Genomic DNA, 55829 nt, shown 5'->3' with positions numbered 1-55829 from the left:
CATGCTGCACGCCATCGAGCGCCTGGGCATGCGGGCACTGGAGATCCCGACCGATCCGCAGCGCGGCCTCGATGTCGGCGTGCTGGAAGAGCGGATGAAGACGCAGCCGGTGGCGGCCTGCATGGTGATGCCGAACTTCCAGAATCCGCTGGGTTTCCAGATGCCGGACAGCGAAAAGGAAAGACTGGTACGCCTGGCCGAACAGCACCAGATGCCATTGATCGAAAACGCCGTCTACAGCGAACTGTATTACGGCAATGCCCATCCCTCGTCGCTGAAGAACTATGACCGCCAGGGACTGGTGCTGCACTGTTCCTCGTTTTCCAAGAGCCTGACCTCGGCCTACCGCATCGGCTGGGCCATGCCGGGGCGCTATCGGGCGCAGGTGGAAAAACTCAAGTTCCTCAATACGCTGGCCACGCCCACCGCGCCCCAACGCGCCATCGCGGAATACCTCACGCAAGGCGGCTACGAACGCCACCTGCGGCGCGTGCGCCGTGCCTTCGCGCAGCAGCGCGACATGATGCGGCACTTCGTGCTGCGCTTCTTCCCGGCGGGCACGCAGGTGTCCGAGCCGCAAGGCGGATATGTGCTGTGGGTGGAGTTGCCCCAGGGGGTGGATGCAATGGAACTGTATCGCCGCAGCCTGGCGCTGGGGATCACGGTGGCTCCGGGGCGCATCTTTGCGGCGACCAACCGGTACAGTCATTTCATTCGGCTGAACTACAGCTATGCCTGGTCCAAGGAAACCGAACAGGCCTTGAAACTGGTAGGAAAACTGGTGGAAGAACTGGCGGCGTGAAATTGCAGGGCGACGCTGCGGCGCGCACCGTCGGGCGCGCCGCGTACTGCTTTTACTGAGGCGACACCAGCAAGCGCGCGCTGCCGGTCCCATCCTCATTCATCTCGACCTTCACCACCCCGGCTTCTTCCAGGGCCGACAGGAAACGCCGCAAGGTACTCATGCGCAATTGCGTGCGCTTGGACAAGCGCGCCAGCGACAGCGCCCCGCCCTCCTTCTCTTCGGCATCGGCCTGCAGGGTTTCCACGATCAGCAGCACTTCGGGCGGCACGCCCATCTGCTGCGCGCGGGCCTGCAGGTCGGTGTCCTCCTGGGCGGGCATGTCGGCCACACTCATGCCGGCCTCCATCAAGCTGCCGAACGCTGCACCGCCGAACGCGACAACAGCACCGGGATGGACTTGGAAGTAGGCGTGCGCGCCTTGTCGGCAAAGCTTTCCAGCGGCACCAGCGGATTGGTCTCGGGATAGTAACTGCCGATACAACCGCGCGGAATGTCATATTCCACCAGCAGGAAACCATCGGCCCGGCGCTCCACGCCGTCATCCCAGACGCTGGTGATGTCGACCCATTCACCATCCTTCAAACCCAGCATCTGCAGGTCTGCCGGGTTGATGAAGACCACGCGGCGCTGGCCGAACACGCCGCGATAACGGTCGTCCATGCCATAGATGGTGGTGTTGTACTGGTCGTGCGAACGGGTGGTCATCAAGGTCAGCAGCTTCTCGCCATGGATCGCGCGGGCGCGATGAATGGGCGTGTCCTTGGGGATCTCATGGACGATGAAGTTGGCCTTGCCGCTGCCGGTCTTCCAGACGCGATCGCGCGAGGCTACGCCCAGGTGGAAGCCGCCCGGATTGGCGATGCGCTCGTTGTAGCCCTTGAAGGCGTCATACACCTTCTCGATGGCGTCGCGGATGCGCGAATAATCTTCGGCGTACCACAGCCAGTCGATCTTGGGACCATTGTTGCGCGACTTCATGGTGGCCTCGGCCAGGTGCGCCACGATGGCCGTTTCCGACATCAGGTGTTCCGACGCCGGCTTGTTGATGCCGTAGGAGACGTGGACCATGCTCATCGAATCTTCCACCGTCACGCCCTGAGGACCGGACTTCTGCACGTCGATCTCGGTGCGGCCCATGGTCGGCAGGATCAGCGCATCCTTGCCATGCACCAGGTGGCTGCGGTTGAGCTTGGTGGTGATGTGCACCGTCAGGTTGCACGAACGCATGGCCTCGAAGGTGCGCGGCGTATCGGGCGTGGCCATGGCGAAGTTGCCGCCCAGGCCGATGAAGACCTTGGTGCGGCCTTCCAGCATGGCCATGACCGAACCGACCGTGTCATTGCCGTGATGGCGCGGGGCCTTGAAACCGAACACCTGTTCCAGGCGATCCAGGAAAGCCGGGGTCGGCTTCTCGTCGATGCCCACCGTACGGTCGCCCTGCACGTTGGAGTGGCCGCGCACCGGGCACAGGCCCGCGCCCTGGCGGCCGATGTTCCCGCGCAGCATCATCATGTTCGACAGCAGCTGGATGGTGGCCACCGCGTACTTGTGCTGGGTCAGGCCCATGCCCCAGGTGGCGATCACCGCTTTGCCCTTGACGTAGACTTGGGCCAGTTTCTCGATGTCCTCGCGGGAGACGCCGGACTCGGCCACGATGTCGTCCCAGCTTTCGGCACGCGCCTGGGCGGCGAATTCCTCGAAGCCGGCGGTATGCTCCTCGATGAACTTGACGTCGATCACGCGCTCGGCACCGGCCGCCTTGGCCGCGTCATCCAGTTCGATGGTGCGCTTGATGACGCCCTTGATCAGGGCCAGGTCACCGCCCAGCGTGGGGTGGATGAACATGGAACTGATGCGGGTGCTGCCCATGGTCAGCATCTCGACCTTGCTCTGCGGATCGGCAAAGCGTTCCAGGCCGCGTTCCTTCAAGGGGTTGATGGCCACGATGGTGGCGCCGCGCTTGGAGGCGTGGCGCAGCTCGCCCATCATGCGCGGGTGGTTGGTGGCCGGGTTCTGGCCGAACAGCAGCAGCGTGTCGCAATGATCGAAGTCTTCCAGCAGCACCGTGCCCTTGCCGATGCCCACCGTGCCCGGCAGGCCCACGCTGGTGGGCTCGTGGCACATGTTGGAGCAGTCGGGGAAATTGTTGGTGCCGTACTGGCGCACGAACAGCTGGAACAGGAAAGCCGCTTCGTTGCTGGCGCGGCCGGACACATAGAAGTCCGCCATGTCCGGATCGGGCAAGGCATTGAGGTGCTTGGCCATCAGCTCGAAGGCGGCCGACCAGTCGATCTTCCTGTACTTGTCGGTGGCGGCGTCATACACCATGGGATGGGTCAGGCGGCCGTGTTCTTCCAGCTCGTAATCCGATTGCTGCATCAGCTCGGTGACGGTGTGCTTCTCGAAGAACTCGGGGGTGACGCGCTTCTTGGTGGCTTCGGCGGCCACCGCCTTGACGCCGTTTTCGCAGAATTCGAAGGTGGAAGTGTGTTCGCGGTCCGGCCATGCGCAACCGGGGCAATCAAAGCCGTCAGGCTGGTTCTGCGACAACAGGGTACGCAAACCCTTGCCGTCGGCCACGTGTTCCTTGACCAGGTTCAGCGCCACGTATTTCAGTGCGCCCCAGCCGCCTGCGGGTTGATTGTATTGCTCGATTCTTGGTTTGGAAGGCATGATGTCTCGGGTCGGAGTGGAGTCCAGTGTAGGTGAAGTCTAGGTCACCCCGGCCCCGACCGGAATGCACAGGAAGCGCCGGCGGATTCAAGCACAGTGCCTTGCAAGCCGCATGCGCAAAGACTTCCCGACGATCTGTACATTAGCTGAAATCGCGGGTGTCCGCTTTTGTGTACCGTAACTGTCCGGTCGCTGTACTGTTATCCGTATGCCAATCTGTCCAGGTTCCTTCCAGCCCCGTGCTTGCCCCGCGCACTCAGTCCTGCTCAGTCGCGCTCAGTCATCCAGCGGCAATGCCAGCGTTTCCTTGATCTCTTCCATCACCACATAGCTCTTGGACTGCGCCGCTCCCGGCAGCTGCAGCAGGATGTCGCCCAGCAGCTTGCGGTATTCCGCCATGCCGCGGATGCGCGCCTTGATGAGGTAGTCGAAGTCGCCCGAGACCAGGTGGCATTCCTGCACTTCAGGAATGCGCAGCACCTCGCGACGGAACTGCTCGAACATGTTGCCGGACTTGTGATTGAGCGTGATCTCCACGAAGACCAGCAAGGTCGCCCCCAATGACTCGGGATTGACGCGCGCGTAATAGCCGCTGATGACGCCATCGCGCTCCATGCGCCTGACCCGTTCGATGCAGGGCGTGACCGACAGGCCGACCTGTTCGCCCAGCTCCTTCATGGAGATGCGGCCGTCCTTTTGCAGCACCGCCAGGATGCGGTGATCGAGCTTGTCGAGGGTGCGGATGGACTGTTGCTGGGTTCTCATGAAATTTTCCCGTTTCAGCGCGATTTTCATGAACCGTTCATGAAATCAGTAATAAATACGCGAACAAACACTATTTATTCACCCATATGATAGCTGAATCTTCTAATCCAACAGCCTTTTGCAGCGGCATCAACGAAACGGGGAGTTCAGCATGCGCGTCGTCATTCTTGGAAGCGGTGTCATCGGGGTCACCAGCGCCTGGTATCTGGCCAGGGCCGGTCACGATGTGACCGTGCTGGACCGCCAGCCCGGCCCCGCGCTGGAGACCTCGTTCGGCAATGCCGGCCAGATCTCTCCTGGCTACGCGTCGCCCTGGGCGGCTCCCGGCATTCCCCTGAAGGCCATCAAGTGGATGTTCCAGGAACACGCCCCGCTGGCCATCCGCCCGGACGGCACCTTGAACCAGCTGCGCTGGATGTGGCAGATGCTGCGCAACTGCAACGCCGAGCGCTACGCCGTCAACAAGGAGCGCATGGTGCGCCTGGCTGAATACAGCCGCGACTGCCTGCGCGACCTGCGTGCCGACGTCGGCATCCCCTATGAAGGCCGCCAGCAAGGCACGCTGCAACTGTTCCGCTCGCAAGAACAGCTCGACGGCGCCGCCAAGGACATCGCCGTGCTGCAGGAAGCCGGTGTCCCCTTCGAACTGCTGACCCCGGAACAACTGGGCGGTGCCGAACCGGCCCTGGAAAAGGTACGCGGCAAGCTCACCGGCGGCCTGCGCCTGCCCAATGACGAAACCGGCGACTGCCAGCTCTTCACCACCCGCCTGGCCAAGATGGCCGAACAACTGGGCGTGAAATTCCGCTATGGAGTCTCGATCGACGCCCTCACCATGGCCGGCGGCAAGATTGCCGGCGTGGTCTGCGGCAAGGAGCTGGTGCAAGCCGACAGCTATGTGGTCGCCCTGGGTTCCTACTCGCCGCAATTGCTGCGCGAAGTGCCGGGCCTGCCGGGCATCCCGGTGTATCCGCTCAAGGGTTACTCGATCACCGTGCCGATCACCGATGCATCGGCCGCTCCGGTCTCGACCATCCTCGACGAGACCTACAAGATCGCCGTGACCCGTTTCGACGACCGCATCCGCGTGGGCGGCATGGCCGAGATCGTCGGCTATGACACGGCCCTCAAGGCCAAGCGCCGCGCCACGCTGGAACTGGTGGTCAATGACCTGTTCCCCGGCGCGGGCGACACCAAGCAAGCCAGCTTCTGGACCGGCCTGCGCCCGATGACCCCGGATGGCACGCCCGTGGTCGGTGCCACCCCGGTCCCGAACCTGTACATCAACACCGGCCACGGCACGCTGGGCTGGACCATGTCCTGCGGTTCGGGCCAGCTGCTGGCCGACCTGATCTCGGGCCGCCGCCCTGCCATCGCCCATGAAGACCTGTCCGTGGCGCGCTACATGGCCTCGGGCAGCCCCGTGCAGACGCCGCGCCTGGCCGGGGCCTGATCGCCCCGTCGTGTATCGATAGTCTCTTCTGCATCCCTCGCAGAATGGTTGGCCGGAGTGAATTGCTCCGGCCTTTTTTATGCGCGCGCGGCCGGATGCGATGAGGGGACGTGTCCCGTCATCCGCTTGAACATGGTCGAAAACGTCGCCGGCTGTTCATAGCCCAGGTCATAGGCAATGGCCGTCACCGAATGCCCCAGCGCCAGCCGCGAAATCGCATTGACGATACAGGCGCGCAACCGCCATTGCTGGAAGCCCATCCCGGTCTGTGCCAGGAATTTGCGGGTGAAGCTGCGCTCGCTCATGTGCAATTGCGCCGCCCACTCGGCCGGACGCGAGCGGATCGACGGCGCCCGCATGAAATCCCGGCACAGCGCTCCCAGCTTCGCCTCCTGCGGCAGCGGCACATGCATGGGAATCTCGCGGGCCCGGCCGATCTCCTTGAGCAGCAAGTGCATCAGCGCCTCTTCCCGGCTGTGGGGGGCGTAGTGCGGATCGATGCGGGTGGCTTCGATGAGCAGCTCGCGCAGCAGCGGATGCACCTCCAGCACCTGGCAGGTCTGCGCGGCGCGCGGCGCCTGTTCGGGCTCGACGAAGGCGCTGCAGGTGGTGACCGGCAAGAGCATGCGGCTCTGGTGCTCGCGCCCGGAAGGAATCCACACCGCGTGCTGCGGCGGCACGACCCAGGCGCCGTCCTGCGTGACCACCTGCATCAGGCCGCCCAATCCGAAGAGCAACTGCGCCCGGCGATGGCTGTGCCAGGCCTGCAGCGACCCGCGCGCATAGTCGGCGCCGGCTGCCACCACGGGGCGGGCAATGCGGTCGACCCGGTCGATGGGCAGGGGGGAACGGGAGGGAGAAGGCTTGCGCATGGTCTGGTCCGGCTTGGCGTACATCCGAAGATGACTGCCCGATGATGGAAACTCCGCCACCGCGAAGCTCGCCGCGCAGGTTGGCGTAAATTCAAACATTCTTGACCCAACTACGAAAGTCAGTCAACCCGGCCTGCCCTACTGTACGGTTTTCCTCCAAGGTTTTCATCCATCGAGTTCGCCATGCCTCCTCCCCTCCTCTCCGGCATCCTGGTCGCGCTGATCTGGGGCGTACAGCCCGTGATCTCGCGCTACGGCTTCCAGCAAGGCTTGACGCCCCTGGATGCGACGCTGATGCGCTTTCTCACCAGCGGCGTGCTGATCCTGCCCTTCGCCTGGCGGCGCGGGCTGCGGGGCGCCTGCGGGGTCGGCTGGAAGCGCGGGCTGGTGCTGTTCCTGCTGTCGGGTCCCTTGTTCAGCCTGGTGCTGGTGGCGGGCGTGAACTACGCACCGGCTTCGCACGGCGCGCTGATCCATCCGGCCTTGACGCCCTTGTTCGGCATGGCGATCGGCCGCTACGCCCTCGGGCAGCGTGAACGCGTCTCCCTGTGGGGGGTGGCGCTGCTGCTGGCGGGGCTGGTGCTGGTGGCGCTCAATGGCATCCTCGCCAGTGGCGGGCTGGCGCCCGATGGGGCGTGGCGGGGCGACCTGCTGTTCGTGCTCTCGGCGCTGATGTGGTCGAGTTACCTGATGCTCAATCGGGCCTGGAAGATTGCGCCGCTGGATGCGGTGGCGCTGACGCAAGTGCTGTCTCTGGCCTGCATGCTGCTGGCACTGCCGTGGCTGGGCACGCAGACCTTCAGCAAGCCGGCGTCGGCGCTGCTGCTGCAGAGTGCCTATCACGGCGTGCTGGTCAGTATCGTCAGCGTGGCCTTGTTCAACTGGGTGGTCGCGCGCCTCGGCGTGAAGGCGCTCATGCTCAATGCCCTCTCGCCGCTGTTTGGCGTACTGGCCTCGGCGTGGATCCTGGGCGAGACGCTGTCGGTGTCGATGATGATCGGTGCCGTGGCCATCGTGGCCGGACTGGGCGTGACCATGACAAAGACGCGCCCGGTGCGCACACCGGGCCAGTGATGCGGGCGGCGCGCCTGCTGCCGATCAGGGCCGCACTGCCCCGTTGACCGCCAGATACACCGCGTACAACGAGGTGGTGGCAGTGATGAAGAGGCGATTGCCGCGCGGCCCGCCGAAGACCACATTGGACACCACTTCCGGAATCAGGATCTTGCCCAGCAAGGTGCCGTCGGGCGCATAGCAATGCACGCCATCGCCGGCCGAGGTCCAGATGTTGCCGTGGGCATCGAGCCGGAAACCGTCGGCCAGCCCTGGATCGATGGTCGCGAAGACCTCGCCGCCCTTGAGCGTGACGCCATCCACTACATCGAATACGCGGATATGATGCGGGCCGCCCGCGCGGTGGGTGAGACCGGTATCGGCGATGTAGAGGCGGCTTTCGTCGGTAGAGAAGGCCAGGCCATTCGGGCGCTCGAGGTCGCTGCTGACGATGCTGATGTCACCGCTGTCGCCATCGATGCGATAGACATTGCACGCACCGATTTCGCTCTCGGCCTGATAGCCTTCGTAATCGCTGTTGATGCCGTAATCCGGATCGGTGAACCAGATCGATCCATCGGACTTGACCACGACATCGTTCGGCGAATTGAGGCGCTTGCCCTGCCAGTGCGAGGCCAGGGTAGTGATGCTGCCATCGTGTTCGGTGCGCACCACGGCACGGCCACCGTGCAGGCAGCCGACGATGCGGCCTTCGCGGTCCAGCGTATTGCCGTTGTTGAAGTTGGAGGGCTGGCGAAATACACCCGCCCCCGCGCCCTCGGACCAGCGCATCAGGCGGTTGTTGGGGATGTCGCTCCAGATCAGTTCCTGCGTGGCCGGCAGCCACACCGGGCCTTCGGCCCAGCGGCAGCCATGGTAGAGACGATCGACCTGGGCGGTGTCGATGACCATGCGGCGAAAGCGCGCATCGAGATGCTGGAAGGGGGTATCGGGCAAGGACATGCGTTCTCCTTATCGGTGTAATTGACGCGGACGCCTCAGCGATACTGGCGCCGGCGGCCGGAACAGACGATCACGGCGATGATGATCAGGCCCGACAGCACCGAGCGTTCGCCCGCCGACAGGCCCACCACGTTCAACAGCGTATTGGTGAAATACAGGAACAGCGCCGCGCCCCAGATCCCGGCCACGCTGGGCCGGCCACCGGTGACGCTGGTGCCGCCGATGACCACCACGGCCACCGACATCAACAGGTATTCATTGCCCATATCGAGCGAGGCCCCACCCGAGAAACCGGCGATGAGCAAGGCGCACAGCGCCGCAAAGACCGCGCACAGCACGTAGCACAGGCAACGGATGCGTTCCACGCCGATGCCCGCCAGCCAGGCCGCGCGCGCATTCTGGCCGACCGCCGAGAGGAAGCGGCCGAACAACGTGCGTCCCAGGATCCAGGCCAGCCCCAGCGCCACGGCCAGTACCAGCCAGGCCAGTTGCGGAAGGTGCAGCAGCCATCCGGTTGCAAAGCTGGCCAGCAATTGCGGCGGCGTGATCTTGAGGCCCTGGCCCACATGAATCGCCAGCGACTGCAGGATGAAGGACGACGACATGGTCGCGATGATGGGTGGAATCTGCAGCAGGCGGATCAGCAGGTAATTAGCCAGCCCGACACCCATGCCCACCCCGAGCGTGACCAGCAGCCCGAGCAGGATGCCGCCATCCTCGCCGCCCATGGTGCGCAAGCCCAGCGCCCCGGCCAGCGCAATGGTGGAAGGAATGGAGAGATCGATATTGCCCGGCCCGGTGGTCACCACCAGCATCTGCCCCAGCCCCACCAGCACCATCAGCGCCCCGAATGAAAACGCCGACAACCCGATATTGAACGCCGCCTCCGGCCCCGCTACCACCAGCGTGGCCAGCCACAGCAAGGCCGCTCCCATGAAGGACCAGACCCAGGGCCGCTGCTGCAGCGCGGCCCCCATCGTTGCGCGAGCGGCGCTCATTGACGTTCTCCCCGTGCCGACAGCAGGATGCGCATCGACAACACGATGATCAGGATCGCGCCCTGCAAACCGATCTGCCACTTCGGCGCGATGTTGAGGAAAGACAGGAACGAGGCCGCAATCCCCAGCGTGATCGCACCCAGCGTGGCGCCGATGGGCGAGACCTTGCCGCCGATGAAACTGCCGCCCCCCAGGATCACGGCAGCAATCGAGATCAGCGTGTAGCGCTGGGCAATATTGGCATCGGCCGAAGTGGTGATGCCCACCAGCGTGAGCGCCGAGAGGATGCCCAGCACGCCGGCCAGCCCATACATCAGCGCCTTGGCGCGCACCACCGAACCGCCACTGCGCACGATGGCCTTGGGATTGCCGCCGGCACCGCGCAGCCGCACGCCCAGCGAGGAACGCATCAGGAACCAGTGTCCGCACAGCGCGATGACGACTGCATAGACGATGGGCGTGGGCACGACCGGAATGGCCAGGTTCATCACATCCTGAATCCATTGCGGCGTGGCGCCGCCCGGCATGGGCAGGAGGATCAGCGCCCAGCCGCCCCAGACGAAGGACAGGCCCAGCGTCACCACGATGGAAGGCAGGTCGAACAACTCCACCAGCGCGCCGATGGCCGCATACAGCAGCACGCAGGCCACCAGCGCCGCCACGCCCAGCAGCGGACGTTCCGGCAACCAGGTCACGGCGATGCAGGAGACCAGGCTGATGAAGGCACCGATGGACAGATCCAGGTCATTGACGGCGATGATGCACAGCTGCGCCATGCTCGCCAGGATCATCGGCACGGCCAGATTCAACAGCAGGCCCAGGCCGAAATAACTCATCGTATTGGGATTGATCCAGAAGATCGGTGCCAGCACTACGGCCAGCGTGGCCATGGGCAGCAGCAGGGTCTGGATCTCGTGGCGCGACAGCAGGCCGCTGCGCGCGCGCACGGTGGTGCGGGCAAGCGTAGTCATGCGCGGGCTCCTTCGAGAGGGGATGTGACGGTGCCGCCATCGGCGCGCACGTTGCCGAAGGAAGCGGCGATGATGCGTTCCTCCGAGAGTTCATGGCGGGCCAGTTTCAGGGTCACCTGCTGCTGGTAGAAGACGTAGGTCGCATCGCAGTATTCCAGCTCGTCGTTCTCGGTGGTGTACCAGACGAAGCTGCGGCCGCGCGCCGCTTCTGCGCGGATGAGGCGATACATGTCGACCTTGGTGCCGAAGTCCACGCCGCGCATGGGATCGTCCATCAGGATCAGTTCCGCATCCGACGACAAGGCCCGCGCAAACAGCACCTTCTGCTGGTTGCCACCGGACAGCGAGAGGATATTGTTGGACAGGTCCGGCGTGCGGATGGCCACGCGTTCGTGCCACTGGCGGCCCAGTTCGGCTTCGGCGGCACGATCGACCACGCCGCCGCGCGCCAGATGCGGCAGCTCGCGGATGCTCAGGTTGTGCAGGATGCTCCACAGCGGGAAGTTGCCATCCCGTGCGCGATCCCCGGCCACGAAGGCCACGCGCATCTTGCCCCGATATTGCTCGAAGAGCCGGATCAGCATCTCGGTCTGCCCCTGCCCTGCCAGCCCGGACAATCCGACCACCTGGCCACGGCGCACGCCCAGCGCGCGCACCGGCGAGGAGGCCGGCAGCGTCACTTCGAGCAGTTGCTGGCTTTGTGCGTCGGCGGACTCGGATTCCTGCTGGGCCTGCTGTTCGGCCTGACGCTCGATCTGCTTCTGGTCGGCGTGGCCCATGGCGTGGACCAGCGCATCACGCGTGAGATGGGCGGTGTGGTCCTGCAAGACCAGCTGTCCATCGCGCATGACGGCGATGCGATTGCAGCAGTCAAAGATCTCGCCCAGCATGTGCGAGATGAACACCAGGCTCATGCCGTCTTCAAGACGCCGCCGGATGTAGGCCGTGAGCCGCGCCGCCGTTTGCGCATCGAGACTGGAGGTGGGTTCATCGAGGATGAGCAGGCGCACCGGCGCATCGACCACCGTGAAGGCGCAGGCGATTTCCACCATCTGGCGCTGGGTGATGCTGAGTTCACCGACGATGCGATCGGGATGGATGCCATGGCCGGGGAAGATCTCATCGAGCTTCTCCGTCACCAGCCGGCGCGCGCGACGCCGCCAGCCCCAGCCTTTGAGCTGCGGATGGAACACGCAGAGGTTTTCGGCCACGTTGAGGTTCTGGCACAGGGACAATTCCTGGAAGACGCAACGCACGCCCAGCCGGTAGGCGGCCTGCGTGGTGTAATTGTCCCGGGCCTGACCGTCGATGATGATCTGGCCTTCGTCACCGGGCAGCACGCCGGCCAGCACGTTCATGAGGGTGGACTTGCCGGCGCCGTTGTGGCCGACCAGGCCCCAGCATTCACCGGGCTGGATGTCCACGCTCACATCTTGCAGCGCCTTGACGGGACCAAAGGACTTGCGGATATGCGACAGGCTGCACAAGGCGGCCGAGGGGGGATGGCTGGCGTTCACGCTGGATCACCTGTGTTCTTGAGGCAGTGGATGCGCCCATGGCCCGCGCGCCGCCTTCAGCGAGGCGGTCTGCGCGGGGACGGGACAGGACTTACTTGGACTTCGGCGTATCGAGCAGTTTGACGGTATCGGCCTGGGAGAAGCCGATATCCGCCACCCCGCCCTGCGGCGTCTTGGCCAGGGCATCCGGCAGTTGTTCCGGGGTCAGGTAGAGCAGCGGCGCGACGATATCGACATCCTTGGGGATCTTCTTTCCGGCCAGCACCTGCTGTGCCACCCAGAAGGCCACCGTCACCGCACCAGGCGGATTGGAAGCGGAATAGGTCTTGTAGCCGCTGGGGATCTGGGTCTTCCACCATTGCAGTTCGTCCTCGCGGTTGCCGAGGATGATGATGGGCAGTTCGCGGTTGGCGGCCTTGAAGGCTTGCGCCACGCCGAAGCCATCACCGCCCTGGGTGACCACGCCATCGATCTTGGGCAGGGTCGGCAGGATGCCGGCCACGGCCTTCTGGGCCACCGTCTGCGCCCAGTCGCCGTTGACGGAGCCGACGATCTTGAGGCCCGGATGCTTCTTGAGGCCATCCATGATGCCGGCGTGGATTTCGCCATCGACCGATACCCCGGCCAGGCCGCGGATTTCAAGGATGTTGCCTTTGCCGTTGAGACGCTCGGCGAGGTAGTCGACCTGGCGTTCGCCCATCTTGCGGAAATCGAAGGTAACGCGATAGGCGCAGGGCTCGGTGACCACGCCGTCATAGGAGACCACCACCACGCCGGCGGCGCAGGCTTTCTTGATGGTGCCGTTGAGGGCCGTGGGAGAGGCGGCATCGACCACGATGGCCTTGTAGCCTTGCAGGATCAGGTTCTGGATCTGCTGGGCCTGTTCGGTGGGCTGGTTCTCGGAGGTGGTGAAGGCGGGAGCGGCGGCCACCAGCTTGCGTTTGACGGCATCGTCGGCGGTCGCGGCCCAGGTCTTGAGCATGGACTGGCGCCAGGCATTGGCTGCGTAGTTGTTGGACAGGGCGATCTTGGCTTGCGAGGTATCGCCGGTGGCGACTTGCGCGTTGGCATGGCCGGTGCCGAGGATGAGGGTGGCCGAAGTGGCTGCGATGGCCGCGAGATGCAGCCCGACGCCGCGGCGCCGTACAGATGCGTTCATATTGTCTCCGTTGTTGGCTATCAAAGCGGACTTGCTGCGCGTCCGCGTTTTGCTGCTAATTCTTCTTATATGAAACGATGGCCTCGTCGTTCAGAGGTCAACTTGTATGACGATTTATTCTAGAGAGCAGGGTCAGGGATGTCAAATGGTCAGACCACATGGCCGGACGCTGAGATAGGAGTGGGGTTTTGGGGGATTGGTTCTCGCGGGGTGGGTGGACTGCGGGACTTGTGAGGATTTGAGATGAAGGGGGATATGAATTTTCTGACTTTGTCGGGCTGCTATCGGGGTGCAGAGCTTCATATCGGCATTTCACGCGTCGGGGAGCGCTGGTGGGCGCTGCCGGGAAAGAATGTTCATTTCATTGCGCCAGCGTTAATCCGGAGACATCCGGTTCGGGCGGCCTCCAGATATCGGTCTTCCAGCAGCGGTACTGAATCGGGAGATGGCGGCCGCAAGTGGCTTGGGGAAGCGATAGGTCCCGGTCGAAATATTGGGAAATGAAATACTCTCGACCTTGAGCGACCTGGCCACCTGCAGGCAGGCGAGATAAGTCTTCCGCAGAAGCTCAGGCTCGCCCTTTTCGCCGCCCTGCCAGGTCGGCCCAACGGCGTGAATGACGTATTTCGCGGGCAGCTTTCCGGCGGTCGTGACGACAGCATCCCCCACGCTGCATCCTCCTTGCCGGGCTCTGATTTTCTTGCATTCATCCAGTATGTCCGGCCCACCTTTACGGTGGATGGCACCGTCGACACCGCCGCCTCCCAGCAACGAGCTGTTGGCAGCGTTGACGATGACGTCAGCCGGAATGAGGGTGATGTCCCCTCTGGCGATATTCATTTCAATCATTGGAACATCCTCGATAGCTGATTGGATTTTCTCTGCATCGATCTTCGATGTCATCCGGCTTTCTCTTCGAACGCTGGCCTCAGGTTTGTGGAAACATTCCTCGCCGTCGAGGGCCTGCAAAGTCACCCGTGCGGCTGACAAATATTGGCCAGTTCCCTACCAGGGAGTCTCCGAAATGCCCCGTCAGGAGGTATTTCTCAGATTGATAAGGAAAATACCAGCCATCACTCTCTTCCCGAATATGCGATTCCAATAGCGCGTAGGTAACACCGTCCGATGCTTTGGAAAGTTGTTCAAGATGAGTCAATGCCATTCGCTTTGCGACTGCAAAATCAATGCTCAGTGCACCAGACACACCTCCCGCAAGCAAGCCAATTGCCGAGTGTGCACCTGCCCGATAAGCACCACCTTCTTTCCACTTCTCCGCTTCAGCACTCAACGCATCAGATTGAGCCTGATCTCCATCCTGCGCAGCCTGAATGGCCGCTAGCCTTAGCTCCTTCTCTTTCTGGTCTGCATAGGTGCCCACCATCTTTGCCGCCTGCTGCCCAAACGCCTGCGTAATCTTCGCCTGCGCCTCCACATCCTCACGCAGCTGATTGCCATCCCAGTTCTTCGTCAGGCTATTGCTGCTGTCCTTGACTTCGGCGCGATTGCTGCTGTCCCAGGTGATTTTTTCCTGAGAGGTCTCATGCACCGTGGACAGGTTCACATCCCGCTGCGCAACCAACGTCACATTGTCCGCAGAGGTGCTGCTGGCCTTGAGATTGATGTCTCGCCCGGCCACGGCAGTGAGCGAGCCATTGGTCTCGGACACCGACATCGACGCATTCTGGTTGATGTTGGTCCCGCTGGTGACCGCATTGGCCGTCGCTACCGTAGTGGCAGCGCTGTTGATGTCTCGACCGGCACTGGCCACCAGCGTATTGCGCGCGTCAATGGTGCCGCCGATGTTGTTGATGTCCTGTGCGGCCGCCACCGTCACCGCACTGCCGCTGACACGCCCACCCAGGTTCTGCACGTTGTTGCCCGCCAGCGAAACACTCTGCCGCCCCGCAATCGTGCCACCGCTGTTGACGATATCCTGCGCCGCCTGGAAGGCCACATCATTGCCCGCGATCAGCGTGCCCTGTCCGGTCACCTGCACATTGGAGGCGTGCATGTACACCTGCGGCACCAGCACTTCCTGCGTGCTGCCATCGGCCAGCGTGACCGTCTGCTTGACCAGCCAGACGATGTCCGTCTTCAGCTCCGCAATCTGCGCATCGGTCAGCGCCACGCCCAGCGTATAGCGCTGCGATTGCGCCACCTGCAGGCCCGCGTTCATCAAGGCCTGGTATTGCGCTTCATTGCTGCTGTATCCGGCCAGATACCGTTGGCCGGTGATCTGCTGCACCTAGCGCTGAATCAGTTGCCTGCGGTACACCCTGAAATTCAAGATTGAAGGGATTTGACTGCTAAAAGAGAGGTAAAGCACTCATGGTCGGCCTCTGATTGGCCTAGTCAAGCCACCAATAAACGAGAGATAACCCGAATAGAAACATCAATAATTTAATCCATACTACAAAATCTCTGTTATCTACTATTTTTATCTCACCTTCTATCAAATATTTTTAGAAGAAAAGTCTGTGACAGCAAAACCAATACCAATACTTTCCAAGATTACCTGTACATGAGAAAAAAAATTCCGACACTCCTCTATTGGGGGAAACTTACAGTAAATATTAATCACCAGATTTTTCCCTATAGCTGAGGGGAAAGAGGAATATATCTCTGAACTCTCTATATACCTAATATACGTATTTATTTTTTCTTGAAGTGCTAGTAAATGCGATTCGGTTTCTTCCCCCCAACCCAAATGATCTGAAATTATTAAATTAACGGAACCAGTTTCTGAATTGGTTCCGATAGAATCAATCACATCTTTATCTAACACTGACATTTAAGGTCCAATAGTTGGTTTTTGCCCAGGCCTAACAATCTGCACATCTGTTGGAGGTATTACGGTCCCGCCTGGAAATCCTGGTTTCCCATTTCCTACAACGACCGCACCGGTCTTCTTTATCTCAGGGAAACCAACTGTTTGATTAGGCGTCAGCGGAGCACTTGCTGAACCCTTGCATTCAAGGCACACCACTTGTCCCGACGGGCTAGTTCCAATGATATCAATTCGGGTATTTACTCCTGATTTAGTCTTTACGGTTACTTGCTGGACCGCATCTGGCATCTGCATTTGAACATCTTGAAATACCGATTTCTCAAACGCAGCCCCATTTTCCTTATTTATCTGCAACTGGGTCAACCGATTACTAGTGGGCACTGAGCTATTTGCCGAAGCACCTGTCACACTGTCCACACCTGATTTCCCTACTGCTGATGAATCCGTTGAAATTTTCGGCGAATCCAAATTACCGGCAGCACTTCTCTTCAGAACTCCCTCTTCTGCACCCATCAAAACTTTAGGTAGGTACTTCCCCAACACCTGAATCAAAGCGCGCTTCCCCGCCTCAACCCCAATTTCTTCCAATGAAAAGCGCTCGCCTGGATAGGTCTCAATATCGAAAGATGCAATTACGCGCGCGCCTTCCGTCGAACGATAAGCACCAAACAGGGCTTGATTACACCACCACGCGTGTGCTGGCCCGTCCGCAAGACCTGTCCACGGGACGGCTGGTGCTCAGTGTGGTGCCGGGTCGCGTGCGGCACATCCGCTTTGCGCCCGACGCCGATGCGCGCGGGACTGCCTTCAACGCCCTGCCCGTCAGCCCGGGCGAGATCCTCAACCTGCGCGATATCGAACAGGGTCTGGAAAATTTTAAGCGCCTGCCGACCGTGCAGGCCGACATCAAGATCACGCCCTCCGAAGACGAGGGCGCCCAGGCGGGTGACAGCGACCTGGTGATCCAGTACCAGCAGGCCTTCCCCTTCCATCTCACGGCGAGCCTGGACGATGGCGGCGCCAAGGCCACCGGCAAATACCTGGCCGGGCTGACATTGGCCTATGACAATTGGTGGACCCTCAATGACCTCTTCTACGTGAGCATGAGCCGCAGCCTGAACCACTATGGCGACCATGGCAGCCAGGCCTATACGCTGCATTACTCCCTGCCTTGGGGCAACTGGATGGCAGGAGTGACGATGTCGGGCAACCGCTATCACCAGACCGTGGCCGGGGCTTTCGAGAACTTCGTCTACAGCGGCCGCTCGGAAACCACCGAGCTGAAGCTGTCGCGCCTCATCCATCGCGATGCGGCCAGCAAGACCACGGTGTTTGGCAAGGGCTTGCTGCGCAAGGCCTACAACGCCATCGATGACCTGGAGATCGGGGCCCAGCAGCGCCGCACCAGTGCCTGGGAAGCGGGCGTGAATCATCGCCAGTACCTGGGCGACACCATTGCCGACGCCACGCTGTCGTGGCGGCGTTCGCTCGATACGCAAGGCGCCGAGCCCGCCTCGCCCTTCGACCTGCCACAGCTGGGCAGGCGCTACGGCCTGTGGCTGCTGGATGCATCGGTCAATGCGCCGTTCCAGCTCGCTGGTGCGCACTGGCGCTACAACTCCACGCTGCGCGCGCAGTGGAACCGGGGCAGCCTGCCGCCGCAAGACCAGTTCTCCATCGGTGGCCGCTATACGGTGCGCGGCTTTGACGGCGAGCTGACCCTGCAGGCGGAACGCGGCTGGTTCCTGCGCAATGAACTCGCACTCGGCCTGGGCGAGAGTGGCCAGGAATTGTTCGCCGGTGTCGATACCGGCGAGGTAGCGGGCCCGACCGCGCGCTTCCTCACCGGCCAGCGGCTCACCGGCGCTGCGCTGGGCTTGCGCGGCAGCGTGGCCAAGCTGAACTACGACATGTTCGTGGCCACGCCCCTGGCCAAGCCGCAGGGTTTCCAGACGGCCGCCGTCACGGGCGGCTTCAATCTGCAATGGTCCTTCTGAACGCGGGCGCCTGCCGGAAAAATCCCACACCATCCACGGCCGATGGCTGACTGCCGGGCCAGGGCGATTGCTCAATAATGGCGCGCATGGACCGGTGCCGGATCTCCCGGCGCACCGCGTCCGAGGAGACCATCATGGACCGCATCGCCGCAACCCCGGACTCGCCCAGCTCATCGGCCCCGGCTACCCCGCCTGCCGACGCCCGCCACCTTGAAGAAGCCATCGACATCGCCCGCGCCAACCAGCTGCGCTACGTCAACGACAGCATGCCGGGGATCCGCCGCAGCCGGCGCGGCAAGGGTTTCGCCTATCACGATGCGGACGATGCGCTCATCCGCGATGAAGCGGTGCTGGCACGACTGAAGTCGCTGGCCATCCCGCCGGCATGGCAAGACGTGTGGATCAGCCCCCATGCCAACGGCCACATCCAGGCCACCGGACGCGATGCGCGCGGGCGCAAGCAGTATCGCTATCACGCCCGCTGGCGCCTGGTGCGCGATGATGCCAAGTACCTGCGCATGATCAGTTTCGCGCGGGCCCTGCCCGGCATCCGTCGCGTGGTGGAAAAGGACCTGAAGCGTCCCGGCCTGCATCGCCAGAAAGTGCTGGCGGCCGTGGTGCATCTGCTGCAGACCACCTTCATGCGGGTCGGCAATGACGAATACGCCAAACAGAACCAGTCCTTCGGACTGACCACGCTGCGCCATCGCCACGTGCGCGTGGATGGCAGCGATGTGCTGTTCCGTTTCCGCGGCAAGAGCGGCGTGCAGCATGACATCAAGCTGCACGATCCCTACGTGGCGCGCATCATCCGCAAGATGCGCGAGTTGCCGGGACAGGAATTGTTCCAGTACGTGGATGACGACGGCCAGCGCCACTGCATCGATTCGGGCGACGTCAATGCCTACCTGCGCGAGGCGGCAGGTGAGGATTTCAGTGCCAAGGATTTCCGCACCTGGGCAGGCACGGTGCTGGCCACGCTGGCGCTGCAGGCCTTTGAACGGGTGGACTCGCAGGCGCAGGCCAAGCAGAACGTGGTGCGCGCCATCGAGAACGTGGCGCGGCGCCTGGGCAATACACCGTCGATCTGTCGCAAGTGCTACGTGCATCCGGCCGTGATCGAAAGCTATCTGGATGGAAGTTTTGCAGAGCGGCTGGAAGAGCGGGTGCAAACCGAACTGGTGGAAGAATTGCAGGACCTGTCACCGGAAGAAGCCGCCGTGCTGGCCCTGTTGCAGCAACGCCTGCAGGAGACCGAAGAGAAGAAAGAACACAAACCCGCCCGCAAGAAGCCGGCACGCAAGGCCGCAGCGCCTGCCCGGCGCGGGCCGGTGGCACGCCCGGCAGCCCGCGCGTAGAGCGCCGCCCTTCAACGGGCGCGGCGGAATGTCAGGTTGTAGCGGCAGCGCCCGGTCAGCGCATGTTCGCCATCGCGCAAGATATCGACGCCGTGGAAGGCCAATCGCGCCGGGCCGCCCCACACCACCACGTCACCGCTTTCGAGGCGCATGCGCTGCGGCTTGTCGGTGCGTGCCATGCCTCCGAACAGGAAGGTGGCGGGAAGACCGAGCGAGACGGAGACGATGGGCTGGTCCATGTCCAGTTCATTCTTGTCTTGATGCAAGGACATGCGCGCACCGGGTTCGTAGCGATTGATGAGGCAAGCGTCAGGAAGGAATCCTGCAAAACCGGCGGCTGCCGAGGCGCGCGCGGCCAATCCCGCAAAGGCCGCCGGCATGGCAGGCCAGTCGCGCTCGGCCAGCGGATCGAGCGACTGGTAACGATAGCCGCGACGATCCGTCACCCAGCCATACTGGCCGCAGTTGGTCATCGCCACCGACATGCGAAAGCCGCCCGGCGTCTGCATGTGGCGCAGGGGTGAGGCGGCCAGCACGGCATCGATGGCGGCCATCAAACGTGCGGCTTCCTCTTCGTCGACAAAGGCGCGCAAGCACAGCGCCCCTTCGGTGATGGTCTCTACCGAAGGATCACGCGCCAGCCCCGCGAAGAGGTCCCCCGTCACTTGGATGGCTCCGGACGGGGTGGCGGATTTTCAATGAATTGGCTCACTTCTTCGAGAGTCGGCGCGATGAAACGCAGCGGCCGCGACAGGCTGCCCACCAGCGAGGCATGCGAGGTGTTGTCGAAGTAGCGCTCCACCACCGGCACCTGCTGTGCGCGCAGCAGCTTGGCCAGGCCGGCGGTGTTGCGTTCGGCCGAGACCAGCTTGTCCTTGTGCGAAGCGATCAGCAATGCTGGCGGTGCACCGGCTTGCACGTGGCGTACCGGTTGCGAATCGGGCGGGGAATCGGGCGCGAAGAAGACCGGTTTCACATCCTCGTTTTCGATGGGCAGGAAGTCATAGGGTCCGGCCAGTCCGATCCAGCCGCGCAGCGCATCCGGCGAGGCGCCGGCCTCGCGCAGCCAGCGTGGGTCCAGTGCCACCATGGAGGCGTTGTAGGCACCGGCACTATGTCCCATGACAAAGACGCGCTGCGGATCGCCGCCCAGCTCACGCAGCGAGCGCAGGGTCCAGGCGACGGCCTGGGCGCTGTCCTTCACGAAATCGGGATAACGCACTTCGGGATAGACGCGATAGTCGGGCAGCACCGCGATGAAACCGCGCGAACTCAAGGCCTCGCCGACAAAGGCGTAATCCTTGCGGCTGCCCTCGTTCCAGCTCCCACCATAGAAAAAGACCACCACCGGCAAGCCCGGGCCGGTGCCGGCTGCCGGCGCGCTGGCGGGGCGATAGATGTCCAGCTTTTGACGCGGGTTATCGGTGTTGGCGTAGGCCACTCCTTCGGTCTTGACGTAGGCCGATGCAGGAGTGACGGCATTGATGGCCGACAGCGGCGAACAGGCGACGACGCCCCCCAGGATCAGTACGGCCCCTGCAATGACCAGACCAGCCTTGCCAAGAACATGCATGCGCAACTCCAGCAGTAATCGAAGACCTATTGTAGCTGCGCAGGGCAAATGATTCAGGCGTCCGTCTCCTGCGGGCAAGCCCCTTCGCGTGCAAGCAAGGCGGTCTTGCGCGCGATGCCCCAGCGATAGCCGGAAGGAGAACCATCAACCCGCACGATGCGATGGCAGGGAATGAGCACGGCGATCTCGTTGCGCGCACAGGCATTGGCCACGGCGCGCACCGCCTGCGGCTGCCCGATGCGCGCGGCCAGTTCCGCATAGGTGAGCGTGACACCGGGCGGCACCGCCCGCAGGGCTTGCCAGACACGCTGCTGGAAGGCCGTGCCGCGCACGTCCAGCGGCAAGGCAGCGCCCTGGCGTGGATCGTCCAGCGCGGCCAGCACCTGGGCCAGCGTGTGCTCGAAGCTGGCGTCGCCCGGCGCGAGATCGGCTTGGGGGAAGCGGTCCTGCAGTTGCTGCACCAGCGCCTCCGGCTCGCTGCCCAAGGTGACGGCGCAGATGCCCTGCCCGGTGGCCGCCACCAGCAAGGCACCCAGCCAGCATTGCGCCACGGCGAAGCGGATCTGTTCACCCTGGCCGCCGCGCCGGTAAGTGCTTGGCTGCATGCCCAGCTGCGCCTTGCTCTGCGCATAGAAGCCGCCACTGGAGTGAAAGCCCACTTCATAGAGCGTATCGGTCACGCTGGCGGCGCTGCCCAGCTGCGCGCGCAGGCGCGCGGCGCGGTGTGCATCGGCATAGGCCTTGGGCGTGATCCCGGCATGCTGTTTGAAGAGACGATGGAAGTGATGGCGGCTCAAGCCCACCGCCTGGGCCAGGGTGGCCGTATCGGGTGGCTCGTCGGCCTGCTCGATCAACCGGGAGGCCTGCGCGATGGCTTGCGCCTGGCGTTCCTGAAGGGGCGGCTGGTCCGGCTTGCAGCGCTGGCAGGGACGAAAGCCGGCGGCCTCGGCAGCGTCGCGGCTGGCGTGCAGGCCGACGTTCTTGCGCAAGGGCGTGCGCGCGCCGCAGGACGGCTTGCAGTACACGCCGGTGGTGCGCACCGAATACCAGAAGCGCCCATCGAAGGACGCATCGCGCCGCTGCACGGCTTGCCAGCAGACCTCGGGATCGAGGCCGGCCTGCTCGTCGACGGTGACAGGTGATGCGGCGGGAGAAGTCATGGTCAGCATGGGGCACTCCAAGGATCGGATGCCACTGATTCTAGGCCTGCGCCAAGCGGGCCGCACTCCGGCGATTGCTTTTGAATTGCGCTGCAGGTAAAAAAACCATCATTCGAGGATTCAATGATTGGAGGGCCCAATCATTGATTCTTCGCATCATCGTTTTTTGCACGTCACTGCGAGAAGCGGATGCGCTGGCGCGATTTTACCGGCTGCATCACGTGTTCCAGCGGCAGTTCATGGGATTGCTTGACCTTTTTGAGGGTGATGTTGGATTTGACGTTGGTCACGCCCGGCAGGCGCAGCAGGCGCGTCATCATGAATTCGGAGAAGGCCGCCAGGTCGGGGGCCACAATGCGCAGGATATAATCGCCCTCGCCCGTGACGGAGAAACACTCGGTCACCTCCGGCATGGTTTCCACGGCCTTCTCGAAGAGTTCGCCACGGGTTTCGCCCTGGCGGTCCAGGGTGACGGTGGTGAAGGCGGTCACGCCCAGGCCGACCACGGCCGGGTCGAGGACAGCGGTGTAGCGCTCGATGACGTGGGCTTCTTCCAGCCGCTGCACGCGACGGCTGATCTGCGAAGTGGACAGGTGGACTTTCAGGCCGAGGGCGCTATTGGTAATATGGCCGTCTCGCTGCAGCTCGGTCAGCAAGGCCAGGTCGTAGCGATCCACGTTGATGATGCTCATTTGTCTCTCCAAAGTTCATATTTAAGAATTATTTGTGCATATTATCCAAGATATCGCGCAAAAAACAATCACAAATTGCAGTCTTGACGCAATAAACTCCTCGCATGGGCCGCACTTGCCGGCCCTCCCCACACGAGGAGACACCAGATGGGCCACGCAGACAGCCAGTTCGCCACCGCAGCCGCTACCAGCAACCCCGGCAACACCCACAACACCAGCGGCGACCTGTTCGACAACCCCATGGGCACCGACGGCTTCGAGTTCGTCGAGTACACCGCCGCCGACCCGGCCGGCATTGCCGCCGTGCTGGAGCTGATGGGCTTCACGGCGGTGGCGCGCCACCGTTCCAAGAACGTCACCCTGTATCGCCAGGGCCAGATCAACTTCATCCTCAACGGCGAACCCGACAGCAATGCCGCCGCCTTCGCCCAGGTGCATGGCGCCTCGGTGAACGCCATGGCCTTCCGCGTCAAGGATGCGGCCCACGTGTACAAGCGTGCACTCGAACTGGGTGCCGAAGGCGTGGAAGCCAAGCTCGGGCCGATGGAACTGAACATTCCCGCCATTCGCGGCATCGGCGGCTCGCTCCTCTACCTGGTGGACCGCTATGGCGACAATGGCTCCATCTATGACGTCGACTTCCAGTTCTTCCCGGGCGTGGAGCGCAATCCCAAGGGCGTGGGCCTGACCTACATCGACCACCTGACCCACAACGTCATGCGGGGCGCCATGGACACCTGGTCGTCGTTCTACACGCGCCTGTTCAACTTCCGCGAGATCAAGTACTTCGACATCGAAGGCAAGGTCACCGGCCTGCGTTCGCGCGCCATGACCAGCCCCTGCGGCAAGATCCGCATCCCCATCAACGAGAGTGCCGACGACAAGTCGCAGATCGAGGAATTCATCAAGCAGTACAACGGCGAGGGCATCCAGCACATCGCCCTGGGCACCGACGACATCTACCAGACCGTGCGCGCCCTTTATGCACGCGGGGTACCGCTGCAGGACACCATCGCCACCTACTATGACCTGGTCGAACGCCGCATCCCCGGCCATGGCGAGGACCTGGCTGCCTTGCGTGAACTGAAGATCCTCATCGACGGCGCGCCCACGGCCGGCCAGGGCCTGCTGCTGCAGATCTTCACGCAGAACCTGATCGGGCCGGTGTTCTATGAAATCATCCAGCGCAAGGGCAATGACGGCTTTGGCGAGGGCAATTTCAAGGCCCTCTTCGAATCCATCGAGCTGGACCAGATGCGCCGTGGCGTGATCTGACCGACTGACTGCCTGGGACCACCCGCTGCGGGCCCGCCATCGTGCGGCCCGTACGTAAAAAGGCGCAGCACCCTGTACGGGGCTGCGCCTTTAAGTTTTTTACTTTCCGTGGCTCAAGATGCGCGCGGGGCTGCCGTAAATCAAAGCGAAGGCTTTATCGCAGTCCCCTTGCGCCCCGTTGGGCAGGAGTTCGCATGAACGTCGCGTATGAACAAGAAAAACCTGTCCGCGCAGAAATCGCAGTGGCAGACACGCTGGACCATGACCCCACCGAGCTGGTGGCGCAACTGAGCCACCGCATCCTGATCCTGCAACAGCAGGCGCAGTCGCTGGCACGCTTCCCGGCCAACCGGGACGGCAAGCAGCAGCGCCAGTTGCTGCAGCAGCAGATCCGCACGCTCTACCAGCAACTGTTTGCGCTGGAACAGCAGCAGGCGCAGCTGCGCCGCCGCAATGAAAACTATCTCAGCATGGCGCTCTCGGTAGCCGCCCACGCCGCCCACCACCACGCCCGCGGCGAGACGCTGGCGCCGGCGCTGTAACGCCACCGCACCTCAATAACGCAACCGCGACAGGCTCACCAGGCAAGCCGCGCCCGCCAGGGCAGCGGCAAAGCACAGCACCGGCGCGTACGGCGCCGCTGACACCCCCATGAGCATGGCCACCACCGACGCCCCGACCGTCTGCCCGGTCAGGCGCGCCGTTCCCAGCATGCCGCTGGCGCCGCCGGTGCGCTCACGCGGCGCCGCACTGATCATGGTGCGGTTGTTGGGCGACTGGAACAGCCCGAAGCCCAAACCACAGACTGCAAACATGGCCAGCGTGACGCCATCGGGCGTGCTGCGGTCCACCGTCAGCAAGGCCAGCAATCCCACGCACATCACCGCCAGCCCGATCCCGCCCAGCAACCCTGCCGGGATGCGGTCCGAGAGCTTGCCGGCCACCACGCCGGTCAGCGCCACGGCCACCGGCCAGGCCGTGAGCAGCATGCCGGCGCGCGCCGCACTCATGCCCAGGTAGTCCTGCAGCATGAAGGGCAGCATCACGAAGACCGCCATCTGCGCCGCGAAGGAGCAGAACGAGGTGCCGATGGAGAGCGCAAACAGCGGTATGCGCAGCAAGTCCAGCGGCAACATGGGGGCGCTGGCGGACTGGAGCTTGAGCAGCAGGACCAGGCTGATGGCAGTGAGCAGCGCGCAGCCCGCCACCACCCAGCCACCCTGCAGGTGGCCCACGGCGTCGATGGTATAGAGCAGCAGGCCGATGAAGCCCATGCACAGCACGGCGCTCTGGGTGTCGAAGCGGCGCGGCGAGAGCGGGCTGGCCGGCAAGGCGCGGCTGCCCACGGCCAGCGCCGCCAGCCCGAGGGGAATATTGATCAGGAACAGCCAGTGCCAGGACGCCAGGTGCAGGATCAGGCCCGCCACGCTAGGCCCCAGCGCATTGCCGGTGCCGGCCACCAGGGCGTTGTAGCCGATGGCCCGGCCCAGCTGCCGGGCCGGATAGATGAAGCGGATGAGCGCCGTATTGACCGACAGGATGCCAGCCGCACCCAGCCCCTGCAGCACCCGCGCCAGGCTCAGTTGCAGCATGTCGCCGCTGGCCGCGCACGCCAGCGAGGCCAGCGTGAAGAGGAACAGGCCGCCCAGGTAGACGCGCCGGTAGCCGATCACTTCCCCCAGCGACGCCAGCGGCAGCAGGCACACGGCCATGGCGATCTGGTAACTGTTGATGACCCAGATGGCATCGGCATTGCTGGCCTTGAGATCGGCGGCCATGGCCGGCAGCGCCAGGTTGGCGATGGAGCCATCGAGGACCGCCATGCTCAGGCCGAGCACCACGGTCGCAATGGCCAGCAGGCGCTGGCGCGGTGGCAGGCCGTCGTGGTCGTGGTCGTGGGAAGAGGAAGGCGGGACGGTAGTGACGGACATGATGCTGCTCGGCGTGCCGGGAAAGCGAAGTATGAAAAAAGGAACGGGCGCCGCAGCGCCCAGGTCGATGGTACCGTCAGCCCGCCTGGCGGAAGGCCGAGATGGGGGTCAGCTTCTTGTCGCGCGGAATGTTGAACTTGGTCTTGGGACCGAACCACTTGATCCACAGGGCATCGATCTGGCCGTCCTTTTCCAGCGCGACCAGTGCCTTGTTGACGGCGTCCAGCAGGCGGGGCTCGCCCTTCTTGACACCCAGCGCGGTCGGCTCCCAGGCCAGTGCGCCTTCGACGAAGCGGTAGCGTCCACCCGATTCATTGACGAAGCGGATCCCCGAGGGCATCGAAATGGCCAGCGCATCGGCCTGCTTCTGGGCCAATGCCAGGAAGGATTGCGGCGTATCAGGGAAGGTCAGCAAGGTGGCCCGGCGCAGCACGCGCCGCGCAGCCTGCTCCGGGGTGGATCCGCGATTGGCGCTGATGCGCTTGCCTTCCAGGTCGGAGACCAGATTCAGTCCGGAATCACTCTGCACGATCAGCTTGATGGGATTCTGATAGTGCGAGGCGGTGAAATCGATCTGGCGCGCCCGCTCACGGGTATAGCCCAGCGCCGCCGAGACGATATCGACCTCGCCCTGCATCAGCGCCGGCAAGCGCGCTTCCACGGTCAAACTGCGCTGGCGCATCTTCACACCCAGCTTGGCTGCAATGGCGCTGCACATGTCCACATCAAAACCGACGATCTGGCCGGTCTGCGGATCGGGGAAGCCCAGCGGCTCGTTGCTGGCCAGCGTGGCGCAGATCAGCGAGCCGCGCGCCTGGATCTCCTCCAGACGGTCGGCGTGAGCCGCAGCCGGAACAATCCAGGCACAGGCCAGCAGCAGGCCGCCCATGCCCAGTTGCTTCAGGTGCTGCGAAATCTTTTTCATGCTTTTCCTCATCGAGTGTCGAGGATAGCCCGAAACAATCCCGGATGTCACTCGCAGCAGACAATGGCAGACAAAACCGTTCAACTGGCACAAAAAAAGAGCCGCCCGCTGTGGCTGGGCGGCATCTGGTATGACATGTCCGGGTGCCGGGCTGCGCGGGTATCCGCTCAGCCGACCGTGCGCGCCGAGCGGCGGCGCCACCACACGGCGAGCACCAGCAGGGCCAGTACCAGCAGCACCATCCCGCCACGCGCCAGCCACAACAGCGGCGAGGCTTCGCCCCCTGCCCGCAGCGTCTTGACGCGCTCCGCGCTGATGCTGACCTTGCTGCCGCCCAGGTCCTGCATGAGGTAATTGGTCACGGCCGCAATCTCTGCATCGTTCAAGGTATGGGCAAACCCGATCATGCCCTGTCCGTGTTCCGGCAGCACTCCTTCGAGGATGGCCATGGCGACATTGTCGGCATTGGGCTGGCGCAGCAGCGGATGCTGCTGCAGGGACGGCAGGCCGTTGAGGCCCTGCCCGCCCGTGTTGTGGCAGGAAGCGCAGTTGTTCATATAAACACGGGCACCCGCGCTCATGGCCGCCAGCGCCTGCGGCGTATCGTCGCCCTGCACCGGGGTCAGCGCCGCCGGTGCTGCGCTCGCTGCCGCCGGCGCTGCCGCCTCGGCCGGGCCGGCCGGCAGGAGATAGGTGGCCATCGCTTCCAGATCGTCACGGGTCATGCGCGAGAAGCTCTTCTCGATGGCTTCCAGCATCGGCCCGCCTGCGGTGGCACCATTGGCGGCGTGGCCGGTCGCCAGGTAATCGGCCAGCATGGCACGGGTCCAGGCCGGCTTGCCCTGCAGGGCGGTGGCGCTGATGTCGGGCGCGTACCAGGTTCCCAGCGAGGCGCCTTGCAGACGGCGATCCAGCTGCTCGGCCATGAGCACGTTGCGCGGTGTGTGGCAGGTGCTGCAATGGGCCAGGCCCTGCACCAGGTAGGCGCCACGATTCCACTGCGCCGATTGCGACGGGTCGGGTTCAAACGGCTTGCGATCCAGGAACAGCCAGTTCCACGCCTTCATCGACATGCGGATGTTGAAGGGGAACGGCAGTGCCGTGGCCGGTGCGGCCTGGTCCACCGGTTGTACGCCCTGCATGAAGTAGGCGTACAGCGCCGCAACGTCCTCATCGGTCAGCCGCGCATAGGCGGTATAGGGCATGGCCGGATACAGGTTGCTGCCATCGGCGCGTACGCCGCGACGCAGCGCTGCGGCAAATTGCTCCTGCGTGTACTGGCCGATGCCGTGGGTCTTGGACGGCGTGATGTTGGTGCTGTAGATGGTGCCAAGCGGACTGCCGATGGCATGGCCGCCGCTGAACGGCGCGCGGCCCTTCTCGCTGTGGCAGGCGGCGCAGTCGCCGGCAATGGCCAGGTACTCGCCACGCTTGATCAACTGCGCGTCATCGGCCGCATGGGCCACGGGCCCGATGCACAGCAGGCACAACATCGCCAGCAGGCGCTTGAAAGGCTTACGCATGACGGCTCTCCTCGATGATCTTGTCGGCCGTACGCAGCGCCAGTGCCATCGCCGTCAGCGTGACATTGCAGGTACCGACCGTGGGCATGACGCCGGTGCCGACCATGAACAGGTTCTCGTGGTCATGTGCGCGGCCCCAGGCGTCGGTGACGCTGGTGGCCGGGTCCAGGCCCATGGAGAGCGTGCCGGTGATGTGCTGGCGATTGGAGAACGCCCCGCTCTTGCTGTGCTTGATGTTGGTCGCCCCCAGCTTGGCGGCAATGGCGTCGTAGGCGGCGCGGGTCTTCTCGGTCCCTTTGACGACGTAGTCATCCACGTTCCAGTACAGGGCCGGGACGGGCAGGCCGAGTTCATCCTTCTTGTCGCCCAGGGTCACGCGGTTGTTGCGGTCGGGCAGCTGTTCCAGTGCGTTCTTGATGCTCAGGCGGCGGGCGGCGCGGAACAGGATCTGCTCTTCCAGGCGCTTGCCGAAGTAACCCTCGGCGAGCACTTCCTTGGTCACCGAGGCCACCTGCGAGGCATTGGAAATATCGATGCGGAACGGCGCATGTTCAGCCCGGAATTCGCCATCGCGGAACTGGCCGATGGAGCAAGGGCTGACCGGACCACGGCCAGGCCAGATTTCTTCATCGACATCGAAGGTCACGCCGATGGCCGGGTGGTCGCACAGGTTGCGGCCGACGTTGTCGCGGGCGTTGGCGATACCCTGCGGGAACTTGTCGCTCACCGACATCAACAGCAGCTTGGGTGTCTCGATGGCATTGGCCGCCAGCACGAAGGTCTGCGCGGTGATGCGGTGGCTGGCCTTGTTCCAGTCGTAATAATGGACGGCCGCAATGCGGCCTTTGTCGTCATGTTCCAGGCGATAGACCACGGCCTCGGTGATGACCTTCACGCCGCTGTCTTCGGCCTGCTGCGCGGCCAGTCCGCCGTGATACTGCGCATCGATGGGACACAGCGGCATGCAGTTGTTGTTGCCGCAGCAGGCCGGACGGCCGTCGTAGTTGCGGCTGTTGCGGCCGGTGCTGTCGTCGAGCACGGTGAATTCCGGTGCCAGGCGCGCCGTCACGCGTTGCTGCAGCCACGACGCCGGCACCCGCTCCATCGGGAAAGGATGCTTGCGCGGCGAGCCGCTCAGTGGCGAGCCGCCGACACCGGCGATGACCTCGGCCTGGTAGTAGTAGTCTTCCAGGTCGTCATAGCTGATGGGCCAGTCGCGGCCCACGCCATAGAGGCTGTGCTGGCGGAAGTCGTTGGGCACGTAGCGCCACAACTGCGCCGCCCAGTGCCAGCTGGTGCCGCCGAACATGCGGATGTACTGCGCATTGAAGGCATGCGGCCCCTTCTGCTGCAGGTAGCCGTTGGGCTCCGGCGTATAGCGCGGATGCGGTGCCAGCGGCGAATACGGATACGGCGCCATGAAGTCGGACTTGAAGGCCGAACTGCGGAAGCGCTCGACCAGCTGATCGCGGCCCATGCGCGGACCGGATTCCAGCAGCAGCACCGACTTGCCGGTCTTGGCCAGACGCGTGGCCAGCAAAGCGCCGGTCACGCCGGCGCCGATCACCACCACATCGGCGGAATTGGGATTGCTCATGGATGTCACTCTCGCAAATCAGGGCTGGCGCGACCAGCTGCCGCAGGGACCATAGGAAAAACTGGGCGGCACCAGCTTGCCGCTCACCAGTGCGTTGGAGAGCGTATTGATGTAGGTGACGTATTGGGCATTCTTGCCCTTGCCAACCACGCCGTCGTACCAGGCGCCCAGGATGACGCGGGCCAGCTTTTCGCTGTCGCCCTGCTCGGCCGGGAACGCCAGTCGCTCGCCCTGCAGCAGCGCCGGCTGGGCTTGCAGCAGGCCCTTGAGCGATTGCAGGCGCGTGGCCAGGTCTTTTTCGGTCTTGGACAAGGCCAGCAGCAGAGCCGCGCCCAGCTTGGAACTCAAATCCTGGCGTTCAGTCAGTTGCCGGGAAACCTGAAGGAAATCGTCTACCGGCACGGTCGCCGGATTGTTTTGCGCCGTGACCCGGTGCGGCAGGGACCAGAACAGGCCGGCAGCGCCGGCACCTGCCATCAGGCCCGCCACTTTCAGGACCCGGCGGCGTGTGGGGTGTGTCATTTCATCGTCCAGGAAAAAAGGCCCGCACGCATGCTCAGCATGCTGCGCCGTCGCGCCGGGGCCAGGATGGGCCGACATTCTACGCATTTTCTTGCTGCTCTGCAGCAAAGCCCCGCTTCCGCGCCGTGTTGCGGCCCCGAAAGCGCAACGGCCCGGCCATTTGCATGACCGGGCCGCGCTGCGCAGGTGAGCTGCCGTGCTCAGCCGTGACCGAGGTAAGCCTTGCGCACGTCGCTGTTGGCCAGCAGGTTGGCGCCGGTATCGGACATGACCACATGGCCGTTTTCCAGCACATAGCCACGGTCGGCCACGCCCAGCGCCTTGTTGGCGTTCTGCTCGACCAGGAACACGGTCACGCCGCTGTCGCGGATGGTGCGGATGATCTCGAAGATCTGCGCAATCACCAGCGGGGCCAGGCCCAGGGTGGGTTCATCGAGCAGCAGCAGGCGCGGCTTGCTCATGAGGGCGCGGCCGATGGCCAGCATCTGCTGCTCGCCGCCCGACATGGTCCCGGCACGCTGCGCCGCGCGTTCCTTCAGGCGCGGGAAGAGTCCGAAGACATACGCGATGCCCTGCTCGATTTCCTCGTTGCTGGCGAAGAAGGCGCCCATCTTGAGGTTTTCCAGCACGGTCAGGCTCGGGAAGACGCGCCGGCCTTCAGGCGAGATCGCCAGGCCGCGACGCATGATCTCGTGGGTCGGCAGTTGCGTGATGTCCTGCCCTTCGAAGAGTACGCGGCCGCTGGAGGCGCGCGGACGGCCGCACAGCGTCATCAGGAGCGTGGTCTTGCCGGCACCGTTGGCACCGATCAAGGTGACGATCTCGCCCTTTTCCACCTTCAGCGATACGCCGTGCAGGGCCTCGATGGCGCCATAGTGGGTATGCACCTTGTCAAACTGCAGCATCATTCTTCTCCCAGGTAGGCCTTGATCACACGCTCGTCGCTGCGCACCTGTTCGGGCGTGCCGGTGACGATGGGCTTGCCGTGCTCCATGACCAGGATGCGGTCGGAGATGCCCATGATGAGGCTCATGTCGTGTTCGATCAGCAGCACGGCTACGCCGTGTTCGCGGCGCAGGCGGTCGATCAGCTGCGACAGCTCCTGCTTCTCCTGCGGGTTCAGGCCGGCCGCCGGTTCATCCAGCAGCAGCAGGCGCGGCTTGGTGATCATGCAGCGGGCGATTTCCACGCGGCGCTGCAGGCCATACGAGAGCGTGCCCGCCTCGCGGTTGGCCAGCGCCGTCAGGCCCAGCTGGTCCAGCCAGTAGGCCGCACGCTGCAATGCTTCCTGCTCGGACTTGCGGTAGGACGGGGTCTTCAGCAGCCCCGACAGCAGGTTGGTGTTGACCTGCTGGTGTTGCGCCACCAGCAGGTTTTCCACCACGGTCATGGATTTGAAGAGGCGGATGTTCTGGAAGGTGCGCACCAGGCCCTGCTGCGCCACCTGGTGGCTGGGCTGGCGGGCAATGGAGACGCCATCAAGCGCAATCTCGCCCGAAGTCGGCTGGTAGAAGCCGCTGATGCAGTTGAAGACGGTTGTCTTGCCGGCGCCGTTGGGGCCGATGATGGCGAAGACTTCGCGCTCCTGCACGGCCAGCGAGACGCCATCCACGGCCAGCAGGCCGCCGAAGCGCATCGACAGGTTCGATACTTCCAACATGGTTTTCACGGTCGGGTTCATTGCGGCAGCTCCACATGCGGACGGGTGGCGGGAAGCAGTCCTTGCGGACGCCACATCATCATCAGCACCATCACCAGGCCGAAGATCAGCATGCGGTACTCGGCAAAGCTGCGCGCCACTTCCGGCAATACGGTCAGCAGGATCGCCGCCAGGATCACGCCCAGCTGCGAGCCCATGCCGCCCAGCACGACGATGGCCAGGATCAGGGCGGACTCGATGAAGGTGAAGGATTCCGGCGTCACCAGGCCCTGGCGGGCGGCGAAGAAGGAACCGGCCAGGCCGGCGAAGGCGGCACCGAGCGTGAAGGCCGACAGCTTCACGCGGGTCGGGTTGATGCCCAGCGAGCGGCAGGCGATCTCATCTTCACGCAGAGCTTCCCACGCGCGGCCCATGGGCATGCGCAGCAGGCGGCTGGTGACGAACCAGGTAAAGAGCACCATCAGCAAGGCCAGGAAGTACAGGAAGATCACCATGTGGCCACCCTGGTAAGTCAGGCCGAACATCTGGTGGAAGGTGGTGCCGTCTTCGGTCAGCGGATTGCGCGCCATCACCACGCCGAATACGGTCGGCTTGGGGATGCCGGAGATGCCATCCGGGCCACCGGTCAGGCTGGTCATGTTGTTGAGCAAGAGGCGAATGATTTCGCCAAAGCCCAGGGTGACGATGGCCAGGTAGTCACCGCGCAGGCGCAGCACCGGGAAGCCCAGCAGGAAGCCGAACAGCGCAGCCGCGGCAGCCGACAGCGGCACGCATTCCCAGAACGAGAGGCCGAAGTACTGGTTGCACAGTGCATAGGTGTAGGCACCCACGGCATAGAAGCCGACGTAACCCAGGTCCAGCAGGCCGGCGAAACCGACCACGATGTTCAGGCCCAGGCCCAGCACCACGTAGATCAGCGCCAGGGTCATCACGTCCACATAGCCGCGCGAGCCGAAGAAGGGCCACACCAGGGCGGCCATCAGCAGGATCAGGACGGCTGCGCGCTGCTGGCCCGGCTGCATGCGCGGCAGCGCCGGCAGCTTGATGCCGGCGCGGCTGCGCAAGAGCGCCGGCTTGGCCAGCTGGAACAGGAATACGGCCAGCACCGCCACCAGCACCGGGGTCCAGTGGGTGTTGAGGACCACGCGGTAGCCCTCCAGCTGCAGCTGCATGCCCAGCAGCGGGATGGTCAGTACGGCGGTCACCAGCGCCGCCGCCACGGCATTCTTGAAAGTCTCAGGCATCACGCCTCCTTGAATATGTCGTTGTCCGTCGAGCCGTGCGGGCTCAGACCTTTTCGATGTCGGGCTTGCCCAACAGGCCCGTGGGACGGAACAGCAGGATCAGCACCAGCAGCCCGAAGGACACCACGTCCTTGTATTCGGAAGGCAGGTAGCCGGCCGCGAAGGTCTCGGCCAGGCCCAGCAGCACGCCGCCCAGCATGGCGCCGGGAATGCTGCCGATGCCGCCCAGCACCGCCGCCGTGAAGGCCTTGATGCCGGCGATGAAGCCGATGTAGGGATTGAGCTTGCCGATGGTCAGGGCAATCAACACGCCGCCGACGGCCGCCAGCATCGCGCCCAGGACGAAGGTGAATGAAATCACCTTGTTGGTATCGATGCCGAGCAAGTTGGCCATGCCCATGTCTTCAGCGCAGGCGCGGCAGGCGCGGCCCATGCGCGAGCGCGCGATGAACAGCGTCAGGGCCACCATCAGCACCAGCGTCACGCCCACGATGACCATGCGCGAATACGGCACGGTGACCGTGAAGTCGCTGCCCATCTGGAACTCCAGCGCGCCCGAGATCAGCACCGGCACCGACATGTCGCGTGCGCCCTGGCCGATCTGCACGTAGTTCTGCAGGAAGATGGACATGCCGATGGCCGAGATCAGCGGCACCAGGCGCGGGCCGCCACGCAGCGGACGATAGGCCACGCGTTCGACGGTCCAGCCGTAGAGGCCGGTCACCAGCACCGAGACGATCAGCGCGCCACCCAGCAGCAGCGGCAAGGGATAGCCGGACTGCACGCCGATGGCCGTCAAGGTCACCAGGCCGACGTAGGAGGCGATCATGTAGATCTCGCCGTGGGCGAAGTTGATCATGCCGATGATGCCGTAGACCATGGTGTAGCCGATGGCGATCAAGGCATAGATCGCGCCCAGCGAGAGCCCGTTGACGAGCTGCTGGGTCAGTTGAGGGAGCAATTCATTCATGAGGGAACCCATAAAGTGGAAATGCCCCATTCCGACTGCAATGGGGCATTTCGCGGTTTGACGTCAGGTCAGACAGTCACGCCAGCGATTCGGGGCGAATCACTTGGCTTCGGTCTTGGTGGCGTCCTTGTGCCAGGTGAAGACGACGAACTTGAAGGCCTTCAGGTCGCCCTTCTTGTCGTATTCGACGTTGCCGATGGGGGTCTTGAAGCTGTTGCCGTGGATGTAGGCAGCGACCTTGTCCGGATCGGTGGACTTGGCGCCGGTGATGGCGTCGGCAATGATCTTCACGGCCGAGTAGGCCGGCATCTGGAACGGGCCGTTGGCATCACGCTTGGCCGCAGCGAAGGCCTTGACCAGGGCGGCGTTGGCCGGGTCGGCGGCGAAGTCGGCCGGCAGGGTCACCAGCATGCCTTCGGAGGCCGGGCCGGCGATGGCGGTGATGTCCTTGTTGCCCACGCCTTCAGGGCCCATGAAGACGGCCTTGACGCCCTGCTCACGCGCCTGGCGCATGATCAGGCCCATTTCCGGGTGGTAGCCGCCGAAGTAGACGAAGTCCACGCCCTGCGACTTCAACTTGGTGACGATGGCCGAGTAATCGCTGTCACCGGCGTTGATGCCTTCGAACACCACCACCGGCACCTTGGCCGCATCCAGCGCAGACTTCACCGACGAGGCCACGCCCTGGCCGTAGGACTGCTTGTCGTGCAGCACGGCGACCTTCTTGGGCTTGAGCTTCTCGATGACGTAGCGGGCGGCGGCAGGACCTTGCTGGTCGTCGCGGCCGATGGTGCGGAAGATGAACTTGTGCGGCTTGGCTTCGGTCAGCTGCGGTGCGGTCGCCGACGGGGTGATCATGACCACGCCTTCGTTCTCGTAGATGTCCGAGGCCGGGATGGTGGAGCCGGAGCAGACGTGACCGATCACGTACTTGATGCCCTGGCTGACGATCTTGTTGGCCACGGCCACGGCCTGCTTGGGTTCGCAGGCGTCATCCATCATGACGGCTTCGAACTTGTTGCCGTTGGCGCCGCCGGCGGCGTTGATCTGTTCGATGGCGGTGAGGGCACCGGCCTTGACCATGTCGCCGTACTGGGCCACGGCACCGGTCAAGGGACCGGCGATGGCGATCTTGACGGTTTCGGCGTGGGCCACGCCGGCGAAGGCGGCAAAGGTGGCGGCGGCCAGGGCGATCTTGGTCAGACGGCTTGCAAACTTCATTGTCGTTTCCTCCAGGATGGAACGGATTCAAGAGGCGCCGTTACCTGGCCAGCAGGCCGGCGCGCGTAGGGTTGTGGATACCTGACCCCGTTTTACGGGAGGCTGGCCGCAACATGGGGGCAGAGTGTAACACTGCCGTCATATGGGGCAACTTTTTTTTGAAATTTCGTCATACCCCATCATTTATGCGCTGTCGTCTTCGATTTTCCGCACATTTCATGCTGTTTTTGTTCATTTTCCCATATTCGGTGCAAGTCCGCACTGCAGCATGATCGAATTCGGTGCATGGGCCGCAAAGCCTTGACGGGACTGGATTTGCGGCCAAATCCGGATTTCCCGTGGCAAGCCCGGCTTGCGGCATTTACAATACCGCCTCGCCCTCCGCATTCCCGCAGAACAAGACCTGGTTTCGATGCTTCGCTCCCCTCTTTTCCCCTCCCGCCACCTGCGCCCTGCCCTCCTGCGACTGCTGGCCACCGCGAGCCTGATGGCCGGACTTGGGCTGGGAGGCGCCAGCCCGCAGGCACAGGCGGCCGAGGTGCGCCAGTACCAGTATCACCAGGTCTTCATCAGCACCTGTCGCGCCGATCCGCGCAGCGACACCATCCGCATGTACTGGAAGGACGCCAGCGGCACGCCGCTGGGCAACTTCAGCCGGCTGGACGCGCATCTGCGCAGCCAGGGGCAGGAGATGGTGTGCGCCACCAATGCCGGCATCTATGGCAAGCAGTTGCAGCCGCTGGGCTTGTACGTGGAAGGCGGCAACCAGCTGCGCCGCCTCAATACGCGCAAGAACGCGTATGGCAATTTCTACCTGCAGCCCAATGGGGTCTTCGTGCTGAGCGAGCGCCAGGCCTACATCGTCGAGACCTCCGACTATGAAGCCGAACTGGGCCTGTGGAACGGCGTGACGCGCTATGCCACGCAATCCGGACCGCTGATGATCGTGGACGGCAAGATCAATCCGCGCTTCGATCCCGAGTCAGCCAATACGGTGGTGCGCAACGCGGTATGCCTGGATGCGGCCGGCATCGTCACGCTGGCCATCGCGCGCAATCCGATCAGCTTCTACGATTTCGCCAGTTTCCTTCGTGATGAACTCAAGTGCAGTGACGCCTTGTACCTCGATGGCAGCATCTCGCGCATGTACCCGACGCTGGAAGCCAATATGGGGCCGGCGTTCGGGGCCATGATTGCGGTGGTGAAGGGGCATGGGGGGAAGTAGCTGGAATGGGGAAAGGCCTGAGCCCGGTGCAATACCGGACTCAGGCCTTGGCAGATCGCTTGCGGACGCGTTCGTCTTTGCGGCGCCGTTCACTTCCGATACGTTTCAGCTCACTACGCTTTGTGAGTCATGTTCGGAGGCGCGTAGATGGCGGAGAATGACATCTCCCACTTCAGGCCTTTGCAACAGCTCAGCCAAGACGCTTTCGAGTGCATCCCTATCTTCACAATAAAACTGACGCTCTGGCAGGACAAGCTTGCAGGGATAACCGCCAGGATCCTCTGACCAGCGGGCGATTTCGGTACTGGGCGTGTTTTCGGACACGATGGCAAGCCCGAGGTGTTGCTCCCGATTGAAGTAGGGGGACATACCCGAACCAAACCTTGGTGAGTCGAGAAACATCTCTCTCCTCAGCCCTACTCTTCCTTTGGTGATCTCAGACAATTCTTCATTCAAGGTCTCGAATACGGAATCGATTTCAGCCTTGAGAAGCCGAGCATTCTGGGCCGCATCAAGCCCCTTTTCAATGGAAGCCGCGAACTTTTTCATGGTCAAGCCTTTTCAATAACGCCGATCACGGGAAGATGGTCAAAACTGGTTTTTGCCCTGCGAACTATGTCGGTAAAAAACGGAACATCCAGAATCTGGACCAGGTCTTCAAAAAGGTGCCAGGACGTCTTTCCCAAAAATGAAGACGAAAAAATGATCTGGTCAAATGTTTTCCACCTGGCGGATTCGCCACCACGGTAATAGCAACTACCAGAATGAGAGCTCATCACCTGTGACGCCTGGCGATAAGGGTTGGAGCAGCCCAACAATCGCCAGAAGGGGTTGTACAAAAGATGAGATTTCCTGGCAGCCAAAGCCCTGTCCCTGGTGGCCATTAAATGATTCGACAAAGGCGCATCGAATGGCTCGTCGTTGAAATCCCCCAGGATGATGACGTGTTGCTGATGCTCATCAAATCTGGTTTCTTTCACCGCGTCTCGCAAACGAATACCCAAAAAATGCCGATCGGGATGATCTTCAGAAGTATGAATCCGGCTGGGCCAGTGGGAGACAAAGAGATGAATGATCGTTTCGTTGTCGCATACGCCAAAATCAAATCTCTGTGCGACCTTGAAATGGCGCTGGCCTTTTTGCGCCACCAGATCCTTGTTATCCAAGGCAACCAAGGTGTCCGTGCGAAACAGAACGCAGGTATCAAACGAGGTCCGTCCCACGGGTCTGATGCCATCTATCAGGCCATAACCGCGCGCTACCCAGATATCTTTCAGACGCGCAATATCTTCGGTGGAAATTTCTCCGAGGCAGATGGCATCGGGCCGGATGTCATGACATATCAAGTCGAGCAGGTCGAATGCAATTGACTGCTCCAGCGTGGTCGATTTATTGGGGTCAGCAGGGCGGGACAGGCTGGTATTCCACCAAACAAAAGTAAGTTTCATTTCGCCGAGATTGAGAGGCTCTCACCAAGGAGATGGGCGGACGCATGAGACGCGTCGGAGCGCCGATGATAGCGGTGACGCGGTTCCGCATTCCATCGGCCGAATTGGAGATTTTGCGCGACATTGCAGCACAGACCTGCACGGGAAAGCCAGCACCGCTGCCCCAAACAGCGGTGCCTGCCTTGCGCAAGACAAAAAAAAGCCCGCAGCCAATGAACTGCGGGCAAGTTCCCTATCAAGAGGGAGGTTGAAGGAACAGTTCAACCACCTGTACGACTGCAAGCCGCAAAAAAAAGTTCGGAAAGATTTTTCCGGGAAACGTGACATGCCCCCCCTGTGGGCCAGCTGTCCTGCACGATCCTTCATATTCCCGCCATATGCACGCTTTCCAGACCCAAAAGAAAACGCCGCGATAGTTGCCCGTCGCGGCGTATGCAGTGCTGTTCCCACTGCGGGAGATGGTGCGGCTGGTGCCGTTCTTGTTGGCTCTTGTTGTGAGGCGTTTACTTTTGCGTACCGCTGTCGCCAGAGGCAGCCGGGGTGCTCGGCGTGGTGGCCGACGAATCCGAAGGCGTCGTCGGGGTCGGGGTCGCCGGGGTAGCGGTCGAGCCCGCAGCCGTACCGGAATCAGCCGGTGCCGGGGTGGTCGGGGTGCTGCTTGCCGGTGCCGGTTCGGATGCGGCCGGCGGGGTGGCGGCAGGCGTTGCAGGCGCTTCGTCGCGCTTGTTGCAACCAGCCAGCACAGCAGTGAACACGGCGGCAGCCAAGAGGGTGTGGCGAATCTTCATATGTTGCCTCCTAAAATTGTTGAGGGGGGATTTGTCGAATTGCGGTCTGCCAAGCACAGAGCGCATGCTTGCCGACGTTCGACAGCTTCTGGACACCGATTATTCCCGCTCCGGACGCTGCCGGATGTCAGAAAACGGCGCATCTTGATGTCAGCCATCGCAGGCAATATGTCAATGATGACAACACTTTTTGACCAGAAAACCCGTATCATCCCCTCCCATGACGACCCTCTCCGCCCGCTTCCCTGCCCTCGCTTGCCCGTCCCTGCTGCACGCGCTTGCCGCGCCCGCCACCGTGCTGGCCCTGGCGCTGCCCATGGTGGCCCGGGCCGACATCACGCCGGTCTCGCCGGCCCAGTGCGCGCGGATGCAGTCCGGCAAGGTCATCACCAGCGCCAACCCGGTCCCCTGCTCGCGGCTGGCCACGGTCAGTTTCGACTACACCGATTTCGACGGGGCCACCCGCCAGGGCAGCGTGGTGGTGCTCGACGCGCTGGCACCGCAGGTGGAGGCACTGTTCGGTGAACTGCTGCTGCGGTCCTTCCCGCTGGCCGGCGCGCAGGGGCTGGAGGCCTATGACGGCGACGACCAGCGCTCCATGGCCGCCAACAACAGTTCGGCCTTCAATGGCCGGCCCATGACGGGCGGCGGAGGCTGGTCCAAGCACGCCTACGGCGCGGCCATCGACATCAATCCGCTACAGAACCCTTATGTGAGCAAGGCCGGCAGCCCGGAACAGGAAGTCCTGCCGCCGCAGGGCGCGGCCTACCTGCAGCGCGCGCCGCTGCAGCCGGGCATGGCCGAGGACGTGGTCAGCGTGTTTTATGAGCACGGCTTCCTGGTCTGGGGCGGCCAGTGGAAACAACCCATCGATTACCAGCACTTCGAGATCGGCAGCCGCAGTTTCATCCAGAAACTGGCCAGCCTGCCCAAAGCCCAGGCGCGCGCCGAGTTTGAACGCTATGTGACGCGCTATCGCCAGTGCGCCCATCCGTCTGCGCCATCCACGGCCAGTGCGGCCACGCCCGCCGATGACGATGCGCCCGAAGACACCCGCCTGCGCGACCAGTGCGCCGCACGCTTGCGCAAGTAAGCAGACCTCGGCTCACGTCGAACAGGTAAAGATGCGCAAGTTTCGGTAAACCGGCGCAGCAGCCTCATGGTGCACCCCTATACTGCCCCGGCAATATCGGTCTGGGCGCTGGCCCGGGGGACAGCCTTATTTGAGGAGTGCACGCATGTCGACCAATTCCATTTCCGCCGTCTATCACGGCAACGCACCAGCCGGCGGCCAGCAGGCTGCGAAGAAGCCGGCCGTCAATTTCAATGACGTCCTGAAAGCCGCCGGACAGTCTACCCAAGTGGCCCAGTCCACTACCGCACAACCCAGCAGTACAGATACCAGCACCTTCACCACGACACCGACCCGCACGGTGTAAGCGACGCTACCCTGCTCGCCATGACAAAGGCCGGACAGTGCACAAACACTGTCCGGCCTTTTTACTGACACTCGGGGAAACTGGCCCGGTACAGCTATACTGCGACCTCAGACGCCACCCGGCTCAAACTTGGGCGTTGGCCTCATTGAGCGCATTGACGATATCGGCGCGCTTGAGGTCCGGAGCGAACTGCTGGATGAAATCGAAGGCATAGCCGCGCAGGTAGGCACCGCGCCGTACCGCCAACCGGGCGATGTTGGCCTTGAACAGGTGGGAGGCATTGATGGCCACCATCTCCGTGTGCTTGCCCTGGTCCACCGCCATCGAGGCCACCAGGCCCACGCCCATGCCCAGCGAGACGTATTGCTGGATCACGTCCGAATCCATGGCGGTAAGCACGATGTCGGGCTCGATGCCGGCCTGGCGGAAGGCTTCGTCGATATGGCCGCGGCCGGTAAAGCCGACGTCATAGGTGATCAGCGGCCAGGTGCCCAGGTCTTCCAGCGTGACCTGTTCCACGCCCAACAGCGGGTGGCCTTGCGGCACCACGATCACGTGGCTCCAGGTGTAACAGGGGAAGGACACCAGTTCCTTGAACTGCGACAGGCCTTCGGTGGCGATGCCGATGTCGGCCTTGCCCGAGATGACCCATTCGGCGATGTGTTCCGGGGCGCTCTGCTGCAGGGCGATGCGCACCTGCGGGAAGGCGTCGCGGAAGGCCTGCACCACGCGCGGCAGCACGTAGCGCGCCTGGGTGTGGGTGGTGGCAATGGAGAGCGTACCGCTCTGCTCGCCAGCGTATTCCTTGCTGGCGCGGCGCAGGTTCTCGGCTTCCAGCAGGAGCCGCTCGACGATGCCGAGGATGCCCTTGCCGGGTTCGGTCAGGCCGGTCAGGCGCTTGCCGTTGCGCTCGAAGATTTCCACGCCCAGTTCTTCTTCGAGCTCACGGATCTGGCGGCTCACGCCGGGTTGCGAGGTGAACAGTACATTGGCCACTTCGGTCAGGTTGAAACCGCAGCGCGCGGCCTCGCGGATGGAACGCAGCTGCTGGAAATTCATCGTGCCTGCCCCCCATCCTGCTGCGCAAAGACCTGCAGGCGGCGCGGACGCACGACCAGGGTCTCGCCATTCTTCAAGCCCAGTTGGGCAAAACGTTCATTGGGGATGACGGCCTCGATCAGCTCGGCATTGTCGTCGCGTTCCAGTTCCAGCTGCGCCAGCGGACCAATGGCATGCGCGCGGCGCAGTTGCACCACGATGCCTTCGGCGCCGGGGGAATAACGCTCGACGTCCAGATCATGCGGACGCACGAAACCGACCCCGGCCGCATCGCGGATATCGTCGTGGCCGGGCGCCTCGAAGCGCGCACCGCCGGCGTCGAGCACGCCTTCATGCAGGCGGCCATGGAACAGGTTCACATTGCCCAGGAAACCGTAGACGAACGGCGAAGCCGGATGGTTGTACACCGTCTCGGGCGTGCCGATCTGTTCCACTTGCCCCTTGTTCATCAGCACCACCTGGTCGGCCACTTCCAGCGCTTCTTCCTGGTCGTGGGTGACGAAGATGCTGGTCACGTGCAGTTCATCATGCAGGCGGCGCAGCCAGCGGCGCAATTCCTTGCGCACCTTGGCATCGAGGGCGCCAAAAGGTTCGTCCAGCAGCAGCACGCGCGGCTCCACGGCCAGGGCACGGGCCAGCGCGATACGCTGGCGCTGGCCGCCCGAGAGTTGCGGCGGATAGCGGTCGGCCAGCCAGTCCAGCTGCACCAGCTCCAGCAGGCGCTTGACCTTCTCGCGGATGACCGCCTCCGAGGGGCGTTGCGCACGCGGCTTGACGCGCAGGCCGAAAGCAATGTTCTCGAACACCGTCATGTGCTTGAACAGCGCATAGTGCTGGAACACGAAACCGACCTGGCGTTCGCGCACGTGGCGCGCCGAAGCGTCTTCGCCATCGAGCAGCACCTGGCCCGAATCGGGCGATTCCAGACCGGCGATAATGCGCAAGAGCGTCGTCTTGCCGCAGCCGGAGGGGCCCAGCAAGGCCGTCAGTTCGCCCGCGGGGAAATTGAGGGACACGTCGTTGAGCGCGGTGAAGCTGCCGAAACGCTTCTGGATGTGATGGACTTCGATGCTCATGATGACTCCTTAAGCTTGTTCGCTGGCGCTGTGCTGCTGGTGCAGCCGCCATTCGATGACGCTCTTGACGGCCAGCGTGACCACGGCCAGGAAGGCCAGCAGCGAAGCCACGGCAAAGGCGCCGGTGATGTTGAATTCGTTGTAGAGGATCTCGACCTGCAGCGGGATGGTATTGGTCTCGCCGCGAATGTGGCCGGAGACCACCGAGACGGCGCCGAACTCGCCCATGGCGCGCGCATTGCAGAGGATCACGCCATACAGCAGGCCCCATTTGATATTGGGCAGCGTGACGTGCCAGAACGTACGCCAGCCGGAAGCACCCAGCACCAGCGCGGCTTCTTCCTCCTCGCTGCCCTGCGACTGCATCAGCGGGATCAGCTCGCGCGCCACAAAGGGGAAGGTCACGAAGATGGTGGCCAGCACGATGCCCGGCACGGCGAAGAGGATCTTGATGTCATGCTCGCGCAGCCAGGGGCCGAAGTAGCCCTGCAGGCCGAACAGCAGCACGTAGATCAGGCCCGAGATCACCGGCGAGACCGAGAACGGCAGGTCGATCAGGGTCAGCAGCACGTTCTTGCCACGGAACTCGAACTTGGCAATCGCCCAGGCTGCGGCCACGCCAAAGACCAGGTTCAGCGGCACGGCGATGGCGGCGGCCAGCAGCGTCAGCTTGATGGCGGACCAGGCGTCAGGCTCGGTAATGGACGCCACGTAGACATCCCAGCCCTTGCGCAGCGCTTCGTAGAACACCGCCACCAGCGGCACGAACAGGAACAGGGTCAGGAAAGCCAGTGCAATGCCAATCAGCAGCGCACGCACCCACCAGGGCTCGGTGATGGCACCGGGGGTCAGCGGCGGCTCGCCACGGGCAATCGCATTGGCTTGCGGGGCAGCGCTCATGTCAGGTCCTTTCCGACTGGCCGCGCTTGCGGGTCCAGGCTTGCAGCAGGTTGATGGTCAACAGCAGGATGAAGGAAACCAGCAGCATGACCATCGCAATGGCGGTCGCACCGGCATAGTCGTACTGCTCCAGCTTGGTGACGATGAACAAGGGGGTGATTTCCGAGACCATGGGCATGTTGCCGGCGATGAAGACCACCGAGCCGTATTCACCCGAGGCGCGCGCAAAGGCCAGCGCAAAACCGGTCAGCAGCGCTGGCAGCACGGTCGGGAAGATCACCTTGGTAAAAGTCTGCCAGCGGCTGGCACCGAGGCTGGCGGCGGCTTCTTCGAGCTCGCGCTCGGCTTCTTCCAGCACCGGTTGCACGGTGCGCACCACGAAGGGCAGGCCGATGAAGGTCAGCGCCACCAGCACCCCCAGCGGGGTGAAGGCAACCTTGATGCCCAGGGGCGCCAACAGCTTGCCCAGCCAGCCGTTCTGCGAATACAGCGTGGTCAGGGCAATGCCGGCGACCGCAGTGGGCAAGGCGAAAGGCAGGTCCACCAGGGCATCGATGATGCGCTTGCCGGGGAAGCGATAGCGCACCAGCACCCAGGCCACGATGCCGCCGAAGATCACATTGAGAAAGGCGCCGATCAGCGAGGCACCAAAGCTCAAGCGATAGGAAGCCATCACCCGGGGCGAAGTCACCGCGTCGATGAAGCCGTCCCAGGTCAGGGTGAAGGTCTTCAAGAACAGCGCCGACAGCGGGATCAGCACGATCAGCGCCAGGTAGAAGAGGGTAAAGCCCAAAGACAGCCTGAAACCGGGCAAGACGCGCCGGTTGGCACTGCCCGACGAGCGGGCTGGCGCGGCCGCAGGAGCGGCAAGGGAGACAGGAGATGCGGACATGTCGTTCTCTTATTATTACAAATGCGACTATAGGTGAGCGATATTCGCACCCGCTAGTTATAAAGAGAACGAAGCTTTTTGCATGTCCTTAGAAGAAAAGCGCATAAAGCCGGCTTGAAAACCGTCTTTATGCGCTCATGGGGAGGATGTGAAGCAAAAGGCTTCAGGCGATCCGTTCGAGCAGCTCCAGCAGCCACTGCTGGCCTTCGGTCCAGTCGCCCAGGCCGGATTCGGAATTGATATGCCCGCGTGCACCCACCGAACGGAACTGCGCACCCCAGGCCTCGGCCCAGTGGCGGGCGCGCTCGGCGCTCATCCAGGGATCGTTGTCGCTGCCCACCACCAAGGCCGGATACGGCAGCTTGTGCCGCACCGCCGCGCTGAGGCTGAACTTGACCGGATCGGCCGGCGCCACCAGCAGGGCCGCCACGATGGGATGCGCAGACCCCTCGGAAGCCGCCTGCAGGGCCGCCGTGCGATGCACGGTGGTCAGGCAGCCGAAGCTGTGCGCCACGATCACCGTGGGGCGGCCATCACGCGCCAGCACTTCGCCCAGGCGGGCCGACCAGCGCGGCAGGTCCGGGGTTTCCCAATCATCCTGCTGCACCCGTTCGAAGCCGGGATAAAGACGCTGCCAGCGCGATTGCCAGTGTTCCGGGCCGCTGTCGGAGAGGCCCGGTGCCACCAGCACGCGGAAATCGGCCAGCCGGGCCGGTGTCGTGGAAGAAGAAGGAGAAGTCAGACTCATGCAGGCCCCGCGGCGAGTGATGATTCATGCAGTATGCCTTACGCGGCATCCTTCAGGCCAAGCAAGGTGTCCGGCAGGCGTGCGGCCGGCACATCCCACAGGTAGCCTTGGGCCAAAGTGGACTGGGCCAGAGCCTGACAGTACCAGGCCAGTTTGTCGAACACTTCCTTGTTCTCGACCCGCTTGAAGAAGATGCGCACCCCCTGCTCGGCCGCGCGCAGCAGCAGCAAGGCCACGCTGTCGGGATCGGCCAGCTCGCGCGCATCGACCTTGATGAGATCCGGCTTGACCTTGTCCAGCAGGCCGAGCGCTTCCAGCGGGCTGTTGGCCGAGACCCCCAGGCGGAAGCCATTGCGGCGGTAGTTGTCCAGCACGTAGTTGAGCAGCCAGCGCTGGTTGGGCGTGACCACCGGCAGTTGCAGCACGATGCGATCGTGGGGCAGCTCCAGCGCGGCCAGGATGCGGCGATAGGCCACGCCGTGATTGTTGTTGACGGCGGCCAGCAGGCGCGCATGCACCGAGAGGTGAAGCTCGGGGGCATCGTCGCCGGCCTGGCGGTAATAGTTGATGGCGTGCAGCATGCGGCACAGCCGGTCCAGTTCCACCGACTCGTCGTCGCTGGCGGCCTGGTCCAGCAGTTTCCACAGGTGCAGGCCGTCGTCGACGGCCGAGTGGCTGCGGGCAAAGGCCTCGCAGGCAACGATGTGGCCATCGTCGAAGCTGCGCACCGGCTGGAAGGCCGAGGTCAGCGAGGTGTTGAAGAAACGCCCGGCGGCGCGCCCCTGTTCATCCAGCCAGACCTTGGAGGACGTTGCGCCACCGCTGTGCTGCGCATCGAGGCGGGCCAGATAAGCCTTCAGTGCCTGATATGCCATCGGGCCTGCTCCTGAAAAAATGATGCCGCCCGGCCGGGGCGTCCGGCCGGGGCGGCCAGACGATCACAGCTTGGCGATCGAGACTTCGGTGGCCTTGACCAGTGCCACCACTTCGCTGCCGATGGTCAGGCCCAGGTCCTTCACGGAGCGGGTGGTGATGACCGAGGTCACGATACCGGCCGGGGTTTCCACATCTACTTCGGACACCACCGAACCTTCGATGATGGCCTTGACCTTGCCCTTGAACTGGTTACGGACGTTGATTGCTTGAATGGTCATGCTCTGCTCCTTGATGAAACGGCGTCGGCACCTGCCGCGCCGCATGGGTTGAAATGGGATACGACTAAAAAACTGAAAATCGGGTCAAACCTTCATGCGGTGAAACTCACACCGCCCATTGCACCTGATGTACGCCACGTGGCGTGAAGAAATCTTCAGATGGCTCTGTAGCCGCCTCACTGCCGGGGTGCCGCAGCACCCGCGCCAGGATCGCTTCTTCCAGGGCGGCAAACTGCGCCTGGCCACGTGAGCGCGGGCGCGCCAGGTCGATGCGCTGGTCCAGCGCCACGTGGCCATCCTCGATGAGCAGCACGCGGTCAGCCAGGGCGATGGCTTCCTGCACGTCGTGGGTCACCAGCAAGGCGGTGAAGCCGCGTTCGCGCCAGAGCGATTCGATCAGGGACTGCATTTCGATGCGGGTGAGCGCATCGAGCGCGCCCAGCGGTTCGTCCAGCAGCAGCAATTGCGGGTCGTGGACCAGCGCGCGCGCCAGGGCTACGCGCTGGCGCTGGCCACCGGAGAGCACCGCCGGCCATTCGCCGGCACGCTGGTCCAGGCCGACCTGGCGCAGGGCATTGAGGGCCTGCGGCGCGGCCTGCTTCGGCAAGCCCAGCGCCACGTTGGCCTGGACCCGCTTCCACGGCAGCAGGCGCGCATCCTGGAACATGATGCGGATCTCGGGCTCGCCACTGCCTTCGTGTTCATAGAGGACCTCGCCGCCACTGGCGCCATCGAGCTGGGCCACCAGGCGCAGCAAGGTGCTCTTGCCGCAGCCGCTGCGGCCGACGATGGCGACGAACTCGCCGGGTTCGATGTCGAGGTCGATGTCGTGCAGCACCGTGCGGCCGCTGAAGGACTTGGACAAGGCGCGCAGCCTGAGGCCTACGCCCCGGCCGGCGGCACGGCTGACTTGCTGGTGTTCCTGGGTGTCATTGCGCATGATGGTTTCCTGATGCATTCATGGGGCAGGTCATTGGTAGCCGGGGTGCCAGCGCAGGAAGAAGCGCTCCAGCGCCCGCGCCGCGGTATCGGCCAGCTTGCCCAGCAAGGCGTAGAGCAGGATGCCCACCAGCACCACATCGGTCTGCAGGAATTCGCGGGCATTCATGGTCATGTAGCCGATGCCGGCCTGCGCCGAGATGGTCTCGGCCACGATCAGCAGCACCCACACCAGGCCCAGCGCAAAGCGCAGGCCGACCAGGATGGAGGGCAAGGCGCCCGGCAGGATCACGTCGCGATACAGCGGCCAGCCCGACAGGCCGTAGCTCTTGGCCATCTCGATCAAACCCTGGTCCACCGAGCGGATGCCGTGGAAGGTATTGAGGTAGACCGGGAAGAACACGCCTACCGAGACCAGGAACAGCTTGGCCGTCTCGTCGATGCCGAACCACAGGATCACCAGCGGGATCAGGGCCAGCGCCGGAATGTTGCGCACCATCTGCAGGGTGGTATCAAGCAGCAGTTCGGCCGAACGCAGGCTGCCGGAAAGCAGGCCCAGGACCAGACCGAGCCCTGCGCCGACCGCAAAGCCGGACGCGGCGCGGCCGCTGGAGACGGCCAGGTGGCGCCACAGCTCGCCGGAGGCGGACAGATTCCACGCGGCCTTCAAGACGGCAAACGGTTCCGGCAGGATGCGGCTGGACAGCCAGCCGGCCTGCGCGGCGATCTCCCACCACACCAGCAGCAGGACGGGCAGCAGCCAGCCGACCCAGGCGCCACGCGGCTTGCGGGCCGCCTTGGCAACAGCCTTGGGGCGCGCCTGCTCCTGCGGTGCAGTGTTGGCGAGCACGGGATTGGATGCGCTGGTCATGCCGGCCTCAGCTTGCCGACACGCGCACCGGCGCGGGCTTGGGCAGTTCGGTATTGCCGACGATCTCGCCGAAGGGACCGGGCAGGCCTTCGCGCTGGGCGCGGGGCAGCAGCGGGAACACCAGTTCGGCAAAGCGGTAGGATTCTTCCAGGTGCGGATAGCCGGAGAGGATGAAGGTATCGATGCCCAGGTCCGCATATTCCTTGATGCGCGCAGCCACGGTCGGGCCATCGCCCACCAGTGCGGTGCCGGCGCCGCCACGCACCAGCCCGACGCCCGCCCACAGGTTGGGGCTCACTTCCAGCTTGTCGCGGCGGCCGCCGTGCAGGGCCGCCATGCGGCGCTGCCCTTCCGAGTCCATGCGGGCGAAGTTGGCCTGGGCCTTGGCGATGGTCTCGTCATCCAGGCGGCTGATGAGTTCATCGGCGGCGCGCCAGGCAGCTTCATTGGTATCGCGCACGATCACGTGCAGGCGGATGCCGAAGCGCAGCGTGCGGCCTGCCTTGGCGGCGCGTTCGCGTACGCGGGCGATCTTCTCGGCCACGGCAGCGGGCGGTTCGCCCCAGGTCAGGTAGACGTCGACCTGCTCGGCGGCCAGGTCGATGGCTTCGTCCGAGGAGCCTCCGAAGTACAGCGGCGGATACGGTGCCTGCACCGGCGGATAGAGTGCCTTGGCACCCTTGACACGCAGGTGCTTGCCCTCGAAGTTGGTTTCTTCGCCAGTGCGGGTCTTGGCCAGCACGTCGCGCCAGATCTTGAGGAATTCGTCGGACACTTCATAGCGCTCGGCATGGCTGCCGAAGATGCCATCGCTCTCCTGCTCCACCGGATCGCCACCGGTGACCACGTTGATGAGCAGGCGGCCATTGGAGAGGCGGTCGAAGGTGGCGGCCATGCGCGCCGACAGCGTGGGCGCGGTCAGGCCGGGACGCACCGCCACCAGGAATTTCAGGCGCTGCGTCGCATCGATCAGGCTGGCCGCAGCCACCCAGGCGTCTTCGCAGGAACGTCCCGTGGGCAGCAGCACGCCGTCATACCCGAGGGTATCGGCCGCCACGGCGACCTGCTTCATGTAGTCGTGGGTCACCGGGCGCGCTCCTTCGGAGGTACCGAGGTAGCGGCTGTCGCCGTGGGTAGGGATAAACCAGAAAACGTTCATGCTTGACTCCTGTGCTGCTGGACTAGAGGTGTTCGATGTCAGTGTTGTTTATTTGAGGACGGCGTCGCTGACCTTGAGCTGCTTGGGGATCAGCTTGAGTTCAAAGAAGGCGTCGGCGATCTTCTGCTGCTCGGCCAGCACCTGGGCGTCGACCGGCTTGTAGACGTGGGCATAGCGCTTCAAGCCCGTCTGGATGATGTCGGCATCCAGGCCCTGGATGGGCGCCAGCTGGGCGGCGGCTTCAGCGGTGTGGGTACGGACCCACTCGCCTTCACGGGTGATCTCTTCGAGCAGGATCTTCTGGACCTGCGGGTTCTTGGACGCGAAGGGACGTGCGCTCAGGAAGAACTGGTGGTGGCTGACCGCGCCCACACCCGAGGCCAGGCGACGTGCGCCGACCTGTTTTTCAGCGGCGGCCTGGAACGGATCCCAGATCGCCCAGGCATCGACCGCACCGCGCTCGAAGGCGGCACGGGCGTCAGCCGGGGCCAGGTAGACGGGCTGGATGTCGCTGTATTGCAGGCCCGCTTTCTTGAGCAAGGCCACCACCAACCAATGCACGTCCGAACCCTTGTTGAAGGCGATCTTCTTGCCCTTCAGTTCGGCCACGCTCTTGATGGGTGAATCCTTTTGCACCAGCAGGCCTTCGGCGTCCGGGGTCGGGATTTCATAGGCGGTGTAGACAAAGTCGGCACCGGCCGCTTGGGCAAAGACGGGCGGTGCTTCACCGACGTAGCCGAAATCGACCGAGCCCACGTTGAGCGCTTCCAGCAGTTGCGGACCGGCCGCGAACTCGGCCCACTTCACTTCCACGCCCAGCGGCTGCAGGCGCTTTTCCAGCGCGCCGTGGGCTTTGAGCAGCACCAGGGTATTGGCGGCTTTCTGGTAGCCGATGCGCAGCAGCTTGGTTTCCTGCGCCTGGGCCGGCGCAGCACCGAGGGTAAAGGCCAGAGCACCCAGGGCGATGGCCGAGAGGCGCTGCAGGGTGCGGCGGCGCGGGGAATGAATGCTCTTGTTCTTGTTGGCGGACACGATGTTTTCTCCAGATTCCAGAATGCGGGCGTGCAGAGGGCCGTCCGCTCTACCAGCCGGTTCTTTTTTCAAGTCGGATTGCGCTGCCGGATCAGGTCCGGCCAGCTTCAGTTCAGTACGACACGCTGTACTGCAGCTGCGAGAACGGAATCTCGCGGAATTCTTCAGGTGCGATCTTGTGCAGCGCTTGCAGGCTGGCCGAGAGCTGCTCCACGCCTTCATTGACGCGGGCCTCGATGGGCGCATCCAGCACCAGGCCGTTTTCTTCACTCCAGGTCACCTGCGCCTCGGTGGCGTAGATGCTGGGCAGCACGTGCTTGGGGTTCAGCGACGACAGCACCGGGCGCAGCGCATAGTCCAGCGCCAGCATGTGCGACTGGCTGCCCCCGGTGGCCAGCGGCAGCACCAGCTTGTTGGTCAGGCCGAACTGCGGCAGCAGGTCCAGGAAGGCCTTCAGGATGCCGCTGTAGGCCGCCTTGTAGACCGGCGTGGCGACCACCACGGCCGAGGCTTCCTCGACGGTGGCCAGGGCCGCCTTGATGTCCGGATCGTTCCAGTCGGCGCGCAGGATGGCCTGTCCCGGCAGGTCGCGCACATCCAGGCGCGCGTAGCGATGGCCCAGGTGCGCCAGCTTGTCGCCGACGTGGTGCAGCAGACGGGTGGAACGGGAGGGTGCCGAGGGGCTGCCGGCCAGTAACAGGATGGTCATGTCGTGTGCTTGTGCTCAGGGGTGGATGGAACCGGCCAGGCCGGTCCCTCTTGCAGGTTCAGGTCACTTCTTGTTGGGGGCGTAGAGCTGGTCGAACGTACCGCCGTCAGCAAAGTGCGTCTTCTGCGCCTTCTGCCAGCCGCCGAAGTCCTTGTCGATGGTCACCAGGTTCAGCTTCGGGAATTGCGAAGCGTACTTGGCGGCGATCTTGGGATCGATGGGACGGTAGTAGTTCTTGGCGATGATTTCCTGGCCCTGTTCCGAGTACAGGTACTTCAGGTATTCCTCGGCTACCTTGCGGGTACCGCGACGGTCAGCGACCTTGTCCACCACGGCCACCGGCGGCTCGGTCAGGATGGAAACCGAGGGGGCGACAATGTCGAACTTGTCCGGGCCCCACTCCTTCAAGGAGATCAGGGCTTCGTTTTCCCAGGCCAGCAGCACGTCACCGATGCCGCGCTCGACGAAGGTGATGGTGGCGCCACGGGCACCGGAATCGAGCACCGGCACGTTCTTGAAGAGTTTGGCGATGTAGTCGCGCGCGGCGTCGTCGCTACCGCCCTTCTGCTTGGCATAGGCCCAGGCCGCCAGGTAGTTCCAGCGGGCACCGCCCGAGGTCTTGGGATTGGGGGTGATGACGGAGACGCCCGGCTTGATCAGGTCGCCCCAGTCCTTGATGCCCTTGGGATTGCCCTTGCGCACCAGGAACACGATGGTGGAGGTATAGGGCGAGCTGTTGTGCGGCAGGCGCTTTTGCCAATCGGCCGGCAGCAGCTTGGCCTTTTCCGAGATTTCGTCGATGTCATAGGCCAGGGCCAGGGTCACCACGTCGGCATCGATACCGTCGATCACCGAACGGCCCTGCTTGCCGGACCCGCCGTGAGAGGCTTTGATGGTGACGTTGTCGCCGGACTTTTCCTTCCAGTACTTGGCGAAGGCCTTGTTGTAGTCGGCGTAGAGTTCGCGCGTCGGGTCGTAAGAGACGTTGAGCAGCGAAATATCGGCCGCGTGCGCCAGCGAGGCGGCTTGTGCCAGCACCAGGGCGGCGGCAACCGATTTGATGATCTTCTTCAGCATATCCGTTCCCGAATGTTCTGTTGTTTTGGAGCACACAGGTTAATGAGGCTGCTGACCAAAAAGAACGAATACTTTCTTCTCTCGATATGCGAAAAACAGATATGAAAGAACACGGCGCCGGAATAAGGATCCCGGTCTATATAACCAAAGTCTTGGTTGAGGGAACGCGCGTGCAGAAATGGTGCCAAGCTGCCCTCCCCGCCTGACGCGGCTTTGCGGCCCGCCCAAGCGGCAAGGTGAAGCTCACTGCATATTAGAAAAGCACGATCGGACTTTTTGTTCTTTTCACATTGTGGTATAACCGTCATATTGCAACGCACCAGGCCGCGCCATGAAAAAAGAAGCTGCAGGCGAGACAGAACAGATATCGATCCAGGTCATCGAGCGCATGGTGTCGCTGCTCGACGCGCTGGCGGAATATCCTGACCCGGTGAGCCTGAAGGAATTGTCGGCGGCGACCGACCTGCACCCGTCGACAGCGCACCGCATCCTCAATGACCTGGTGGTCAAGCGTTTCGTGGACCGCGTGGAGCCCGGCACCTATCGCCTGGGCATGCGGCTGCTGGAGCTGGGCAACATCGTCAAGAGCCGGCTGTCGGTGCGCGAAGCGGCGCTGGACTTCATGCGGGCGCTGCATCGCAAGACGCACCAGACGATCAACCTGTCGGTGCGGCAGGCCGATGAAATCGTTTATATCGACCGCTCCTTTTCTGAACGTTCCGGCATGCAGGTGGTGCGCGCCATCGGCGGCCGCGCGCCGCTGCACCTGACTTCCACCGGCAAGCTGTTCCTGTCGGTGGACGATCCCAAGAACGTGCGCGCCTATGCCACCCGTACCGGGCTGGCCGGCCACAACAAGAATTCCATTACCGATCTGACCAAGCTGGAGCGCGAACTGTCCATGGTGCGTGCGCTGGGGTATGCACGCGACAACGAGGAACTGGAACTGGGCGTGCGCTGCATGGCCGCCGGCATCTGCGATGACAGCGGCAAGCTGGTGGCGGGCCTGTCGATCTCGGCCCCGGCCGACCGCCTGCAGGATGAGTGGGTGGATGACCTGGTCAGCACGGCCAGCCAGATTTCCTCGGCGCTGGGGTATCGCAAGGATCGTGGCTGACACTTCACACCAGCAACGCTGGAAGCGAATGCGGGCATAAAAAAAGCGAACCCGAGGGTTCGCTTTTCATTTGATCCAAGTGAATTGAAGTGAAGAAGAATCAACCCTCTTCCGCCCGCACCATCTTCACGCGGGTCAGGTTGTTGGGCTGGTCTTCCACCAGCCACTTGCGCATGCGGGCGGCATCGCCCACGTGCGACAGGCGGCCCTTGGAATCGAGGAACACCATCACGATGGGACGGCCTTCGATGCGGGTATACATCACCAGGCAATGGCCGGCCTCGTTGATGAAGCCGGTCTTCTGCAGACCGATATCCCACTCCTTGTTGGAGGTCAGGCGGTTGGAGCTGTTGTACTGCATGGCGTGGCCGCTGGGCTCGACCATGTACTTGGGATCGGTGGAGTACTGGCGGATGATCGGATAGTTGTAGGCCGCCACCACCAGCTTGGCCAGGTCGCGGGCGCTGGCCACGTTCTGGCTGGACAGGCCGGTCGAATCGACATAGCGGGTATCGGTCATGCCCAGCGAGCGGGCCTTGGCGTTCATCGCCGCCACGAAGGCCGGCAGGCCGCCCGGATAGTTGCGGCCCAGCGCCGAGGCGGCGCGGTTCTCGGAACTCATCAGGGCGATGTGCAGCATGTCGTCGCGGCTCAGGGTCGCGCCCACGCGCAGGCGCGAGCTGCTGTGCTTTTCGCGGTCGACGTCGTCATCGGTGACGGTCAGGGTTTCTTCCATGTTCAGGCGCGCTTCGACCACCACCAGCGCGGTCATCAGCTTGGTGACCGAGGCGATGGGGAGCGCAACTGAAGAATTCTTCTCGAACAGGACTTGCGAACTGGCCTGGTCGATCACCAGCGCCACGTTGGAGCGCAGGCCCACGGGATCCGGGGTGAGATTGAGACCGGCCAGGTCACCGGCAGTCATCACCGGTGGCACCACCGGGATGGACGGAGCGGCCGAGACGCGCTGGTAGCTGACCTGGCGCTTGCCCTTGACCACGCTGACCTTGCGGACCAGTTTTTCGCGATTGTTCAGGGAGCCTTTGGCGACCGTCTTGCTGACGGCCTGGGCCGGGCGCTTGGCCACGACCTTCTTGGCCGGGGCCTTTTTGGCGGCATTGTTGACTGTCTGGGCTGCGGCGGGTGCCAAACCAGCGTGGATGAACAGTAGTGATGTGAAAATGGCCAGCGCTGATTTGATCATAGGTGGAACTCCCCCCAATTTACCCTGAAAGTACACAAGAGAAACGTTGGCAGTGTAGCAAAATGCAGATTTTTCGCAAGAGAATTAAGAGCTTAGCGCATATTTTTAAACGCGTTTCTATCTCCGCGCCCGATCCGGTGCCCCACACTTTTTCGGGATTTGCCTGCAATCTTGCCAGGTTGCTGCTCAATGTTTTTCGACTTTTCTCTAGCAAAACCCAGGCCAACGAGACGGCATTTTAGCAGTCTAGCTGTCAGCTTTCGGTCACAAACCCGATAACAGACGGCAATACTGACTCCAGATGTTCGCTTTGCGATTATCCAAAGTGAAGGGATAACGAGGCAGTGTCCCATATCGTTGACGCCCCGTCTGCTGCCTTCAGGGACGGGGACGAGGCGTTTAGAGGGACCGGGATCTTGTGCACCGGCGCTGGCCGGTCAAGCCTTGCGCGCCTGGAGCATGGCCACGTCGATGGAGAAGGAGCCGGCCGCGTCGAGGGCAAAATAATCCTTCACCTCGCCGGGAGCAGCCTGCCACAGGGCGCGAATGGCGGTGATGTTGTCTTGCGGAGTGCGCATGCGGGCCACCCACGAATCGAATTCAAGCCGCAGCTTCCAGGTCTTGTCGTGGGCAATGGCAAAGCCGGCCGTGGTCAGCAGCTTGCGCCAGGAATGCAGGCTGACATTGCGTACATGTGAAGTATCGCGCAAGAGTTCGATGGCCTGCACATAGGTATCGGCCAGGACGTCCGCCGGGGCCGCGGTGTCGATGACGATGAAACGCCCGCCCGGCTTGAGCACGCGAAATACTTCACCCAGGGCCTGTGGCAAGTGACGCCAATGGTGGGCCGAGAAGCGTGTGCAGACCAGATCAAAACTGGCATCGGGAAAATCCAGCCGGTCGGCACTGCCCTGGCGCACTGCCAGGTTGGCGAGGCCGCGCTCGGCAGCGGCGCCGGCGACCACTTTGAGCATGTCTTCCGACAAGTCATAGGCAATCACCTTTTCTACCACCGGGGCCACGGCGAAACTGGCATGGCCGCCACCGCAGCCCAGGTCCAGCACCCGTGCGCCAGGGATGGCGGCGGCGATCTGCGCCAGCTCCTGCAGGTCGGCCCCCTGGGCGTGGACGCTGCTGGTGAGGTAAGCGGCGGCGGTACTGCCGAACTGTTCGGTGACGACTTGCTGATGGCTGCGCATGGCGGGGCTCCAGGGTGATATGAAGGAAAAGACAGCAGTGCTGTGAAGGAAACGCCAGTCTAACGAATCCTTATCCTGTTACAAGTGAAGCATTTATACTATTACCCCGACCACCACCCTCCGCTGCT

At 63.3% G+C, this 55829-nt stretch carries 56 protein-coding genes (1 of these 56 running past the window's edge); 11 read left to right on the top strand and 45 right to left on the bottom strand.

The features are described from left to right. Positions 1-802: the 3' portion of an aminotransferase-like domain-containing protein gene (locus CEJ45_RS05100; protein ID WP_088754125.1), read on the top strand. It extends 641 nt beyond the left edge of the window; the window shows 802 of its 1443 coding nt (coding positions 642-1443); the start codon falls outside the window, past its left edge; the stop codon is at positions 800-802. A gap of 52 nt (positions 803-854) precedes the next feature. Here CEJ45_RS05100 and CEJ45_RS05095 read toward each other — a convergent pair whose 3' ends face one another. From CEJ45_RS05095 to CEJ45_RS05085, 3 genes are all read right to left on the bottom strand, one after another. Continuing rightward, positions 855-1139 (bottom strand): helix-turn-helix domain-containing protein, encoded by a 285-nt coding sequence (locus CEJ45_RS05095; protein WP_241517279.1) that lies wholly within the window; start codon positions 1137-1139, stop codon positions 855-857. Positions 1140-1150: 11 nt separating this feature from the next. Continuing rightward, positions 1151-3478 carry an FdhF/YdeP family oxidoreductase gene (locus CEJ45_RS05090; protein WP_088754123.1) on the bottom strand — a complete coding sequence of 776 codons (2328 nt, stop codon included), beginning with the start codon at positions 3476-3478 and terminating at the stop codon, positions 1151-1153. 276 nt (positions 3479-3754) lie between these two features. Further along, positions 3755-4243: an Lrp/AsnC ligand binding domain-containing protein gene (locus CEJ45_RS05085; RefSeq protein WP_026051927.1), complete on the bottom strand. Its 489-nt coding sequence runs from the start codon at positions 4241-4243 to the stop codon at positions 3755-3757. A gap of 151 nt (positions 4244-4394) precedes the next feature. Between CEJ45_RS05085 and CEJ45_RS05080 the strand changes: the two genes are divergently transcribed. Further along, positions 4395-5696: a D-amino acid dehydrogenase gene (locus tag CEJ45_RS05080; RefSeq protein WP_088754122.1), complete on the top strand. Its 1302-nt coding sequence runs from the start codon at positions 4395-4397 to the stop codon at positions 5694-5696. Between the two features lie 77 nt (positions 5697-5773). On the opposite strand, the gene CEJ45_RS05075 is transcribed toward CEJ45_RS05080, so the two are convergent. Continuing rightward, the gene (locus CEJ45_RS05075) at positions 5774-6568 is read right to left on the bottom strand and encodes an AraC family transcriptional regulator (RefSeq protein ID WP_088754302.1); all 795 of its coding nucleotides are present in this window, start codon (positions 6566-6568) and stop codon (positions 5774-5776) included. 183 nt (positions 6569-6751) lie between these two features. Here CEJ45_RS05075 and CEJ45_RS05070 point away from each other — a divergent pair, with 183 nt between their 5' ends. After that, entirely contained in the window at positions 6752-7642 is an 891-nt protein-coding gene (locus CEJ45_RS05070; protein WP_088754121.1) for a DMT family transporter, read from the top strand. A gap of 24 nt (positions 7643-7666) precedes the next feature. On the opposite strand, the gene CEJ45_RS05065 is transcribed toward CEJ45_RS05070, so the two are convergent. The 9 genes from CEJ45_RS05065 to CEJ45_RS24460 all read right to left on the bottom strand — a co-directional run bounded on the left by CEJ45_RS05065 (position 7667) and on the right by CEJ45_RS24460 (position 16605). Next, positions 7667-8584, bottom strand: coding sequence for an SMP-30/gluconolactonase/LRE family protein (locus CEJ45_RS05065; RefSeq protein WP_088754120.1), 918 nt, complete (start codon positions 8582-8584; stop codon positions 7667-7669). Positions 8585-8619: 35 nt separating this feature from the next. Continuing rightward, on the bottom strand, positions 8620-9582 hold the full coding sequence (locus CEJ45_RS05060) for an ABC transporter permease (RefSeq protein WP_088754119.1): 963 nt from the start codon (positions 9580-9582) through the stop codon (positions 8620-8622). Next, positions 9579-10553, bottom strand: coding sequence for an ABC transporter permease (locus CEJ45_RS05055; protein WP_088754118.1), 975 nt, complete (start codon positions 10551-10553; stop codon positions 9579-9581). Before CEJ45_RS05055 ends, CEJ45_RS05060 begins: the two co-directional genes overlap by 4 nt. Then, complete coding sequence (locus CEJ45_RS05050; RefSeq protein WP_088754117.1) at positions 10550-12070, bottom strand: ATP-binding cassette domain-containing protein; 1521 nt, start codon at positions 12068-12070, stop codon at positions 10550-10552. Before CEJ45_RS05050 ends, CEJ45_RS05055 begins: the two co-directional genes overlap by 4 nt. 91 nt (positions 12071-12161) lie before the next feature. After that, positions 12162-13229, bottom strand: coding sequence for an ABC transporter substrate-binding protein (locus CEJ45_RS05045; protein ID WP_088754116.1), 1068 nt, complete (start codon positions 13227-13229; stop codon positions 12162-12164). 375 nt (positions 13230-13604) lie between these two features. Then, entirely contained in the window at positions 13605-14132 is a 528-nt protein-coding gene (locus CEJ45_RS05040) for a macro domain-containing protein (protein WP_241517278.1), read from the bottom strand. A gap of 25 nt (positions 14133-14157) precedes the next feature. Continuing rightward, positions 14158-15474 carry a YrhB domain-containing protein gene (locus tag CEJ45_RS05035; protein WP_088754115.1) on the bottom strand — a complete coding sequence of 439 codons (1317 nt, stop codon included), beginning with the start codon at positions 15472-15474 and terminating at the stop codon, positions 14158-14160. 207 nt (positions 15475-15681) lie between these two features. Next, positions 15682-16020: a DUF6572 domain-containing protein gene (locus CEJ45_RS24465; protein ID WP_141106960.1), complete on the bottom strand. Its 339-nt coding sequence runs from the start codon at positions 16018-16020 to the stop codon at positions 15682-15684. Then, a complete protein-coding gene (locus tag CEJ45_RS24460) occupies positions 16021-16605 on the bottom strand; it encodes a hypothetical protein (protein WP_141106959.1) in 585 nt (194 codons plus the stop codon). It abuts the gene before it with no gap. 107 nt (positions 16606-16712) lie between these two features. Between CEJ45_RS24460 and CEJ45_RS05030 the strand changes: the two genes are divergently transcribed. Then, on the top strand, positions 16713-18014 hold the full coding sequence (locus CEJ45_RS05030; protein ID WP_241517277.1) for a ShlB/FhaC/HecB family hemolysin secretion/activation protein: 1302 nt from the start codon (positions 16713-16715) through the stop codon (positions 18012-18014). Positions 18015-18148: 134 nt separating this feature from the next. Further along, a complete protein-coding gene (locus CEJ45_RS05025) occupies positions 18149-19372 on the top strand; it encodes a DNA topoisomerase IB (RefSeq protein ID WP_088754113.1) in 1224 nt (407 codons plus the stop codon). An 11-nt stretch (positions 19373-19383) separates the two neighbouring features. Here the strand turns inward: CEJ45_RS05025 and alkB are convergent, their stop codons facing one another. The 4 genes from alkB to CEJ45_RS05005 form a co-directional block, all read right to left on the bottom strand. After that, positions 19384-20037: a DNA oxidative demethylase AlkB gene (gene alkB / locus CEJ45_RS05020; RefSeq protein WP_088754112.1), complete on the bottom strand. Its 654-nt coding sequence runs from the start codon at positions 20035-20037 to the stop codon at positions 19384-19386. Beyond that, complete coding sequence (locus tag CEJ45_RS05015) at positions 20034-20945, bottom strand: alpha/beta hydrolase (RefSeq protein WP_088754111.1); 912 nt, start codon at positions 20943-20945, stop codon at positions 20034-20036. The genes alkB and CEJ45_RS05015 overlap by 4 nt, the downstream gene beginning before the upstream one ends. 53 nt (positions 20946-20998) lie before the next feature. After that, positions 20999-22114 (bottom strand): bifunctional DNA-binding transcriptional regulator/O6-methylguanine-DNA methyltransferase Ada, encoded by a 1116-nt coding sequence (gene ada, locus CEJ45_RS05010; RefSeq protein ID WP_088754110.1) that lies wholly within the window; start codon positions 22112-22114, stop codon positions 20999-21001. A 164-nt stretch (positions 22115-22278) separates the two neighbouring features. After that, positions 22279-22797 carry an Lrp/AsnC family transcriptional regulator gene (locus CEJ45_RS05005; RefSeq protein ID WP_039785713.1) on the bottom strand — a complete coding sequence of 173 codons (519 nt, stop codon included), beginning with the start codon at positions 22795-22797 and terminating at the stop codon, positions 22279-22281. A 147-nt stretch (positions 22798-22944) separates the two neighbouring features. Here CEJ45_RS05005 and hppD point away from each other — a divergent pair, with 147 nt between their 5' ends. Together hppD and CEJ45_RS04995 are read left to right on the top strand one after the other, a co-directional pair. Then, positions 22945-24072, top strand: a complete 1128-nt coding sequence (gene hppD / locus CEJ45_RS05000; protein ID WP_088754109.1) for a 4-hydroxyphenylpyruvate dioxygenase — start codon at positions 22945-22947, stop codon at positions 24070-24072. Between the two features lie 194 nt (positions 24073-24266). Continuing rightward, positions 24267-24614 carry a FlxA-like family protein gene (locus CEJ45_RS04995; RefSeq protein WP_088754108.1) on the top strand — a complete coding sequence of 116 codons (348 nt, stop codon included), beginning with the start codon at positions 24267-24269 and terminating at the stop codon, positions 24612-24614. A 12-nt stretch (positions 24615-24626) separates the two neighbouring features. On the opposite strand, the gene CEJ45_RS04990 is transcribed toward CEJ45_RS04995, so the two are convergent. The 10 genes from CEJ45_RS04990 to CEJ45_RS04945 form a co-directional block, all read right to left on the bottom strand. Continuing rightward, complete coding sequence (locus CEJ45_RS04990; RefSeq protein ID WP_088754107.1) at positions 24627-26003, bottom strand: MFS transporter; 1377 nt, start codon at positions 26001-26003, stop codon at positions 24627-24629. Between the two features lie 76 nt (positions 26004-26079). Then, positions 26080-26928 (bottom strand): ABC transporter substrate-binding protein, encoded by an 849-nt coding sequence (locus tag CEJ45_RS04985; protein ID WP_088754106.1) that lies wholly within the window; start codon positions 26926-26928, stop codon positions 26080-26082. 167 nt (positions 26929-27095) lie between these two features. Next, on the bottom strand, positions 27096-28451 hold the full coding sequence (locus CEJ45_RS04980; RefSeq protein ID WP_088754105.1) for a cytochrome c: 1356 nt from the start codon (positions 28449-28451) through the stop codon (positions 27096-27098). Next, positions 28444-30048 (bottom strand): GMC family oxidoreductase, encoded by a 1605-nt coding sequence (locus CEJ45_RS04975; RefSeq protein WP_088754104.1) that lies wholly within the window; start codon positions 30046-30048, stop codon positions 28444-28446. The genes CEJ45_RS04980 and CEJ45_RS04975 overlap by 8 nt, the downstream gene beginning before the upstream one ends. 18 nt (positions 30049-30066) lie before the next feature. Beyond that, positions 30067-30570 (bottom strand): sugar dehydrogenase complex small subunit, encoded by a 504-nt coding sequence (locus CEJ45_RS04970; protein WP_088754300.1) that lies wholly within the window; start codon positions 30568-30570, stop codon positions 30067-30069. Positions 30571-30770: 200 nt separating this feature from the next. Next, positions 30771-31475: an ABC transporter ATP-binding protein gene (locus CEJ45_RS04965; protein ID WP_088754103.1), complete on the bottom strand. Its 705-nt coding sequence runs from the start codon at positions 31473-31475 to the stop codon at positions 30771-30773. Next, positions 31475-32251: a high-affinity branched-chain amino acid ABC transporter ATP-binding protein LivG gene (gene livG, locus CEJ45_RS04960; RefSeq protein ID WP_034338298.1), complete on the bottom strand. Its 777-nt coding sequence runs from the start codon at positions 32249-32251 to the stop codon at positions 31475-31477. Before livG ends, CEJ45_RS04965 begins: the two co-directional genes overlap by 1 nt. Continuing rightward, positions 32248-33474 (bottom strand): high-affinity branched-chain amino acid ABC transporter permease LivM, encoded by a 1227-nt coding sequence (locus tag CEJ45_RS04955; RefSeq protein WP_088754102.1) that lies wholly within the window; start codon positions 33472-33474, stop codon positions 32248-32250. The genes livG and CEJ45_RS04955 overlap by 4 nt, the downstream gene beginning before the upstream one ends. 43 nt (positions 33475-33517) lie before the next feature. Then, entirely contained in the window at positions 33518-34444 is a 927-nt protein-coding gene (gene livH / locus CEJ45_RS04950; protein ID WP_034350126.1) for a high-affinity branched-chain amino acid ABC transporter permease LivH, read from the bottom strand. 99 nt (positions 34445-34543) lie between these two features. Beyond that, the gene (locus CEJ45_RS04945; RefSeq protein WP_088754101.1) at positions 34544-35665 is read right to left on the bottom strand and encodes a branched-chain amino acid ABC transporter substrate-binding protein; all 1122 of its coding nucleotides are present in this window, start codon (positions 35663-35665) and stop codon (positions 34544-34546) included. Positions 35666-36077: 412 nt separating this feature from the next. Between CEJ45_RS04945 and CEJ45_RS04940 the strand changes: the two genes are divergently transcribed. Beyond that, positions 36078-36890, top strand: coding sequence for a phosphodiester glycosidase family protein (locus CEJ45_RS04940; RefSeq protein ID WP_088754100.1), 813 nt, complete (start codon positions 36078-36080; stop codon positions 36888-36890). Positions 36891-36995: 105 nt separating this feature from the next. On the opposite strand, the gene CEJ45_RS04935 is transcribed toward CEJ45_RS04940, so the two are convergent. The 3 genes from CEJ45_RS04935 to CEJ45_RS04925 all read right to left on the bottom strand — a co-directional run bounded on the left by CEJ45_RS04935 (position 36996) and on the right by CEJ45_RS04925 (position 39126). Then, positions 36996-37439 (bottom strand): hypothetical protein, encoded by a 444-nt coding sequence (locus tag CEJ45_RS04935; RefSeq protein ID WP_088754099.1) that lies wholly within the window; start codon positions 37437-37439, stop codon positions 36996-36998. Positions 37440-37441: 2 nt separating this feature from the next. Further along, positions 37442-38338, bottom strand: a complete 897-nt coding sequence (locus tag CEJ45_RS04930; RefSeq protein WP_088754098.1) for an endonuclease/exonuclease/phosphatase family protein — start codon at positions 38336-38338, stop codon at positions 37442-37444. Between the two features lie 503 nt (positions 38339-38841). Further along, complete coding sequence (locus tag CEJ45_RS04925) at positions 38842-39126, bottom strand: hypothetical protein (RefSeq protein ID WP_034338034.1); 285 nt, start codon at positions 39124-39126, stop codon at positions 38842-38844. Positions 39127-39346: 220 nt separating this feature from the next. Between CEJ45_RS04925 and CEJ45_RS04920 the strand changes: the two genes are divergently transcribed. Both CEJ45_RS04920 and CEJ45_RS04915 read left to right on the top strand, forming a co-directional pair. Next, positions 39347-40219 carry a M15 family metallopeptidase gene (locus CEJ45_RS04920; RefSeq protein ID WP_088754097.1) on the top strand — a complete coding sequence of 291 codons (873 nt, stop codon included), beginning with the start codon at positions 39347-39349 and terminating at the stop codon, positions 40217-40219. Between the two features lie 145 nt (positions 40220-40364). Then, on the top strand, positions 40365-40565 hold the full coding sequence (locus CEJ45_RS04915) for a hypothetical protein (protein ID WP_088754096.1): 201 nt from the start codon (positions 40365-40367) through the stop codon (positions 40563-40565). 123 nt (positions 40566-40688) lie between these two features. Here CEJ45_RS04915 and CEJ45_RS04910 read toward each other — a convergent pair whose 3' ends face one another. From CEJ45_RS04910 to CEJ45_RS04850, 13 genes are all read right to left on the bottom strand, one after another. Further along, the gene (locus CEJ45_RS04910) at positions 40689-41624 is read right to left on the bottom strand and encodes a CysB family HTH-type transcriptional regulator (RefSeq protein ID WP_088754095.1); all 936 of its coding nucleotides are present in this window, start codon (positions 41622-41624) and stop codon (positions 40689-40691) included. Then, positions 41621-42700, bottom strand: coding sequence for a sulfate/molybdate ABC transporter ATP-binding protein (locus CEJ45_RS04905; protein WP_034338037.1), 1080 nt, complete (start codon positions 42698-42700; stop codon positions 41621-41623). Before CEJ45_RS04905 ends, CEJ45_RS04910 begins: the two co-directional genes overlap by 4 nt. Positions 42701-42709: 9 nt before the next feature. Further along, on the bottom strand, positions 42710-43600 hold the full coding sequence (gene cysW / locus CEJ45_RS04900) for a sulfate ABC transporter permease subunit CysW (RefSeq protein ID WP_088754094.1): 891 nt from the start codon (positions 43598-43600) through the stop codon (positions 42710-42712). 1 nt (position 43601) lies between these two features. Next, a complete protein-coding gene (gene cysT, locus CEJ45_RS04895) occupies positions 43602-44492 on the bottom strand; it encodes a sulfate ABC transporter permease subunit CysT (RefSeq protein WP_088754093.1) in 891 nt (296 codons plus the stop codon). Positions 44493-44655: 163 nt separating this feature from the next. Beyond that, positions 44656-45240, bottom strand: a complete 585-nt coding sequence (locus CEJ45_RS04890) for an RBBP9/YdeN family alpha/beta hydrolase (protein WP_088754092.1) — start codon at positions 45238-45240, stop codon at positions 44656-44658. Between the two features lie 38 nt (positions 45241-45278). Further along, positions 45279-46115 (bottom strand): EAL domain-containing protein, encoded by an 837-nt coding sequence (locus CEJ45_RS04885; RefSeq protein WP_088754091.1) that lies wholly within the window; start codon positions 46113-46115, stop codon positions 45279-45281. Positions 46116-46178: 63 nt separating this feature from the next. Further along, entirely contained in the window at positions 46179-46394 is a 216-nt protein-coding gene (locus CEJ45_RS04880; RefSeq protein WP_006464491.1) for a TOBE domain-containing protein, read from the bottom strand. 106 nt (positions 46395-46500) lie between these two features. Continuing rightward, complete coding sequence (locus CEJ45_RS04875; RefSeq protein ID WP_088754299.1) at positions 46501-47334, bottom strand: ATP-binding cassette domain-containing protein; 834 nt, start codon at positions 47332-47334, stop codon at positions 46501-46503. Positions 47335-47364: 30 nt separating this feature from the next. Further along, positions 47365-48204 (bottom strand): aliphatic sulfonate ABC transporter permease SsuC, encoded by an 840-nt coding sequence (gene ssuC / locus CEJ45_RS04870; RefSeq protein WP_088754090.1) that lies wholly within the window; start codon positions 48202-48204, stop codon positions 47365-47367. Positions 48205-48211: 7 nt separating this feature from the next. Next, on the bottom strand, positions 48212-49363 hold the full coding sequence (gene ssuD / locus CEJ45_RS04865) for an FMNH2-dependent alkanesulfonate monooxygenase (RefSeq protein ID WP_088754089.1): 1152 nt from the start codon (positions 49361-49363) through the stop codon (positions 48212-48214). 48 nt (positions 49364-49411) lie between these two features. Then, a complete protein-coding gene (locus CEJ45_RS04860; protein WP_088754088.1) occupies positions 49412-50395 on the bottom strand; it encodes a sulfonate ABC transporter substrate-binding protein in 984 nt (327 codons plus the stop codon). Between the two features lie 112 nt (positions 50396-50507). After that, positions 50508-51104 carry an NADPH-dependent FMN reductase gene (gene ssuE / locus CEJ45_RS04855; RefSeq protein ID WP_034329678.1) on the bottom strand — a complete coding sequence of 199 codons (597 nt, stop codon included), beginning with the start codon at positions 51102-51104 and terminating at the stop codon, positions 50508-50510. A gap of 63 nt (positions 51105-51167) precedes the next feature. Further along, on the bottom strand, positions 51168-52181 hold the full coding sequence (locus tag CEJ45_RS04850; RefSeq protein ID WP_034329680.1) for a sulfate ABC transporter substrate-binding protein: 1014 nt from the start codon (positions 52179-52181) through the stop codon (positions 51168-51170). 331 nt (positions 52182-52512) lie between these two features. Here CEJ45_RS04850 and CEJ45_RS04845 point away from each other — a divergent pair, with 331 nt between their 5' ends. Continuing rightward, complete coding sequence (locus CEJ45_RS04845; RefSeq protein WP_034329682.1) at positions 52513-53298, top strand: IclR family transcriptional regulator; 786 nt, start codon at positions 52513-52515, stop codon at positions 53296-53298. A 100-nt stretch (positions 53299-53398) separates the two neighbouring features. On the opposite strand, the gene pbpG is transcribed toward CEJ45_RS04845, so the two are convergent. Then, on the bottom strand, positions 53399-54502 hold the full coding sequence (gene pbpG, locus CEJ45_RS04840; RefSeq protein ID WP_088754087.1) for a D-alanyl-D-alanine endopeptidase: 1104 nt from the start codon (positions 54500-54502) through the stop codon (positions 53399-53401). Positions 54503-54939: 437 nt separating this feature from the next. Next, positions 54940-55701 carry a class I SAM-dependent methyltransferase gene (locus CEJ45_RS04835; RefSeq protein ID WP_088754086.1) on the bottom strand — a complete coding sequence of 254 codons (762 nt, stop codon included), beginning with the start codon at positions 55699-55701 and terminating at the stop codon, positions 54940-54942. Positions 55702-55829 lie beyond the last annotated feature (128 nt).

It is taken from the genome of Herbaspirillum aquaticum (assembly GCF_002213425.1).
Taxonomy (GTDB): domain Bacteria; phylum Pseudomonadota; class Gammaproteobacteria; order Burkholderiales; family Burkholderiaceae_D; genus Herbaspirillum; species Herbaspirillum aquaticum.
The sequence above is the reverse complement of the archived record's forward strand: the minus strand, read 5'-3'. Positions and strand labels throughout refer to the sequence as shown.

Bases quoted from the DNA above. Each gene is read 5' to 3' on its own strand.
- CEJ45_RS04985 (WP_088754106.1), bottom strand. From the start codon at position 26,928: ATGAAAAAGATTTCGCAGCACCTGAAGCAACTGGGCATGGGCGGCCTG.
- CEJ45_RS05090 (WP_088754123.1), bottom strand. From the start codon at position 3,478: ATGCCTTCCAAACCAAGAATCGAGCAATACAATCAACCCGCAGGCGGC.
- CEJ45_RS04935 (WP_088754099.1), bottom strand. From the start codon at position 37,439: ATGAAAAAGTTCGCGGCTTCCATTGAAAAGGGGCTTGATGCGGCCCAG.
- CEJ45_RS04850 (WP_034329680.1), bottom strand. From the start codon at position 52,181: ATGCTGAAGAAGATCATCAAATCGGTTGCCGCCGCCCTGGTGCTGGCA.
- CEJ45_RS04945 (WP_088754101.1), bottom strand. From the start codon at position 35,665: ATGAAGTTTGCAAGCCGTCTGACCAAGATCGCCCTGGCCGCCGCCACC.
- CEJ45_RS04940 (WP_088754100.1), top strand. From the start codon at position 36,078: ATGCTTCGCTCCCCTCTTTTCCCCTCCCGCCACCTGCGCCCTGCCCTC.
- CEJ45_RS05005 (WP_039785713.1), bottom strand. From the start codon at position 22,797: ATGAGCATCATCAACGTGGATCGCTACGACCTGGCCTTGCTGACCGAG.
- CEJ45_RS05045 (WP_088754116.1), bottom strand. From the start codon at position 13,229: ATGAACGCATCTGTACGGCGCCGCGGCGTCGGGCTGCATCTCGCGGCC.
- CEJ45_RS04980 (WP_088754105.1), bottom strand. From the start codon at position 28,451: ATGCGTAAGCCTTTCAAGCGCCTGCTGGCGATGTTGTGCCTGCTGTGC.
- CEJ45_RS04930 (WP_088754098.1), bottom strand. From the start codon at position 38,338: ATGAAACTTACTTTTGTTTGGTGGAATACCAGCCTGTCCCGCCCTGCT.
- CEJ45_RS04875 (WP_088754299.1), bottom strand. From the start codon at position 47,334: ATGCGCAATGACACCCAGGAACACCAGCAAGTCAGCCGTGCCGCCGGC.
- CEJ45_RS04925 (WP_034338034.1), bottom strand. From the start codon at position 39,126: ATGAAGATTCGCCACACCCTCTTGGCTGCCGCCGTGTTCACTGCTGTG.
- ssuC (WP_088754090.1), bottom strand. From the start codon at position 48,204: ATGACCAGCGCATCCAATCCCGTGCTCGCCAACACTGCACCGCAGGAG.
- CEJ45_RS04965 (WP_088754103.1), bottom strand. From the start codon at position 31,475: ATGCTGCAGTTTGACAAGGTGCATACCCACTATGGCGCCATCGAGGCC.
- CEJ45_RS04890 (WP_088754092.1), bottom strand. From the start codon at position 45,240: ATGAGTCTGACTTCTCCTTCTTCTTCCACGACACCGGCCCGGCTGGCC.
- CEJ45_RS04905 (WP_034338037.1), bottom strand. From the start codon at position 42,700: ATGAGCATCGAAGTCCATCACATCCAGAAGCGTTTCGGCAGCTTCACC.
- CEJ45_RS04845 (WP_034329682.1), top strand. From the start codon at position 52,513: ATGAAAAAAGAAGCTGCAGGCGAGACAGAACAGATATCGATCCAGGTC.
- CEJ45_RS05085 (WP_026051927.1), bottom strand. From the start codon at position 4,243: ATGAGAACCCAGCAACAGTCCATCCGCACCCTCGACAAGCTCGATCAC.
- CEJ45_RS05025 (WP_088754113.1), top strand. From the start codon at position 18,149: ATGGACCGCATCGCCGCAACCCCGGACTCGCCCAGCTCATCGGCCCCG.
- pbpG (WP_088754087.1), bottom strand. From the start codon at position 54,502: ATGATCAAATCAGCGCTGGCCATTTTCACATCACTACTGTTCATCCAC.
- CEJ45_RS05065 (WP_088754120.1), bottom strand. From the start codon at position 8,584: ATGTCCTTGCCCGATACCCCCTTCCAGCATCTCGATGCGCGCTTTCGC.
- CEJ45_RS04955 (WP_088754102.1), bottom strand. From the start codon at position 33,474: ATGCCTGAGACTTTCAAGAATGCCGTGGCGGCGGCGCTGGTGACCGCC.
- livG (WP_034338298.1), bottom strand. From the start codon at position 32,251: ATGAACCCGACCGTGAAAACCATGTTGGAAGTATCGAACCTGTCGATG.
- CEJ45_RS05040 (WP_241517278.1), bottom strand. From the start codon at position 14,132: ATGACATCGAAGATCGATGCAGAGAAAATCCAATCAGCTATCGAGGAT.
- CEJ45_RS05060 (WP_088754119.1), bottom strand. From the start codon at position 9,582: ATGAGCGCCGCTCGCGCAACGATGGGGGCCGCGCTGCAGCAGCGGCCC.
- CEJ45_RS24465 (WP_141106960.1), bottom strand. From the start codon at position 16,020: ATGTCAGTGTTAGATAAAGATGTGATTGATTCTATCGGAACCAATTCA.
- livH (WP_034350126.1), bottom strand. From the start codon at position 34,444: ATGAATGAATTGCTCCCTCAACTGACCCAGCAGCTCGTCAACGGGCTC.
- CEJ45_RS04910 (WP_088754095.1), bottom strand. From the start codon at position 41,624: ATGAATTTCCAGCAGCTGCGTTCCATCCGCGAGGCCGCGCGCTGCGGT.
- CEJ45_RS05055 (WP_088754118.1), bottom strand. From the start codon at position 10,553: ATGACTACGCTTGCCCGCACCACCGTGCGCGCGCGCAGCGGCCTGCTG.
- CEJ45_RS05080 (WP_088754122.1), top strand. From the start codon at position 4,395: ATGCGCGTCGTCATTCTTGGAAGCGGTGTCATCGGGGTCACCAGCGCC.
- cysT (WP_088754093.1), bottom strand. From the start codon at position 44,492: ATGTCCGCATCTCCTGTCTCCCTTGCCGCTCCTGCGGCCGCGCCAGCC.
- CEJ45_RS04885 (WP_088754091.1), bottom strand. From the start codon at position 46,115: ATGGCATATCAGGCACTGAAGGCTTATCTGGCCCGCCTCGATGCGCAG.
- CEJ45_RS04835 (WP_088754086.1), bottom strand. From the start codon at position 55,701: ATGCGCAGCCATCAGCAAGTCGTCACCGAACAGTTCGGCAGTACCGCC.
- CEJ45_RS04920 (WP_088754097.1), top strand. From the start codon at position 39,347: ATGACGACCCTCTCCGCCCGCTTCCCTGCCCTCGCTTGCCCGTCCCTG.
- CEJ45_RS05070 (WP_088754121.1), top strand. From the start codon at position 6,752: ATGCCTCCTCCCCTCCTCTCCGGCATCCTGGTCGCGCTGATCTGGGGC.
- CEJ45_RS04975 (WP_088754104.1), bottom strand. From the start codon at position 30,048: ATGAGCAATCCCAATTCCGCCGATGTGGTGGTGATCGGCGCCGGCGTG.
- ada (WP_088754110.1), bottom strand. From the start codon at position 22,114: ATGCTGACCATGACTTCTCCCGCCGCATCACCTGTCACCGTCGACGAG.
- ssuE (WP_034329678.1), bottom strand. From the start codon at position 51,104: ATGACCATCCTGTTACTGGCCGGCAGCCCCTCGGCACCCTCCCGTTCC.
- CEJ45_RS04970 (WP_088754300.1), bottom strand. From the start codon at position 30,570: ATGACACACCCCACACGCCGCCGGGTCCTGAAAGTGGCGGGCCTGATG.
- CEJ45_RS05095 (WP_241517279.1), bottom strand. From the start codon at position 1,139: ATGAGTGTGGCCGACATGCCCGCCCAGGAGGACACCGACCTGCAGGCC.
- CEJ45_RS05015 (WP_088754111.1), bottom strand. From the start codon at position 20,945: ATGCATGTTCTTGGCAAGGCTGGTCTGGTCATTGCAGGGGCCGTACTG.
- hppD (WP_088754109.1), top strand. From the start codon at position 22,945: ATGGGCCACGCAGACAGCCAGTTCGCCACCGCAGCCGCTACCAGCAAC.
- CEJ45_RS05075 (WP_088754302.1), bottom strand. From the start codon at position 6,568: ATGCGCAAGCCTTCTCCCTCCCGTTCCCCCCTGCCCATCGACCGGGTC.
- CEJ45_RS04995 (WP_088754108.1), top strand. From the start codon at position 24,267: ATGAACGTCGCGTATGAACAAGAAAAACCTGTCCGCGCAGAAATCGCA.
- CEJ45_RS04880 (WP_006464491.1), bottom strand. From the start codon at position 46,394: ATGACCATTCAAGCAATCAACGTCCGTAACCAGTTCAAGGGCAAGGTC.
- CEJ45_RS04915 (WP_088754096.1), top strand. From the start codon at position 40,365: ATGTCGACCAATTCCATTTCCGCCGTCTATCACGGCAACGCACCAGCC.
- CEJ45_RS04990 (WP_088754107.1), bottom strand. From the start codon at position 26,003: ATGTCCGTCACTACCGTCCCGCCTTCCTCTTCCCACGACCACGACCAC.
- cysW (WP_088754094.1), bottom strand. From the start codon at position 43,600: ATGAGCGCTGCCCCGCAAGCCAATGCGATTGCCCGTGGCGAGCCGCCG.
- ssuD (WP_088754089.1), bottom strand. From the start codon at position 49,363: ATGAACGTTTTCTGGTTTATCCCTACCCACGGCGACAGCCGCTACCTC.